A 57,671-nucleotide genomic window follows, 5' to 3' on the forward strand; every position below is an offset into this window, starting at 1 on the left:
ATGTTTTGCCCACGTCACTGATCTTCTCAGCATGGCGCAGCACCTTGAGCTTGCGCTGAATATCGCGGTCTTCCTTTGTCATTGGATCCATCCTTCTGGTTGCCTATCGGCAATATGAAAGATGTCCCACGAGTCCGTACAGTCCTACATTCAATGCGCTTGCGCCTTTTTCATCAATTATTTATCGTAATTGCGGGTACGGTGTTGCTCACCGCAATGGCTATGGCTTTTATTTTGTCGTTCAGCCTTCGCAATGGATTTTCAGAATATCTTGAAGCTCAAGATATTCAGCAATTGGAGGAGTTCGCCAAGGCAGCGGCAAACAATGTTTTTGCGAATGAACCGTCTAAATTCAAAGCCGATGGAAGCGTCGATATCAATGCGCTGATTACCGACATGATTCGTCGCGGCGACGTTCCTAATGCACTGAAGTCTGCAAATGGTTCAAACGGGGCGGGGAGCATCGGTTCTTCCACCGAAACACTTTCGCCAGTTAGCCTAAGGCCTCAACGAGGCAAAACGCCACCCGGTGGTTTTGCCAAACGCTTAATGATATTTAATGCGGCAGGAATTCAGATCACTGGTCCGCCTCCGCCACAAGGCGCGATTAGTGCGAAAGTTCTTGTGCAGAAAATAGTCGTTGACGGCAAAATTGTAGCGTTTGCAAAATTGCTTCCCCGTCGGCGAGTACCCGGAAATGTCGACGCGAATTTTCTGAAAAGCCAGTATCAGAATTCAGCATTGGTGATTTTACTGTTGCTCTTTTTGGCGGTCGTACCCGCCTTTTTGATCGCTAGACTTGGGGTAAATCGATTGGCAGAGTTACGGCATACGGCCAACGAAATTGCCCAAGGAAATTTGACTGCGCGGGTTGCTGTACGGGGCGATGATGAGCTATCAGCTATGGGTCTGCATATCAATAGTATGGCTGAAAGCCTTTCAAACTTAGATGATAGCCGACGTCGCTGGCTTGCTGAAATAAGCCATGAATTACGTACACCTTTAACCGTTCTTGTAGGCGAATTAGACGCGTTGAAGGACGGCGTAAGGCCAGTCAATGTCGTCGCCATCAATTCCCTGTCCGACGAAGCTCAGCGATTGAGGCGTATCGTGGATGATCTCCATCAACTTGCGGTTGCAGACATGAAAGGCACGTTATGCGAGTTTGAAACCTGCGACGCCGTCGAAATCATACGTCGACTTTCCAATCGGTTTGAATCGAAGTTTCGGAGCGCTGGGCTTGATCTCGATGTGAATTGCGAAGGGCATTCAGAAATGCATGTGGTCTGGGATAGTGAAAGGATCGGGCAATTGCTCGCCAACATATTGACCAATAGTTTGCGATATACCACGGCCCCCGGGAGAACATTGATAAGCTTAACGTCGACTCCTTCTAAGGTATCCATTCAAATCGATGATAGCGCACCGACAGTCTCCAGCGAAAATATAGGACGGCTGTTTCAACCTCTTTTTCGCGCCGAGCAATCGCGTGATCGGGCATCTGGAGGCAGTGGCCTTGGGCTCTCCGTCAGTGAAGCGATCGTAAATTCACATAGAGGAAGTATCTCGGTCGCAAAATCCGTGCTCGGTGGATTGTGCGTAACAGTCATTTTGCCTCAAGATGCGCGTAATAGATGACAAGTTTGCGAACTGTATTCATCATTGAGGATGATCCTAAAATCGCTTTATTATTAAGCGACTATCTATCCGACTCCGATTTCAAAACGCGGATATTCGGCGATGGCCGTGATGTAGTAGCCGAAGTAAAGCTTAATTCGCCAGATGCAATAATTCTCGACCTCATGCTACCGGCGAGTGATGGCATAACGATTTGCAAAGCGATCCGAAAATTTAGCGCAGTACCAATTTTGATGCTTACTGCTCGGGTTGAGGAAAGCCATATGTTGACCGGTTTTGACTGCGGCGCCGATGATTACGTCATCAAGCCATTTAGCCCAAAGCAGGTCGTCGCTCGCATAGCCGCGTTAGTCCGCCGATCAGAAGGCCGTGTAGCAAACGATATTTCCGCTCAGCGCTATTGGGTAGACGAAAGGCAGCAAGCCACGTTTTGGCGCGGAGACGTCTTGCCGCTGTCAGCATCGGAGTATCAAATTTTGGCTGCGATGATGAAACAACCTGGTCGTGTTTTTTCGCGCGACCAGTTACTTGATAGGCTAGGTGAACGTGCCGAAGACAGCGGTGATCGCGCGGTAGACAGTCATATAAAAAATATCCGGCGAAAGATCAGTGCTATTGATCCAGAAACAAGATGTGTCACATCAGTTTATGGTGCGGGGTATCGGTTCGATCCCGGCTCGGACAAATAAAGGTAGCTCTATAGTTCGGCCGCCACTCTGACCAAGAGCAATATAGCGCCCAAAATTAAAGCGCACCATGATGCAAACCGAGGTAGCTGTTGTGCAAAGCGTGCCCGACCTAACCTCGTTACAAGCGTGGATACAAATAGCAACGCACCGAGAAACAGCAATTGTCCGAGCTCAATTCCCACATTGAAGCCAAGAAGCGTTGCTATTTGGTTTCCTGAACCAGTTGCAAAAACATTGACCGCACCGGCGAAGCCCAAGCCATGCAAGAGTCCGCAAGCAAAAACGATGACAATGCGCTTCCATTCGATTTTTGTGCTGATCGCGCTGGATGACAACAGATTAAGCATTGCCATGAGAACGATACTGGCGGCAATACCGATCTCTACGACACTTGAGGAAATACTGACAACATTGAGCGCTGAAATCACCAAAGTAAAACTGTGTGCGATGGTAAAACTGGTGACGATACAGAGCCAATATCTCCATCCCGCCGCAACAACGACTATCGTAAGCAGAAAGAGCAGATGATCTGCCCCACCTAATATGTGGCCAATGCCGATATGAACGAAGTCAGCGAAAATTGCCCAAGCGCCTCGAAAAAATGTGTGCGCGGGATTGTCAGTTTCAAGAATAGATGTTTCGCTGGCTTTGACCCCGTCAACCTTGTGTGTCGCTGTCATAACCAACCGCGCTTCACCTACTTTGGTGCCAAATAAGTCTGTTTCAACTCTTGGATTTTTGGGCGGCTTCGCAAAATTGGTCCTGTGCAACACAACGAGATAATCTGTGTCGGCAGTCTCTGCACCGGTTTGTGGCGGCATCACCCATGTCAGTACCTTCTCGCCTCTTTTACCATTACTGCTAACGTGGAAGCGAGCATCAAATTGACGGCGAATACTGAGATTACCAGCTTGGACTTCGGCTATCGACAGCAAACCGTTACCGTCGGCGTCAACGTTTTTCAGGGTTGAGGCAGGCACCGAAACGACGAAAAAAATGGCCTCATCGACGACATTCATTGTTGCATTTTGTTTGGGCAACAGATGTGCATACGCTGCGCCCGACAGACTAAGTATGCAAATCAGAACACATATTCGGCTCAGCATTATGGGCGCTTTGCTCCGCCTCTTGAAGGCTGACGTATCGCGCCGATGCTCGTGGTGCCTTTTACGCAACGTTGCACGAATGGATAGCCGTCTGTCGCGTAATAATGGTAGATACCGCCTGGGAATTCTGGCGTTACATCAAAACTACCATTGCATTCGTCGAGATCACCCGACCCGTTGATATATTCATAGTCCTGTGTGAATGCCCCCAAGGGAATTAGATTTACAGGGGGGCGTCCATCAGCAGGCCGTGTCTTTAACTGATAACTAGCTTTCATCAATCGAAGCGGGCTGCTGCCTGACCTTGGGTCAGACCGGCCATATCGCGCATAAATTGGGAAGCCGTCGCTGGCCCAGCCAATAAGCATCATTTCCTTGCCTGACTTAGCACCGGCGGACAGCATCCCTTCTGGAACACCATGATAGTGATATTCGCCAGTTGGCTGGACATGAGCATGGTTCATATCATCACCAAAATTGAAGCTTTGCTGACCCAACGCCTCGATTTCCCACGGACCAGTCCCACGGCCTAAATCACACTGGGTCGGATTGCTGACACCCGTTGGACAGCGGCCCGCCGTTCCAGGTTCGAATTTTATGCCGTTAAGGGCGTAGCCCGCAATCCGGACCGGCGTGCCAGTACCTACGAGCGCTACTGGGTGTAACGCCGCGCTAAACGTAATCTTTTGGGCAGAAATTCGGTTAGGGTTGTTGCGGTTGGGGAAGGCTCCCGTATAGTGGTTAGGAATCCCATTTGACGTCAAAACGCGATTACTCGCGGTGCAGGCCCACTTCGCTATACTTTCCAAACCAAGCGCTTTGTTTAATTCCGTTTTGTTGATGCCACACAGAATTGCTGATGTATCGGCCTGCGACGATAGAATTGCGCCGCCCTGCTCGGAGGGAGTTAGTCCGCCAACCGGGTTGTTGGGTCCTGCGTTTTGAGGGCGGCAAGCAAGTGGGCGATCCTGCGGAGCGAAACAAGTGCCGGATATACTGCGGCCCTGAGGCCCCGTCGCGGTGCAAACATCTCCATAGGATTTATTGACGCAGGCCTTTAACATTTCAGGCGGCGGGCCCCCTTGTCGTCCGCCTTGCCGACCGCCGTTTCGGTCGCCTCCGTCTTGCGCAGTTAGAGCGACTGCACCCAACGCCCCCACACCAATTGCAATCAATGTAATTGGAATGGCCCACCGTTGTTGGAGGCCTGATTTTGTCACCCTTAGGCCCCTTTCACGCAGCGGCTGAAATACGGATAGCTATCGGTGGCCATATAGTAGTAGATTCCGTTGGGGAATTCCGGCGTCACACCTGTCCGACCATTGCATTCGTCAAGGTCACCGGTGCCCGCCGTATAAGTCCAGTCTGAGGTAAATGCGCCAAGTGGCACGAGTGACGTTGATGGACGACCGGAATCCGCCACAGTGTCTTTGACAAAGCTACCCGTGCAAACCTTGAGTGCGCTGTTGGCATTATTAGGGTCGCTGTAACAATAGCGGGCATATATAGGAAATCCGTCGCCCGCCCACCCGACAAGGAGCATTTTGCGGCTGGTGTCGGTTACTCCTGAGTTGGTGAGCAATGCTTCCGGCATACCATGATAATGATATTCGCCTGATGGCTGCACATGTGCGTTGTTCGAGTCTTCACCAAAATTGAATGTATCTTGGCCGAGCGCTTCGACTGCCCAGGTTCCTCCTGCACCATTTGCGAGATTGCACTGCGAAGCTGCTGTGATTGTTCCTGCACAAGTGCCTGCCGTTGCAGGATCAAATTTCACTCCCTGCAAAGAGTAGGCGCTCACCCCTCCGGGACCAATTTTTCGGGTTACGGCGCTTAATACCGGAGTTAGCGTGGCTGCGAAGTTTACATTTTGGCTTGAAATAAGATTTGGGTTTCCAGCATTGGGGAAAGTGCCAACCGCATGGTTGGGCAAGCCATTCGCGACCAATGAACGTGCCGTCCCGCTGCAGACCCAACTCCATGTCGATGTCAAAATTCCCGACGTGCTATATACGCCTTGGTAGCTGCCGCTTAACGGGCAAAGCACTGCAGCTGTGTTATAACCTGTCGGGGATGGCGGAGGCGTAATTGGAGTCGGTGGGGGAGCGGGTGACGGTGTTGGCGCAACTGTAATCGGCGGAATTGTGCCGCCGCCCACTTCATCCCCGCCGCATCCCGAAAGACTGTATAGAATCGCGCTCAAAGCAAGGACATTGAGTCTAGTTGAGCGGCTCTTGTTAGCTAGCATGGAGACATTTTCCCAAATCGATGGCGTTTTTGGGTATGTTATACGCAAATGTGGATGTATTATGGACGTCATCGATCCAAAGGGCGCGCGGGGGCCTATCCCTGCGTCATTTACTTAGTTGTTAGGCGGCGTTTTGCATTTAAGCGACCGGGCGTTTGAACAAATCGAGCCCGTCCAAACGACTGCTCGTGTCTTGGCGTCCTCTGTCCCCCGTCAGCATTGAATAGACAGCCTGGCTTCGTAAAATAGGAGAGTGTTTTGGGTTTATCGTAGTGACTGTAAGGTGTTCCCCGTCAGTGTCCGTCGTCAGGGCTGGCACTCGTATTATTATCCCCCGTTCCCAAATGCGTTGCCGCCCAAGGTTTCAAGGGCTATGCGAAGTTCCGAAGTTGACGGCTTAGTTCAGATGCGTTCAACCCTGCGTTTTGCAGCCATGTCGGGCTGCACACAGCGTGGGTTTTAAGCTAGTTAAAGATATAGGTTTTGAGAAATTAAATGTCATATATACCTGATATCAGTATAGTACTCCTAGTGTATTTTTTTACAGGATCCTTAATTTCATACACCATATGTATTCTTATTTTTGGTAATAAAGGTCGAGAAAGAGATATATGGATTTTATCAAATATCGTTGGCATTTTAGGAATGTTATTTTTATCGAATATTGAAAACGTATATTACGTTGGTATAGGTATTTCTTTAACAATTTTAAGTGGATCACTAAAGTCACTTGCTTTTTCTGGTAAGAATTTTTGGTTCAAACGTTATTTCTTACCACATTTATTTTTACTTCTGAGCTTAATATGTGCATCAATCGTCGCATTTTACCCAGATATACACTACAGACGAAATTATTTTTTACTGGGTATGTTTTTTGCATTGGCTGCAAGCCTGATGTATCTTTTGAGAAATAGACAATGGTATGGCTTGAAACAGAAGGGGTATGCCGTTGCAGGAATGGCCTTAGGCATGATTGCCGTGCTATTTGTCATCGGCCAAGCATTTCCATTCGTTCCAAATCAGAGGCTGGTTGAATCTTCTGCCCGAGGCGTAGCCAATTTTTCTGCGCTCTGCTTAGCATCATTGGCTATTCAATTACTTTTTCTGGCGCTCATTTTCGGGCAGAGCCAGAGAGAAAGAGAGAGGCAACTTCGCCGTAACGCTATGCTTTCGTATGAGATCAGACTGAAACAAGCTACGCTCATTGAGACGAATAAGTTGGCCGACGAACGGCAAAACCTCATTAAGATGCTAACCCATGAAGTGCGACAACCACTCAATACTGCACAGGCCGCGTTGCAAAGCATCTCGGCTGATGTGGCAAAATTGGGGAAAAAAGCCGTTGGCGTAAAGTCCAAATTGACCAACATGGTTACAGTCTTAAACTCTATCACGCTTTCGATATCAAACTCGCTGCTTGGTGCCACGCTGATTTCAAATCGGAGAAAGCCGGAGCTTGTGTCCATCGACATATGCGATGTTTCACAACTCGCGTATCTGGATATCAATCCGATAGACCAGCCCCGTATAAATTTGCAATTCGTCCAGCCTCATATTTTTGCCGAAGCTGACCCGATTGTGTTGCGTCTGGCTTTACGCAATTTGCTTGAAAATGCAGTCAAATATTCGCCAGCTGAAACGCCAATTATTTTTAAAATCGGGACGGACGAAGACAGGCTCTCCGTTCAATTTGCTATAACAAACCGCTTAATCGATAAGGCTATGTTAGACGGTGACATTTTTGCACGAAATAAGCGCGGTGTAGATAGCCGCTACAACGGGGATGGTCTTGGCCTCTTCATTGTCAGCGAGGTTGCTAAAATGCATCAAGGCACATTGGGCCATAATATCGCCGATAATGAGGTAACATTCCATCTTGAAATCCCGGCCTGACAAGGCCTTGCGCATGGCCGGAGCCGCGGCAGACGATTTATGTGCACGTCACGATTCATAAGATCAGTAATGATTGATACCAAGGCACAGAGACGCTCGGTTATGGATCATCTGTCTAAGCATGTGCTATCGCAGAAAATGTTGTTTCTTCTTCCAAGAACGCCTTCACTGCGGTCGGATCAAGCCTGCTGGGAATTCCGGTGGGAATTCCGGTGACAGGTGCGTCATCCCCGAAATAGCTTTGCGCCGCGCTGTCTTTATCCTGCTGCGCCAGCGGTGTGACCAGCGCCAAACCTGTGTTATGGTGGCTGACAATTCCGTGCAATTCCGGTGACAATTGCGATCACCCCTAAATAGGTTTCGCTTGCAATGTAGGATTTGCTTTGAGATTCTGTGCGTTGATCGCTCACCTGTTGCGCAGTAGGCTCTTTGAATGTGTTGAACCCAACCCCGGCTTTCCTCCCCGGTGAGCCAACCTCGCAGAGCTTCCGTAAGTTTACAGAAATACCGCGTTTTGCGGATAAGTTTGTAAACTTAGGTGCCGCGATGGCATTTTGGCCACAGGTGCGTCATCCGCGAAATGGCGTTGCATGATGTCCGCCTGCGTCCGTCGATGCGTCGTGTACGATCATGCATTGGCTAAAGACGTCCTGCAAAAGTTCGAACGCAGGGAGGCCGTGGCGGCAGAAATGGCCAACACCAAGGCAGGCGGAAACCGCCAACTTCCAGCACATCAACGGGGTCTACAACACCCGCCGCCATCGCTCATATCTGAGTTGTATCGGCCCGCTGGCGTTCGAAGCAAAGGTGGCATAATGAGATAAGTGATTGGCGCAAAACCGTTACAAGTCCAGAATGATGGTTAAGCTCCGGCGATTTAATCACACCGTTCTCGTCACCTTCGCTAAAACTGCGCTATTTGCCCTAACAAGAATGTCTTGTTTGCGGGATGCCATGACTTCTGACTATGAGGATCATAGGAAGCGAAACAGACTATGACCAAAACCCTGACCCATCTTGAGCGCCTGGAGGCTGAAGCCATCCATATTATGCGGGAGGTTGTCGCCGAGGCGGACAAGCCGGTGATGCTGTATAGCGTGGGTAAAGATAGCGCCGTGATGCTGCATTTGGCGCGCAAGGCGTTTTACCCATCGCCGCCGCCATTTCCGTTGTTGCATATCGATACGACATGGAAATTCAAGGCGATGTACGCGTTGCGCGAAAAGGCGGCGCGCGATGCCGGTATGGAATTATTGGTCCACCAGAACCCAGAGGCGATTGCCCGCGGCATCAACCCTTTTGATCATGGGTCGCTGCACACCGATATGTGGAAAACCGAAGGGTTGAAGCAAGCGCTCGATAAATATGGTTTCGATGTCGCCTTCGGCGGGGCGCGGCGTGACGAGGAAAAGAGCCGGGCCAAGGAACGCATATTCTCTTTCCGCACCGCGACGCATATTTGGGATCCAAAGAACCAACGGCCCGAATTATGGAACCTCTATAATGCACGTAAAGCGAAAGCAGAGAGCATAAGGGTTTTCCCGATCTCCAATTGGACTGAACTCGATATCTGGCAATATATCCACCTTGAGAATATCGAGATAGTGCCACTCTATTTCAGCGCCCCACGCCCCACTGTCACACGCGACGGCATGTTGCTGATGATAGATGATGACCGCTTTCCGTTAAAAGACGCCGAGGTTCCGGTTGAACGCTCCATTCGTTTCCGGACGCTTGGATGCTATCCGCTGACGGGCGCGGTCGAAAGCCACGCGGCAACCTTGCCCGAGATTATTCAGGAAATGCTGCTGACCACCACCTCCGAACGCCAAGGGCGCGCTATTGACCATGATCAGGCCGCCAGCATGGAGAAGAAGAAGCAGGAGGGATATTTCTGATGTCGCCCGTCACAACCGACCAAGTCATCTACAAAACCGATGACCTTATTGCTTCAGACATTGACGCCTATCTGAATGTCCACCAGCATAAGTCTTTGTTGCGGTTCATCACCTGCGGTTCCGTAGATGACGGTAAATCGACGCTCATCGGTCGGTTATTATATGATTCCAAAATGATCTTTGAAGATCAACTTGCGGCATTAGAATCCGACTCGAAACGGATGGGCACGCAAGGGCAAGAGATCGACTTTGCGTTGCTTGTGGACGGGCTTGCAGCCGAGCGTGAGCAAGGCATCACAATCGACGTCGCCTACCGGTTTTTTGCGACCGAGAAGCGAAAATTCATCGTCGCCGATTGCCCGGGCCATGAACAATATACAAGGAATATGGTCACGGGCGCATCAACCGCGGATCTTGCGGTAATCTTGGTCGACGCGCGTAAAGGCGTTCTCGTGCAGACGCGGCGCCACAGCTATCTTGCCAAATTACTGGGCATCAGAAACATCGTCCTTGCCGTGAACAAGATGGACCTGATCGACTATGATCAGGCGAAATATGATGCAATCGTCGCCGAATATACTGCATTTGCCAGCAGCATCGGCATAAGCGATTTTACCGCCATGCCGATATCCGGCTTCAAAGGCGATAATATCACCGAGCGTTCCGTCCATATGCCATATTATGTGGGGCAGCCGCTGATCGCGCATTTGGAGACCGTCGCGCTTGATAATGACGCGGATCAGGCCAAGCCATTGCGTATGCCGGTACAATGGGTCAATCGGCCCAATCTCGATTTCCGGGGATTTTCTGGCCAGATCGCAACGGGCATATTGCGTCCGGGCGATTATATTCGCGTGCTGCCGTCAGGTAAGACGTCAACGATCAGCAAGATTGTCACATTTGACGGCGAGCTCAGCGAAGCAGTTGCAGGCCAATCGGTTACGCTTTGCTTCGCAGACGAAATCGACTGTTCACGCGGAGATGTGATTGCCGCTGCAGACAATCCGCCCGAGGTTTCCGACCAGTTTGAAAGCACCATTGTCTGGATGGCGGACGAGGCTTTGACTCCGGGGCGGGCCTATTGGCTGAAGCTTGGGACGCAAACGGTGTCGGCCACGGTGCAATCCCCCAAATATACGATCAACGTAAACAATATGGAGCATCTGGCGGCGAAGACGTTGGAGCTGAATGCCATTGGGGTCGCGGAAATATTAACCGACAAACCTATTGTGTTTGAACCATATGCCAACAATCGTGTCTTGGGCGGATTTATCCTGATCGACAAGATCAGCAATGCGACCGTCGCTGCCGGCATGTTGCACTTTTCTTTGCGGCGCGCACAAAATGTCCATTGGCAAGCCACCGACATTGGCCGCGAGGCGCATGCTGCGCTCAAAAACCAAAAGCCAAAGATTTTGTGGTTCACCGGCCTTTCCGGTTCGGGCAAATCGACGATTGCCAATGAAGTGGAAAAAACACTCAATCTGTTGAACCGGCATACATTTTTGCTTGATGGCGACAATGTCCGCCACGGCCTCAATAAGGATTTGGGCTTTACGGAAACCGACCGGATTGAGAACATTCGCCGGGTGGGCGAAGTCGCAAAGCTGATGGCAGATGCAGGTCTCATCGTCTTGACTGCATTTATTTCCCCATTCCGCGCGGAACGCGATATGGTGCGGGCGATGATGCCGGAGGGTGAGTTTGTCGAGATATTCGTCGATACGCCATTGGAGGTCGCCGAGGCGCGCGATGTGAAGGGGCTTTATAAAAAGGCGCGTGCTGGACAATTAAAGAATTTTACAGGAATCGACAGTCCCTATGAACCACCTGAAAACCCCGACATCCGCGTGAATACGGTCGAAATGACCCCTGCCGAAGCCGCAGAACATATTGTTCGCCAGCTGATGCCGTTAAAATGAGCATTGTCGCCGACGATAGCGCATTGGCGGCATATTTGGCCGAAACCGCTGGAAAACTGCTGTTGCAAGTGCGCGAAAGCGGGCTGCTGTCATTGCATGCGCTTGGCAAGGCTGGCGATCAAACCGCCAACCAGTTTTTGGTCCATGCCCTTGCCGAACAACGTCCGGATGACGGATTATTGTCAGAAGAAAGCCAGGATACCGACGCGCGCCTGTCAAAATCCCGCGTGTGGATCATTGATCCGGTTGATGGCACCCGCGAATATGGTGAAGGCCGCACCGATTGGGCCGTCCACGTCGCGCTCTCTATAGATGGCGCGCCGGTGATTGGCGCGGTCGCACTTCCCGGCTTGGGTGTGGTTCTCAGGAGCGATCAGCCGACCGAAATCCCCCCCGCCCCTGAAAAACTGCGCATGGTAGTCAGCCGAACCAGGCCCGCAGCAGAAGCGTTGACCGTGGCAAACGCTTTAGGCGCTGAATGCATCCCGATGGGTTCCGCAGGCGCAAAGGCAATGGCGGTGGTGCGCGGTGAGGCCGACATTTACCTGCACAATGGCGGGCAGTATGAATGGGACAATTGCGCGCCCGCGGCTGTCGCTGCCGCCTTTGGTCTGCACGTCAGCCGTATCGATGGCAGCCCTTTGGTCTATAATCAGGCGGATACATATATCCCGGACCTGCTCATTTGTCGCAAAGAGCATGCCCAAAGCGTGTTGGACGCGCTCAGGGCGGCCACGCAGGCGACCTGAGCGCATCTATCAGGATGCTTTTAGAACAATCCCGGTATCTCACGCTGCGCTGTGCTGGCGTCTCTCGGCGCAGGCAAGGCACGAAGTTCATTCCGTGAAGCTGTGCTTTGCGCGCTTTGGGCGAGCGCGATTGGCGTGCAACTGCGTCCCGCCACGAAATCAAGCGCCGCACGCAGCGATGCCTCTTGCGGGTCGCCTAAAGGCCGGGTGATATCGTCAGCCGCTGCACAAGTGGTGCGCAAAGTGCCCGCAAGACCCGAGTAATAATCAGCCTGCCCAGCCGCATTTTCCATCGCAAAGGCAACAACGCGAATGCGATCATCACAAGCTGACAAATCAACGGCAATCTGCCCGACGGGCTTACCGTAACTGTTGCTGCCAATCAAAGCGGCGTTAGTCCCGAGATACGGCGCGAGGCCCGCCGCCACCAATTCACTGGCAGACGCCGTAGCCCTAGTGGAGATGAAAGCGATTTTCACGGGTGACACCGACTGTGACTGCGGCGAAAAGCGGCGCGTTTGGTTTTGCGATGACTTGGAAGCGCGGAAACGCGTGACTGCAAAAATGTCGTTGTTAGTTCGGTTGGCCCCAAGCAAGTCGCCCATTAGTTCCGCCGTCGAGACAAGCCCGCCGCCATTATAGCGGAAATCGATAACAAAGTTTGTGATGCCTTGGGCGCGGAAATCCGAAAACGCAGTTCGCAGTTGGTCATTCGCAGTCGAGATGAACGTGCGCATGTTGATATATCCAACACGCTGTCCGCCGCCATTGTCGATGATCTTCACCCCATAACGCGCTGACAGCGGCCTAACGTCATATTCCGCTTTGGCCGCGGTGACATTGCGGGTGCCGGTTGAGTCCGTTATCCGAAATACGCGGCTGGTCCCAACGGTATTCGGACCCAAAGCGCTGGATAGACCAGCAGATCCTTGTGCCGCCAATATGTCCGCTACCGACCGAATATTCGAAGAATCGGTACCGATCCCCACAATTTCCGCGCCGCGGTCAATGCCAGCGGCAAGCGCTGGCGCGCCCTCATAAGCTTCTGTAACGAACAAGCGTGTGCCTTGAAACGAAAAAGTCACGCCGAATCCGGCCGTTGCACCTGACGAGAAGAAGGCGTTTTCTTCTTTGATAGAAGTAATGTACGTGAAAAACCGGTCTCGCCCCTGACCACGTGCAGTCGCGGTTAAGGCGTCAATATAGTCGTCCACGGTGGTGTAAGCTGCGGGGCTGAGTGCGGTTGGCAGCGTTTCTGGAAACAGATACCATTCATTCAGGACGGACCCCGCAAAATTCTGCCGATTAAGCAAGCTACAGGTCGAATTGGGTGGAGGTGGAGGCGGGGGTGGAGGCGTCACACTCACAGGTGGAACGGTGATTGTTCCGCCGCTTGAATCACTTCCACCGCCGCCGCCACATGCCGAAACGCCTGCAGCAAGTATAAGAATGATGCTGTTTAACGAACGCTTTTTCATACCCTGCTCCTATTATTTTTGTATAATCCCAATGACATATAGGTGCACCCGTTGCGAACTATGCACAAGTGGAATTTCTATCTTAAACTGCGGATTCAAGTCTATTTCTTGTAAATTCTTTTGCCACTTTACCTTGCCGAACGGCGTGCGGCATCTCATCTAGGTGGTGTCCCATTCCCAGAGCAGCCATTTCATGCCCCCTGATCAATTCGCGTCCAAGGGACTGCGCGTCCCAAGCGGACGGCTCTCCCGTATTGCCCGCTTCGGCAACATGGCAACGGGTATCGCCGGAAGCATGTTGCTGGATGGCGCGCGGCAACTGGCCAGTGGCCGCAGGCCAACCGTGGGCGACCTGCTGATGACGCCAGCAAATGCAATGCGGGTCACGCTTCAGCTTGGACAAATGCGGGGCGCAGCGATGAAGCTTGGACAGCTTTTTTCGATGGATACCGGCGATTTCCTGCCGCCTGAACTGACGGACATTTTTGCAAGACTTCGTGCCGATGCCCAACATATGCCGCCAGCACAGCTGAACATGGTCATGACGCGCCATTGGGGAAAGGATTGGCGCGCGCAGTTCATACGTTTTGATGAGCAGCCCATAGCGGCGGCCTCCATCGGGCAAGTGCACCGTGCACTTACGCTGGATCATCAGGACCTAGCCGTCAAAATCCAATATCCCGGGGTGCGCCGCAGCATCGATAGCGATGTCGATAATGTCGCCGCGCTGTTGCGTTTATCGAATGTGCTTCCAAAAACGCTAGATATCACGGCATTGTTGACGGAGGCGAAACGCCAGTTACATGAAGAGGCGGATTATGCGCGTGAGGGCGCGTGCCTTATGCAATTTGGCGAGCTGTTGGCGGATACTCCCGAATATGCCCTGCCTTCTTATCATGCATCGCTGAGCAGTAAAAATGTGTTGGCGATGTCCTTCATCGACAGCGTTCCGATCGAATCGATGATCAGCGCACCGCAAGCGGACCGTGACCGGATTATGACGCTGCTGATTGAACTGGTAGTGCGGGAATTGTTTGAATTCCGATTTATGCAGACAGACCCCAATTTTGCGAATTACCGATATGCCCCCGAAACGCGGCAAGTCGTTTTGCTCGATTTTGGTGCGACCAGAGCCCTGCCGGACGGCATGGTCGCGCAATATCGAACGTTGCTGCACATGGGTATGGTGGGCAATAAAGACGGCGTGCTGGCGGCTATCGTTGACATCGGTTTTATGAATGCACAAACCGCGCAGCAGAATAAGCGCGAGATTGATAAGCTAATCGCAACCGCGATTGATATGATCCAGCAGGCCGGGCCGTTTGATTTTAGCCGGACCGACTTTGTCAGCGACATGCGCGATGAAGGCATGACAATCGCGGCTGATCGGCGCAACTGGCACATTCCGCCCTCCGATACGTTGTTTGTGCAGCGTAAACTGGGTGGCGTTTTCTTATTGGCCAGCCGGTTAAAGGCGTGTGTGGATGTAAACCGTATCCTTAAGCGCTACTTGTAGGGTCAGGACTTAACATATTTATCATCGACAAAAACGATTAGTCATTACAAAAAGCGTTGCTAGACCAAATCAAAAAAATCGTGTTTAGGCACGTGAGTTCAAATCAAACTCTCCTCAATCCAAAGGGTAATTCACATGGGAATCATTGGTTCAAGCCTTAAGCCATTCACCGCGCAATCGTATAAAGCGGGCAAGTTTGTTGAAGTGTCGGACACCGACGTTAAGGGCAAATGGGCCGTATTCTTCTTCTATCCAGCCGACTGGACCTTCGTCTGCCCAACCGAACTGGAAGATCTCGCCGACCAATATGCAGACCTGCAAGGCATGGGCGTTGAGGTCTATTCAGTATCGACCGACACGCATTTCAGCCACAAGGCATGGCATGATGGTTCGCCAGCGATCAGCAAGATCAACTTCCATATGCTTGGCGACCAGAACCACGTTCTCAGCAACAATTTCGGTGTGTTGCGCGAAGGCCAAGGTCTTGCAGACCGCGCAACCTTCGTCGTCGATCCAGACGGCGTTATTCAGGTTATGGAAATTACCTGCGAAGGCGTTGGCCGTAACGCGGTTGAACTCGTCCGCAAGATCAAGGCCGCCATTTACGTGCGTGAGCATCCAGGTCAGGTTTGCCCTGCAAAGTGGGAAGAAGGCAGCGAAACGCTTGCGCCTTCGATCGACCTCGTCGGCAAGATCTAAATTTATATCGGGTGCCGCGTAAACGGCGCGGCACCCAACATACCGTTTTTCGAAGAATTTCGACCGCGTTTGTGCGCGGCACGCTTGTGCTTGCTTAAAAAAGGCCTCCCCGATGCTTGACGCTGCTACAATTGCCCAGCTAAAAACTTATTTGGCAAATCTGCGCACGCCCGTTGAACTGGTCGCGACGTTGGACGACAGCCCAAAGTCTGCGGAAATGCGCGCGCTGGTGCAAAGCGTGGTCGAACAATCGCCTTTGCTGTCGGCGCGGTATGATGGTCATGCCGACCGCACGCCTTCCTTTGCTATTCGCCGTGCCGATGGCACAGCGGAAACGCACTTTGCTGGCCTGCCGCTTGGACATGAGTTTACGTCATTGGTGCTCGCCTTGTTGCATATGGGCGGTCACCCCCCAAAAGAAGAGGCAGAACTGCTCGATTCGGTGAAGGCGCTTGAGGGCGTGTTCAAATTCGAAACATTTTTCTCTTTGTCTTGCCAGAATTGCCCTGATGTTATTCAGGCGATCAACATCATGGCGGCGCTCAACCCCGACGTGAGTCACGTGGCGATTGACGGCGCGATGTTCCGTGAGGAAGTCGAAACGCGCAAGGTCATGGCGGTCCCCGCAATCTATCTGAACGGCGAACCATTTGGCCAAGGGCGCATGGACCTGTCACAGATCATGGCAAAGCTGGACACGGGCACCGTCGCCCGCGCTGCGGAAAAGATCGCGGCCAAGGAACCATTTGAAGTTTTGGTTGTCGGCGGTGGACCTGCTGGCGCAGCGGCAGCGATTTACGCCGCGCGCAAGGGTATTCGTACAGGCGTTGTGGCCGAACGCTTCGGTGGCCAAGTGCTGGATACTATGGGTATCGAAAACTTCATTTCGGTCCAACACACAGAAGGGCCAAAGCTTGCCGCCCAGTTGGAACAGCATGTCCGCGAATATGACGTCGACATTATGAACTTGCAGACGGCCGCTGAACTCATCCCCGCTGGCGCCGATGGTCTGCACGAAGTCAAACTCGCAAGCGGTGCGTCATTAAAGGCGCGGACACTGATCCTTTCCACCGGTGCGCGCTGGCGGCAGATGGGCGTCCCGGGCGAAGAGGAATATCGCAACAGAGGCGTCGCTTATTGTCCGCATTGCGATGGCCCACTGTATAAGGGAAAGCGCACAGCGGTCATTGGCGGCGGGAACTCTGGCGTTGAGGCTGCAATCGACCTTGCCGGCATCGTCGCGCATGTCACATTGATCGAATTTGACTCACAATTGCGCGCCGATGCTGTGTTGCAGAAGAAACTCCGCAGTCTACCAAACGTAGATATCATTACCTCCGCGCTCAGCACTGAAGTCATTGGCAATGGCGAGAAGGTTCAGGCTTTGGTCTACACCGACAGAAACACGGACAAGTCCCATCGCATCGATCTCGACGGCATTTTTGTACAGATTGGGTTGGTCCCCAATACCGAATGGCTTAAAGGCCCGCTGACATTGTCGCCCCGCGGGGAAATTGAAGTCGACGCGCATAACGCGACCAATATTCCGGGCGTGTTTGCCGCAGGTGATGTCACAACCGTGCCATATAAGCAGATCATTGTAGCGATGGGCGAAGGAACGAAGGCCGGATTGTCCGCCTTTGACCATATCATTCGGCAGTGATGGCAAGATAAGATAGCGCCGCCGAGTGTGCCCAGCTTGGTGTCAAAAAAAGGTTTTTCTGCAGAAAAGCTTCATTTGTCGAAAATGACTGGTCGATGGGAATAAGTTCCGCCAACAGCAAGTTTGAGGTAAGCCCCTTCCTGAATTTCCCAACCGGTGAAAAAATGCGTAAGCCAATCATTCTGTCATTGATGTTCTATGTCGCCGCATGTGGCGGCGGCGGTGCAGAGAAGCGCGAGCGCCCTACCCCGGTGGTCACCATTGGCGCGGCATCCTCCCATGAATTTTCCGATGTCTACGTCGCTGTGGGAACAGCTAACGCAAATGAGCAAGTTTCGGTCCGAGCGCCGGTTACCGAGCGGATAACGCAGCTTGGCTTTTCCGATGGCGACTATGTGCAAAAGGGACAAATGCTTGCGGTTCTTGCGCAGGGTCAGGAAACGGCATCGCTTGCCAGTGCGCAGGCTCAGGCACGCGAGGCCGAGCAGCAACTAACGCGCATCAGGGAACTTCACCGCCGCGGCTTTGCCACCAACGCAAGTTTGGACGCGCAAACCGCTTCTGCAACTGCGGCACAGGCGCTAGCAAATGCGGCGCGCGCCTCGATTGGTGACCGCGTCGTGCGTGCGCCTTTTTCCGGCTACGTATCGTTGCGCCGAATCTCGGTTGGCGCAGTAGTAAGCGCTGGAGACGAAATCGCCGCAGTGAGCGATCTGAGTTCAATCAAGCTCGACTTTACCGTCCCAGAGACAATGCTGGACAAGGTCCGGGTGGGACAGGTTATAACGGCAAAGGCCGCCGCCTTTCCAGATTATCTCGCGTCGGGCGGCATTAGCGCCATTGACCCGGTTGTTAATCCACAAACCCGCACCGCAGCATTGCGTGCCATTTTACCAAACCGCAATGCCCTATTGAAACCCGGCATGCTCTTATCCGTAACCATAATGTCGAAAAACCGCACTGCCCCTGCCGTGCCCGAACTGTCCTTGGTCCGCGAAGGCGATGCCAGCTTTGTCTACACGGTTGCCTCCGACCTTAAGGTAAAGCGCACGCCCGTCAAAACCGGCACGCGCGACGGTAACCTCGTTGAAATTATTGAGGGCCTGAAAGTGGGTGACAAAATCGTCACCGAAGGCGTGGTAAAACTTTCTGATGGTACCAATGTGCGGACTGGCCCCGCCAAGGCCAGCGGCGCGCCAGCCAAAGCGCGCTGATGTTCGTCTGATATGAAGCTTTCCGATACCTCCGTCCGCAGACCCGTATTCGCAGCCGTCATTGCGATTTTAATGGTGCTCGTCGGCGTTGTCGGGTTTTTAAGTCTGCCCGTCCGGGAATATCCGGACACGGAACCGCCAATCGTGTCTGTCGGGACAACCTACACTGGCGCAGCCGCCACTGTCGTTGAATCCCGCGTCACGCAAGTCCTCGAAAATTCACTTGCCGGTATTGAAGGGATTCAGACGATCACGTCGCGCTCACGCGATGGGCAGTCGGACATTACCATCGAATTTGCGCCAGGCCGTTCAGTAGACAGCGCCGCCAATGATGTCCGTGATCGTGTCGGCGGGGCTGCGGACGATTTGCCCGAAGAAGTGCTGCCACCCGAAGTGCGCAAGGTCGATGCGGACGCGTCGCCAATCCTGTTTCTCGTCGTGTCGAAACCCGGTTGGTCGCGGCTTGAACTCAGCGACTATGTTGACCGCAATTTGGTTGATCGCTTTTCGTCCATAGACGGGGTAGCTCGTGTGTTTATCGGCGGTGAAGCAAGACCTTCTATGCGTATCTGGCTCCAGCCGGATCGCTTGGCGGCTTTGGGCCTGACACCGATAGACATTGAAAATGCCTTGCGCAGCCAAAATGTTGAACTTCCCGCTGGGCGGCTTGAATCGACCGATCAAAATATCACGCTGCGGGTGAGCCGCCCCTTTGGTAATGAAGCCGAATTTCGCCAGTTGATTGTCACGCGGGGCGCGGATGGGTCGCTTATCCGACTGGGTGATGTGGCGCGGGTCGAAACGGGTGCGGAAAATCCTTATGCAGCGTTTCGCCTCAATGGTGAGTCCGCCTTGGGCATGGGTATCGTCCGCCAATCTGGCGCGAACACGCTGGCCGTGGCGGAAAGCGCTAAAGCACTTGCCGCGCAAATAAAGCCTTCGCTGCCACAGGGCATGACGATCACTGTAGGCTCGGATGATTCCTTGTTCATCAGCAAGGCGATCAGCAGCGTGTGGGTCACCTTAGCAGAAGCAGCCGCGCTGGTTGTCTTAGTGATCTTCCTGTTTTTGGGCAGTTGGCGCGCGACTATTATCCCTGCTGTAACGGTGCCCATTTGCTTGCTCGCAACTTTTGCAGTCCTCTGGTTCCTCGGATTCTCAATCAACTTGCTGACGCTATTGGCAATGGTGCTGGCCATTGGCCTTGTTGTCGATGACGCCATTGTTGTGCTTGAAAACGTCTATCACCGCATTGAAAAAGGTGAGCCGCCCTTGGTCGCGGCGGTAACCGGAACGCGGCAAGTGGCGTTTGCCGTCGTTTCCACCACCGTTGTTGTCTGCGCGGTGTTTGTGCCCGTCATGTTCTTGGCTGGCCAGACGGGCTTGCTGTTCCGCGAATTGGCAGGTGCGATGATTGCTGCCGTCGCCTTTTCGGGTTTTATCGCCTTGAGCCTTACGCCGATGTTGTGTTCAAAGCTTTTGAAGAAACAAGATCGTGGACGGGTTGCACAATGGGTAGATGACAAGTTCCAGAGGCTTGAGAAGCGTTATGCCAATCTGCTTTCGCGGGTTATCGCAAGGCCTTTAGTCGCCTCGCTAGGCGTGCTTGGATTTCTTCTGTTCGCCGGATTTCTGTTTACAACATTACAGTCCGAACTGGCGCCAGCCGAGGATGTCGGCAATCTGAACGTAAGTGTTTCCGCGTCTGAGGGCACTGGTTACGAAACTATGGACAAATATATGCTTCAGGCGTCTGAGCCGATTGTGAAGCTGATCGAAAAAGGAACTGTGCGGTCCGTCGTCCAGCGAACGCCTAGCGGATTTGGACCAAGTGATGATTTCAACAGCGGGACGTTCCTCGTCTTTTTGAAACCATGGGAAGAACGCACGGAAAAAACCGAAGATGTGGTCGCGCAGATCAACAAAATCCTAGCCGAGTTACCTGCGGTTCGCGGCAATGCTTCGGTACGCTCCTCCATCGGACGCGGGCGTGGTCAGCCGGTAAACTTCGTTATTGCAGGCTCAACCTATGAATCGCTGAGTATTGCACGCGACCGCATATTGGTCGCAGCAAGCGAAAATCCCGGTCTCGTGAATATGGATTCCGATTATAAGGAAACCAAACCCCAAATGGAAATTCAGGTCGATACTGCACGCGCAGGCGACCTTGGCATATCAGTGGCGGAGGTTAGCCAGGCGCTACAAACGCTTTTGGGTTCGCGCCGGGTGTCGACCTATGTGGATCGCGGCGAAGAATATCGCGTCATCGTGCAAGCGGATGCAGCGGATCGCGCCACTGCCCAAAATCTTGCTGCAATCCAGCTTCGGACGCGTGACGGATCATTGGTGTCGCTCGCCAATCTCATAAAATACACCGAGACCGCAGGCGCGCGGGATTTGGGTCGCTTCAACAAGTTGCGCGCCATCACGCTCCAGGGCGGGCTGGCGCCGGGTTATTCCATGGGTGAGGCTTTGGCCTTTTTGGAAGAGCAAGCCGCTGCATCCCCAGAGGTTCTGGCGGTTGGATATCGCGGTGAAAGTCAGGCCTTCAAAGAAACAGGCGGTTCAATCATGCTTGTATTCTTACTGACCATCCTTCTCGTGTATCTCGTGCTCGCAGCGCAGTTTGAAAGCTTCGTTCACCCAGTCACCATCATCATGACGGTACCATTGGCGGTCGGGGGTGGCATCATTGGTCTTGCCCTCACTGGAATGACGTTGAACCTGTATAGCCAGATTGGCATTGTGATGCTGGTCGGCTTGGCAGCGAAGAACGGCATCTTAATCGTCGAATTTGCCAACCAGTTGCGCGATGAGGGCTTAGAAATTCTCGAGGCCATTCAGCAAGCTTCTGCCCGGCGTTTGCGGCCAATACTGATGACATCCATCGCCACCGTATTCGGCGCTATTCCATTAGCGATTGCTGGCGGTGCAGGCGGAGCGGCGCGGTCGGCCATTGGTGTAGTGATCGTCTTTGGCGTGACGCTTGCTACGCTCATCACGCTCGTGCTTATTCCCCTGATTTATGCGCGGCTGGCCAAATATACCGGCTCCCCCGAGGCGACATCACGCCGTTTGGACCAGGAAATGAAAACGCAAGAAGCGCCATTGTCTTAGTCTGCGGTGCGGAAAAAGATTTTTTATAAATTTACGTTACTTTTTAATATGTTATTTATATCTACGATCCTAGTGCAGGCCAAAAATGCAGGGACCGCAGATGTACAAGAATTTGGTAATTTTCGGAACGCGGCCCGAGGCCGTTAAGCTTTTCCCCGTGATAAGCGCGCTGTCGCAATATGCAGATATGCATACCCAAATTCTGGTCAGCGGGCAACATCGGCACATGCTGGACCAAGTGCTATCGATCAGCGGCATCGTGCCGGATTATGACCTTGATGTCATGCGCCCGGAACAATCACTCGACACGCTCACGGCGCGCCTGCTGCAAACAATTGGGGTGGTTCTGGACAGCGCGAAGCCAGATCGCGTCATCGTTCAGGGCGATACCTTAACAGCTATGGTCGGCGCGCTAGCCGCTTATCATCGCAAAATTCCAGTGAGCCACATTGAGGCGGGATTGCGCAGCCATGATATTTACCAGCCATGGCCGGAAGAGGTGAATCGGAAGATCATCGGCAATATTGCCGATCAGCATTTTGCCCCGACCGAGATGTCCGCAGCCGCTCTCCGCGCAGAATCCATTCCCGCCGATCGAGTCTTTGTCACTGGCAACACCGTGATTGATGCGCTGCATTGGGTTTTGAGGAAAATCGCCCACGATCCGTCGCTCATTAGCAGCCTTGCCCCGCTGGAGGCGCGTTTTCGCGGTCGTAAAATCATCGGAATTACCGCCCACCGCCGAGAGAATCTTGGTACGGGCATGGTGAACATCGCGGCTGCAATAAAAGCCATTGCCCTGCGTGACGATGTGGCCTGTATTTTTCCTGTCCATTTGAACCCGAAAGTCCGTGCAGTCATGAATGCCACTTTGGGGAACTTACCCAATGTCGCCATGATTGAACCGCTGGATTATCCCAACTTTGCACGGCTTTTGTCCATCAGCCATATCATGCTGACCGACAGCGGCGGCGTTCAGGAGGAGGCGCCCGCGCTTGGCAAACCCGTATTGGTCCTGCGCGAGACCACCGAACGCCCCGAAAGCGTCGCCACAGGCATAGCGAAGCTCATCGGGACAGATACACAGCGGATCATTCGCGAAATTTCGGCTCTTCTGGACGATGACGCCGCTTATGCCGCGATGGCCCGTGGGCGATATTCCTTTGGCGATGGGCATGCGAGCCAGCGAATAGCAGATATCATCTCGAACGCGCGTTGACAAAAACCCTAAGGTGTCAAGCCAACGCTGAGATTTTGTTAATTTTTCCAGCATGGCCCCGGAACCGAGTGTCCCAAGGCTTGTCCCTTTGCGGATAACATCATATGGCGCACACATTCGGATGCCGCCTTTAAGAGAGACAATTGATGAAAATTGCTATGATCGGTTCGGGCTATGTCGGCCTTGTTTCTGGTGCGTGCTTTGCCGATTTCGGCCATGAAGTTGTCTGCGTGGACAAGGACGAGTCCAAAATCGCCCGCCTGCACGCCAACATTATGCCGATTTACGAACCTGGCCTTGACGCGCTTGTCAAATCCAATGTCGATGCAGGCCGGTTAAGCTTTTCAACGGATGTTACCGAAGCGGTCAAAGGGTGCGATGCGGTTTTCATCGCCGTGGGCACGCCTTCACGTCGTGGTGATGGCCATGCGGACTTGAGCTATGTCTATGCTGCTGCCGAAGAATTGGCACGCGCGATCGATCCGCGCACCGTTGTTGTCACAAAATCGACCGTTCCAGTAGGCACTGGTGACGAGGTTGAGCGGATCATCCGCGAAACCAGCCCCAAGCTCGACTTCGCTGTTGTGTCCAACCCCGAATTCTTACGCGAAGGCGCCGCGATTGGCGACTTTAAGCGCCCAGACCGTATTGTCGTCGGCAGCGATGTCGAATGGGCTCGCGATGTCATGCGCGCTGTGTACCGTCCGCTCTTCCTCAACGAATCGCCCTTATTATTCACCAGCCGCCGTTCGTCGGAGTTGATCAAATATGCCGCCAACGCATTTTTGGCGACAAAGATTACCTTCATCAATGAAATGGCCGATCTCTGTGAAAAACTGGGTGCGAATGTGCAAGACGTGTCGCGCGGTATCGGCCTCGATAACCGCATCGGGTCGAAGTTTCTGCATGCCGGCCCCGGCTATGGCGGCAGCTGCTTTCCAAAGGACACTTTGGCGCTTCTCAAGACCGCGCAAGACCATGAAACACCCGTTCGGGTGGTTGAGGCTGTGGTGCAGGCAAATGACCTTAGAAAGCGCGCTATGGGACGCAAAATCATCACGGCGCTGGGTGGCGATGTGCGCGGCCTGAAGATTGGCCTGCTTGGCCTGACGTTTAAGCCAAACACAGACGATATGCGCGATGCGCCGTCGATTGCGATTGTACAGACCCTGCTTGACGCAGGCGCAATCGTCCACGCGCATGACCCCGAAGGTATGGAGGAAGCCGCGAAGATCCTGCCTGATGTGGTGATGACTGATAGCGCCTACAACGCGGCGCAAGGTGCGCACGCCGTTGCCTTGATCACCGAATGGGACGCCTATCGCGCACTTGACCTCAAAAAACTACACGCAGCCATGGCGGGCGATGTACTTGTAGATTTGCGTAACATCTACCGCCCTGAAGATGCAGCCGCAGCAGGGTTTCAGTATGTCAGCGTCGGGCGCTGATATAACACTCGCGGTGCTTCAGTTTACCTGCCGCTCAAAACCAGCCCAATATGGCGCGCGTAGGTCCTTGCGTAGGATTTTGCCTGACGCATTGCGCGGCAAAGCGGCAATGATGTCAACGGAACGTGGCACCTTAAAGCCTGCAATGCGTTCGCGCGCCCAACCAATGACGCTTTCGGCATCAATCTGTGCGCCGGGTTTGGGAACGCATACCGCCTTCACCGCTTCGCCCCATTTGGCGTCCGGCACGCCAATCACTGCGACCTCCAATATGTCAGGATGTCCGTAAATCGCGCTTTCGACTTCAGCGGGATAGACATTTTCGCCGCCCGTGATGATCATGTCTTTTACGCGGTCGTGGATATACATATATCCGTCCTCATCCAGATATCCAGCATCACCGGTCTTAATCCAGCCACCATCGGCAACAGTGCCTTTTGTGGCGTCGGGTAAGTTCCAATAGCCGATCATATTGTTGGACGACCGCGTCCAAATCTCACCCACTTCACCCACCGGAACATCGTTCCCTGAACCATCCACCACACGCAATTCGACGCCAGGCAGAGGCTTACCGGCCGAACGCATGCGTTGGTTGCCATTGGGATCATGATCCTCGGGCGGCAACATGCAGATGGTGCCTGTGGTTTCCGTCATACCATAGACCTGAATAAATTCGGCGCTGAATACGTCCATGCACTGACGCAGAAGTTCAAGCGGAATGGGCGCTGCGCCGTAGAGGATGTATTTAAGACGGCTATAATCTACGTTGCGGCAGCGCGGGTGGTTGACCATCATCTGCAAAGCGGCAGGAACGATGAAAAGCCGCGTTGCCCCGCCCTTTTCAATAGCATCAAAGACGGAATCTGGCGCGAACTCCGCCTGTACGAGCGCGGGCAGACCTGACGCCATGGCCATGATGCCAAGCCCCGTTCCGCCAATATGCGCGCAGGGCATGGCGATCAGAACGACCTCATCATCTTCCCATTTGCTATAGGCATGCGCCTCTTCAGCCGCATTTTTGCGTAGCGCGAACAAGTTCCGGTTGGAAAGCACCGCTCCTTTGGGATTACCCGTTGTCCCGGAGGTGTAGAGTTGCAGCACCGCGTCATCAGGGCCAGCAGGTTCAAACGCGGTGCGGGCCGTCGCGTCAATCATATCGCGCGCTTCTTCCTCAGCGATCACCCGATCAACACCAGCCAAGTCGTTGGCCAGTGCGTGCACACCCGCCTCAAACCCCTGCCCCGCAAAGAGTATGCGTGCGCCGGTGTCTTTGGCGATATAGGCCCATTCGGCAGGCGCAAGACGCCATCCCACGGGCACCGTCACGACACCAAGCCGCGCGGCGCCGTAAAAAAGCGCAAAGTATAAATCGCTATTTTTGCCAATCCAGGCAATCCGGTCGCCCTTTTTCAGCCCTAACCCAAGCAGCATCGCGACGATTTTCGCGGTGCGCTCCTCCAACTGGCCATAAGTGAAATGGTGGTCCTCTTGCGAAAGCGCCGCCCAGTCCGGCCGTTCCACCGCCCAGTGCGCTAAAAAACCATCAAAGCTCAGTATGTCGTAGCTGGCAACGGCCATATCATTCTCTCCTAGCACTGGCCATTTTTTCGCAGAGGCCTGATGCAATGTGTCGTGACATTATGGCGGCCTGTCAATATTGTGATTTACCCACCGCTAAGCGCGGAAAATCAGCGACAGATTGTTCGCGGGCATGGCTATGACTGGATCAAGGCGTAACCCAAATTTGTGGGCTTCTTCTGCAATATCCTCGACATAGCGCAGGCCCCATTCGGCATTTTGTTGCCGCAACGACGCATCAAAGGCGGCATTGCTCTCCGCCAGCGGGACGTCATATTGGTTGTAGGGTCCGTAAATGAAAAGCACGGCAGACGGCGGCAAAAGGCGCGCGACGTTGCGTAGTAGACCAACGGTGGCTGCCCAAGGACTGATATGCGTCATGTTGATGCAGACGACCGCGTCCGCCTGCGCTATCGGCCAATCTGCCGACGCATCCAGCAGCATTGCGGGCCGCATATTCGGTACGTTGGAATCCGCACGCCATGCGTTGATCGACGCAAGCGCGATGGGGTCCGGGTCGCTTGGCTGCCAAGTCAGTGCGGGAAACAGCTTTGCAAAATGCACGGCATGCTCGCCTGTCCCGCTCGCCACTTCCAACACAAGGCCTTCTGCCGGAAGCACACGCACCAAGGTTTCCGCAATCACATCTCGGTTGCGCTCCGTCGCTGGCGCGTGCCGTTTTACCTCCGCGCCAGCTTCAAAAACAAACGGCTGCGGTCCACTCATTCTGCCGCAACCGCCTGTTCGGGCTCGCGCCAAACCAACACGGGCTTGCGCGCAGCTTGGGTTTCATCCAGACGGCGACGTGGCGCATGATGCGGCGCGGACTTGAGCGACGGATCACCTGCCTTGGCCCGCCCCGCAACATTGCGCAGTGCACCGATAAATTGGTCCAGCGTCGCCTTGCTCTCGGTCTCGGTCGGTTCCACCAACATCGCGCCATGGACGACAAGCGGGAAATACACCGTCATCGGGTGATAGCCTTCGTCGATCAGGCCCTTTGCAATGTCGAGCGTGGAGAAGCCTTCTGCCATGCCGTTATCGCTGAACAGTGCCTCATGCATGCAAGGGCCGCTGTGCGCAAATGGCGCTTCAAGCACATCTTGTAAGCTGCGCAAGATATAATTGGCGTTCAACACGGCATCTTCCGCCACTTGGCGCAGCCCATCTGCGCCATGCGACATGATGTAGGACAAAGCGCGGGTAAACATGCCCATTTGACCGTGAAAGGCGACCATGCGGCCAAAGCTGTCCGGATGGCATGCATTCGCCGTTTCTTCTTCGACCAACCGATACTGATCGTTATCCTGCGTGACGAAGGGCAAGGGCGCATAAGGGGCCAATGCTTCGGACAAGACCACTGGTCCGGAACCCGGCCCGCCGCCGCCATGTGGCGTGGAGAATGTCTTGTGCAGGTTGATGTGCATGGCATCGACGCCCAAATCGCCGGGGCGGACGCGCCCCACAATGGCGTTGAAGTTCGCGCCGTCGCAATAGACATAGCCACCGGCCGCATGCACCGCGTCCGAAATTTCGCGCATATCCCGCTCGAAAAGACCGCAGGTGTTGGGGTTGGTGATCATGACACCTGCAATATCAGGACCAAGCCGCGCCTTCAACGCAGCCAGATCAACGCGCCCTTCCGATGTCGCGGGGATATTCTCCACCGCATAACCCGCAAAGGCCGCCGTCGCTGGGTTGGTGCCATGCGCGCTTTCGGGGCAGAGGATCACCGAACGCGCATCACCGCGCGCGGTCAACGCCGCACGAATGGCAAGGATGCCGCACAATTCGCCATGCGCCCCTGCCTTGGGCGACATCGCCACGGCCTTCATGCCCGTCAATGTAATCAGCCAATGCGCCAGTTCGTGAATGACGGCTAGGGCACCTTGGACGGTCTCGACTGGCTGCAACGGATGGACATCGGCAAAGCCAGCCATGCGCGCGACCTTTTCATTCAGGCGCGGATTGTGCTTCATTGTGCAGCTTCCCAGCGGGAAGAAACCCAGATCAATCGCGTAATTCTGACGACTGAGGCGCGTATAATGGCGGACCGTCTCAGGCTCCGACAGGCCAGGCAGGCCAATGTCGCGGTGCCTTTCCAGATTGCCGAGACGCGCGGCGACCTGCGGTGCATCAGCCAGATCAACGCCCGTTGTTCCGGCGGTGCCAATCTCGAAGATCAACGCCTCTTCCAGCATCAACGCCTTATTCCCTGTGTAGGTTGCAGGGGCGGTGTCGCCGGCATTGCCCATTTCGGGCTTCCATCCGCTCTGGTTGATGCTGTTCATGCCAAAATCTCCTGCAATGCGGCGGCGAATGTTTCGACATCCTCTTGGGTAGCTGTCTCCGTGACGGCCACCAGCAGGCCGTTACGCAATGCAGCAGCGCCAGGGTAAAGTCGCCCGAGCGATACACCACCAAGGATCTTGCGGTCGGCCAATGCGCGCACAACGGGTCGCGCGTCTGTAGGTAGCTTCAACGTGAATTCGTTGAAGAAGCTGTCATTGACCAATTCAACGCCAGCGATTTGGCTCAGCCGATCGGCCGCCTGCACCGCGAGCGCGTGGTTCAACTGCGCTAATCCGCGTAGACCCTTTTCGCCCAACAACGTCAGATGCACACTGAAAGCCAAGGCACAAAGGCCGGAATTTGTGCAGATATTGGACGTCGCCTTTTCACGGCGAATATGCTGTTCACGCGTCGACAGCGTCAGAACAAAGCCACGCTTGCCTTCAGCGTCGACAGTCTCCCCGCATAAGCGACCGGGCATTTGGCGAACGAATTTTTCTTTGCACGCAAACAGGCCAACATAAGGCCCACCAAATTGTAGGCCGACGCCAAGCGACTGCCCCTCACCCACCACAATGTCCGCGCCCATGTCTCCGGGCGCCTTAATCGCACCCAAGGCAACGGGTTCGGTCACAACTGCGATCAGCAATGCGCCATGTTCATGCGCCTTGGCGGCGATGGCGGACAGGTCTTCGATCCGGCCCAATATGTCGGGATATTGCACCACGACGCAGCTTGTCTCGCCGTCAATGGCGGCCAGCAAACGGGCGCTGTCGGTCTGTGCGGACAGTTCCGGCAAACTTGTGTCCAGCGTATCGCCTGTATATTGCGCCATGGTCTTGGCCACGCTGACATAATGCGGGTGCAGCCCTGAAGACAGCAATGCCTTTGTCCGCTTGGTAATGCGGCCAGCCATGCCGATCGCTTCCCAACAGGCGGTTGAGCCGTCATACATCGACGCATTGGCGACATCGCACCCAAACAGGCGCGCAACCTGCGTCTGGAATTCAAACAGCATTTGCAACGTGCCCTGCGCGATTTCCGGCTGATAGGGGGTGTAAGCCGTCAGGAACTCGCCGCGCTGGATGATATGGTCAACGCTCGCGGGCACATGATGCTTATACGCCCCTGCGCCCAAGAAGAATGGATGATGCGACGCGGTCATATTTTGGCGCGCAAGTTCGGAAAAATGCCGTTCCACCGCCATTTCGCTGGCATGATTGGGCAGGCCACGGATAGGCCCATCCAGGCGCGCTTGCGCAGGAACATCACAGAACAGATCATCAATCGATTTTGCCCCAATGACGCCGAGCATCGCTTGCCGGTCGGATGGGGTTAGCGGTAAATAACGCATGTCAATCTCCATAGCCCGCGTCGCGAGCGGATTGTCTTAAAGTCCGTCAACAAATGCCTGATATGCGGCGGCATCCATGAGGCTGTCGAGTTCGCTGCTATCGCTTAAGGTCAGTTTGAAAAACCAACCTTCCCCTTCGGGATCACTGTTGACGAGCGCCGGATCGCCTTCCAGCGCGTCATTGCCTTCAAGGACTGTACCGCTCACGGGCGCATAGACGTCGGACGCCGCCTTCACCGATTCCACAACCGCTGCATCGCCGCCTTTGTTAAGCGTTGCACCTGCCGCAGGAACTTCCGCAAAGACGATGTCGCCCAATTGGCTTTGCGCATAATGCGTGATGCCGACGGTTGCACTGTCGCCGTCAACGTCGATCCACTCATGATCTTCGGTGAAATAACGGGTCATGTGTTTGCTCCTTTGCGATGATAATGATGTGGGATGAAAGGTAGGCTTGCGACCGTGACAGACACGCGTTTGCCGCGCACTTCGGCCTCAAGTGCGGTGCCGACGGCGTTATGGGCTGCATCGACATAGCCCATAGCAATGGGCGCGCCGACGCTTGGGCCAAAGCCGCCAGAGGTAATGACGCCCACTTGCGCTTCGCCTGCGAAAATCGGTGCGCCTTCACGGACCGGCATTTTGCCGTCGACCGACAGGCCGACCAGCTTGCGTACGGGGCCGTTGGCAAGCGCGTTCAGGATACGATCAGACCCAGCAAAGCCACCCTCGGCGCGGCGGCGTTTGGAGATGGCAAAGGCAGCATTGGCCTCAACCGGCTCCAATTCGGGGTTCATGTCATGACCGTAGAGCGGCAAGCCAGCCTCAAGCCGCAGAGAATCGCGTGCGCCAAGACCAATGGGCTTGACCTCTGGCTGCGCGCACAACTGGTCTGCCAGTTTTTGTGCATGCGTGGCCGGAACGGAGATTTCAAAGCCATCCTCGCCCGTGTAACCAGAACGGCTGATCCAAAGCGGCTCAGGGTCGGTTTTGGGCCCCCAGAAGAAGGAACCCGCCTCCATAAAATATAGCGCGTCCACGCCCGGCACGACGCGCTTCAACGCATCGACCGCCTTGGGCCCTTGCAGCGCCAATAATGCGCGGTCTTCCATATTGTTGATGGTGATTTCGTCGGGCAGATATTCGCGCAGATAGCCCATATCGTCCCACTTCACCGCGCCATTGACGACGACATACAGACCCATGGGAACCGCCGTAATCATCATATCGTCCAGCACGCCGCCATCTTCGGCTAGCAAGAGGGAATAGCGCATTTTGCCTTCTTTCAGTGCGGAGATATCGCCGGGGACCAGCGCCTCAAGCGCTTCAGCGGCACCGTCGCCGGTCAGCATCAACTGCCCCATATGGCTAACGTCGAACAAACCAGCATTTTCGCGGGTCCAAATATGTTCAGCCATAATGCCTTCATATTGGATCGGCATATGATAGCCCGCAAATTCGACCATGCGCGCGCCCTTGTCGCGGTGCCAAGCGTCGAGCGGCAGTTCCAATATTTCGATGGGTTCGAGTTCGAATTCGTCTTCTTCGCTCATATCAGTCCGTTCAAGAGTTGCAGCAACCGACGCCGGATAGCGCCAAGTCTGCTGCCCCCTCTGTCACGGATACCTGAGAGCTTTATCTGCGATATGCGCCCTTCATGACACATATGGCAGGTTACACCTTCGGTGGCGTATTTTGGCAAACGGCCAAGACACGCGCTTTCCAGAGTGTCGCAAAAGCCGAAGCGGTCCTTTTGCCTGAGAGATTCCGGGGCGGTTGCTCCTTCGGCGGTCCCTATAAGGGACGCTCTCCCGCTTCGTCAGCGACTCTGTTCTATTGGCGTTAGCATTTTGCAGAGTCAACCCGCGAGCGCGCGGATGGAATCATTTTCGTGGATAAAAACACCTTCGTCGGGCCTATCTGCCAACGCCGCGATGGCCTGTGCCAATATATGGGATGGCGTGGAGGCATATTTCCGCATCGATCCGATCATCAGCCTATCGGCCAAAGGCGACAATAAAATCCCTAATGCCTCACCCGGACGGTGCGCGTCGCGCTTGCCACCCGTCAGCAGGCTTGGGCGCATGATATCAAGGCGTTGAAAGCCAATGTCACAAAGCCCCTGCTCCATCTCGGCCTTGGTTCGAAGGTAGAAATTGCTGCTGGCGGGTATCGTGCCTACCGACGAGACAGTTATAAAATGCTGTGTTCCAGCTTTATGGCTCGCCTCAGCAAAGGCAAGCACAAGGTCATGATCGACGGCCCGGAAAGCCGCACGCGACCCTGCGGTACGTATCGTGGTTCCCAAGCAGGAAATGGCAACGGCAGGCTTGATGCTTGCGACAATCGCTGGCCAGTCATCGCTCGGCGCGACATGTTCATGCACATTGGGTGTTGATTGCGCGGACGGTCGACGCGACACCAAATGGACCTCATATCCGGTGCGCGCCATCTGATCCGCGACTTGCTTGCCAACCAAGCCCGACCCACCAGATATGATGATTTTCGACTTCACGCCGCGTTCCCGCAGTGTTCGCGGTGCCGGTCGGTGGCGTAACGATCGGTCATCCCCGCCAGAAAGTCACCGATATGGCGGCTGCGCGCGGGTTCTTGCTGGGGTAGATTCTCCTGCCATTCGGGCGACAATAGTCCGACATCGCTGCGATAGATCACAAACAATTCGCGCACGATGTTCGATGCCTCCACCGCCGCTGCAGTCTGCGTGGGGTGATGGTATAGCTTTTGATACATGAATTTTTTAAGCTGCCGCTCACGCGCTGCCATGTCTGGCGAAAATCCGCCGATCATCGCGCCGGCTTGGCGCACATCCTCTGCATCTTTGATACCCAATTCGTGGATTCGCGCGCGCGTCGATTCAATCACATCATTGACCATCACACCAATCTGCTCACGAGTCAGTTCGCCGATCAAGCGGCGTGGCCGCACGTCCGGATAGCGCGCCAATATCGCTTCCCAACGTTCCGCCACAAATGGCAACTCAAGCAATTGCTCCATGTCGAGCAGCCCTGCCCGGATGCCATCGTCAATATCATGATTGTCATACGCGATATCGTCGCTGATCGCCGCGACCTGCGCCTCCAACGAAGGCCAATCGGTCAGATTTAAGTCAAACCCTGCGTTCACATCGGCCAAGGCCCAACCGGGATTGGCCACTGGACCATTATGTTTGGCGAGCCCCTCCAGCAGTTCCCAGCTTAAGTTCAAGCCCGGCCATGACGGATAAGGCGATTCCAGCAGCGTCAATGTACGCAGCGTCTGCGCATTATGGTCGAACCCGCCAAAGGGCTTCATCGCCTCTTCAAGCGCATCCTCGCCCGCATGGCCGAAGGGCGGATGGCCAATATCATGGGCCAGACACAAGGCCTCGGTCAAATCCTCATTCAAGCCCAGCGCGCGGGCAATTGTCCGGCCAATTTGCGCTACCTCCAGACTGTGGGTCAGGCGGACACGAAAATGGTCCCCATCGGGGGAGATAAAAACCTGCGTCTTGTGACGCAGGCGGCGAAACGCGATCGAATGAATGATACGGTCACGGTCCCGCTGAAAAATATCGCGTGGTCCGCGCACATCGCTTGACGGTTCGGCATGCAGCCGACCTCTGCTACGGTCAGGAAAGGAAGCATAAGGGGCAAGGTGCGACATGCCGCGCTTATGCCGCCAAGTGCCGCGAACCGGAAGCCACTATTTTGTTTTCAACGGATTAACGACCTCGCCAATCTGGCTTTTCCACATAAACGCGTCACCACCGGCGTTTTTATAGTCGCCTTCCCATTTCTTCGCCGCTTTCAGGTCAGGAAACGGACCAACCAACAGCCGGTCCGTCCTGCCCCATTCGGACGTGTATGGGCTTCGGGATTTGAGCAAAGCCGAATATGTCTTGATGAGTTTGCGATAATCAAAGCCAAGGGCATTGGCGTTTCCTGTCGCAATCTGCACCCAGTAGCGCGCAGGATGGTCCTTTTCGGCTTTGGCTTTGGCCGCAATCTTGGGGTCAACCTTGGCAACCTTGACTGGCTCTGCCGTCGCCTTGGGTGCCTGTGGTTTCAATTTTTTCAAATCGACTGGAACTTGCGAAGGCTGTTGTTCGCTCTCCGGAATATCAATGGCCTCCACAATTGCGCTCAGATTAAAGCTGGAGGAACCAACTGGCAGCGCAGGCACGGTTTCAGGCGTTTGCGAGGCTATCGCGGCGGCCTGCGATAGAGGGAGTGCCTCCTGTATTGACCCGCTGCTTTGGGTTATTACTGGCGTAATAGCATCGGGCAAAGTAGGCGCAGGCGTCAGCGTGCTTGCCGGCCTTGGCAATGCTGCACTGACCAATGAGCGCGCAGTTTCAGGCACCGGCAGCGCATTGTTGCTCACACCCGCAATCCGGGAGGTTTGCGTGTCCTCGGTCTTGGAACGCGCGGTGGCCGTGCTTGGGCGGGATGTGTCTGCCCTGGCCAGCTTTTGTGCTTCGGGAATATTGGCAACTACCGTCTGAATTTCCGTCCGATCCTGCGCCTTTCGGTCACGTTTAATATCCGGCTTCGGCGTATTTTTGCTGTCGCGCGCAGGCGTAGATTTTGGTCCAAGCGCAGCGCCAGATGGAATAAGGCGATTATCGCCGGAAACGACGGGCACCTGCGGCAGCGCCGATGCAATGCGCCGGACTTGTTCACTGTCACGCCCGACCGATTGACGCGTCGGGAAATGCCCCAAATGGATTGCCGCTGCCTTCTGCGCAGGCGTCAGCGAAGGCATCAGCCGGAAAAAACCTTCCATACGCAGCGCCGAACTTGCATCCATAAACCCTTGTGCAACTTTCGACGATTCACGCAAGTCTCCTCGGGCCGCCAGCATGAACGCCCGGGCACGCCATGCAGTGGCACTGTTGCGTTGCAGCAGCGGTAGCAGCATCGCATCAGCGGGCTCTTTTTGTCCCGCTAAAGACAAGGATACCGCTTGGCGAATAATGAGGTCGTCCGAGATGGACGCTGTTCGCGCCAATTTATAGTCCTGCTGCGCACGGCCAAAATTACCCAACAGGTCGAAAGCTAATGCACGGTCCAGCGCAATTGAACGCTCACTCGCGCCAAGGCGGACGGCTTGATCAAACAAACGCAGTGCTTCAAACGGATTTTCAGTGCGCACGGTCGCCGTCGCCAAACCTGACACGATGCGGCTGTTCCCGGGGCGAAGCGCATTGGCACGCGTGAAGAAGTTCAAAGCGGCGTTAGCGTCGCCCAAGGCAAGCGACGCATTGCCAGCATCGGCCATGGCATCAGCATCAGAAGGATTAAAAGATATCCGGCGCATGGCTGCACGCAACTCGACTGCACCAGCGGGCTCCGAACTTATGGGTACAGCAGGCGTTGCCTGATCCAGCGCCTCAAGCGCGCTTTCATCAACGGCTTGCGCGAACACGCCGGATGAAAAAGCGAGCGCACAGAATATCCCTGCACCACGTAACATTGTCACATTCATTCGCCCTTATTGGAATGTCGATGGCCGGACGCAAAGCATGTTTACGCAATGCTCCGACAAACGGTTGCCTAAAGCGGACGAAATGACACTGCGCTGCGCACGCAGCTTAGAGTCAGGACCACTTAATTTAAGTGGTCCTGACCTTAGGAGTTGTTCTGCCTATCGAGAAAACGCGGAACACCGTTGCTGCTCGCGCCATCTTGGCCCTTGACATCGTCATCATCGGACCGGGAAAGACCGCGTGACAGGTTCGACATACGTTCAAACAACGTGGCACCTGTCGGAATGCGGGGTGCCGCACGCTCAGGCGCCTGCGTTACATCGACAGGTGCAGGCGATGGTGCATTTGCATCTTCCGGAGTGTTCAGTTCAAGCGCATCTGCGCCTGCCCAAGATGCAGAGGAAAAGGTGCTCGACCCGGGCGACTGTTCCTTGCCGTCCGTAATGGCTTCTTCATCCACGTCGGGCGCTTCGAAATCGCTGCCGAGGACCAAGCTGTCGTCGTCGTCTGGTTCCGCAATCGCGTCTGGTTCTTCAACTGGCGCGGAATTGGTGGATTCAAATAAAGGCGGTATTGGCGCAGGGGCCGCCGCAACTGGCTCAGGTGCCGGACGGCTGACCGGAAATGGCGTTCGCGATTGCGTTGCTGGTGATGCGGCAATGCCTTCATTGTCGATACCGGTTGCAACAACCGAAACGCGGATTTTGCCGTTCAGATTTTCATTGAACGCCGATCCCCAGATGATGTTGGCATCGGGGTCAACAAGCTCCCGGATATAGTTCGCAGCTTCGTCAACTTCCATCAGGCGCATGTCATCGCCGCCCGTAATCGACACGATAACGCCCTTTGCACCTTGCATCGAAACGCCGTCGAGCAGCGGGTTGGCGATCGCCCTCTCCGCAGCTTCAAGCGCGCGGCCATCGCCTTCGGCTTCGCCAGTGCCCATCATCGCCTTGCCCATTTCATGCATGACAGACCGCACATCGGCAAAATCGAGGTTGATGAGGCCAGGCATAACCATCAGGTCAGTGATACCGCGAACGCCCTGTTGCAGAACTTCGTCAGCAAGCAAGAATGCCTCTTTAAACGTCGTGTTCGGGTTGGCGACCAAAAACAGGTTCTGGTTCGGAATAACGATCAGGGTGTCAACATGCTGTTGCAGTTCAGCAATGCCGGATTCTGCCGAGCGCATCCGGCGCGATCCTTCAAAAAGGAACGGCTTAGTGACCACGCCAACGGTCAGTATGTTCATTTCACGCGCGGCCTGCGCAATGACTGGAGCAGCACCGGTTCCAGTTCCACCACCCATGCCAGCCGCGATGAAGCACATGTGGCAACCAGCCAAAGCCGCCTTCACTTGCGCAATTGTCTCTTCTGCAGCGGCGCGTCCGACCTCAGGGCGCGAACCAGCGCCAAGACCTTGCGTAATCTCGGGTCCAAGCTGAATGCGGTAATCCGCAGGCGAGGCGTTCAATGCCTGCGCATCGGTATTGGCGACAAGGAAATCGACGCCTTCAACCTTTGCTTTTATCATATTGGCAACGGCATTTCCGCCGGCACCGCCAATGCCAATCACGGCAATTTTCGGCTTCAATTCGTCAACCATTGGTGGCCCGATATTGATGCTCATAATATTATCCCCTTAGCCTCTCTGGCTCGTTCGAAAATTTACATGCTTTTTACACAAAAGTGAAACACGCACACCAGAAAATTACCCTTTTGCACAGTTTTCTATCAGAAGTTCTCACGAATCGCCCGTTTCAGCCGTTCAATCAAACTTGGCATCGATCCGCCCAAATGTTCGGTGCGCAAATCATAGCCCGATTGCAGTTCAATCCGCTCCGATGCCGCATAATGAATCAACCCGACGAGCGTTGAGAATGCGGGCCCGGAATGCGCTTCGGGAATGCTGATGAGTCCGGTGGGACGCCCAATGCGGACAGTGCGGCCTAATGCGCTCTGCATATGTTCGGCTGCACCCTTTAATTCTGCACCGCCGCCGGTCAGGACAATCTGATGCCCGGACGGCCCTGTAAAGCCAAGCGTTTTCAACGCCTTCGCAACTTCAGTCACAATAGCGTCAACGCGCTGGCACACGACCGCATTCAACTGCGCCTTGGTGATACGTGGCGCTTGATTGCCGGGTTCAACGCCATTTTCGTCAGGACCGATATCAAGCACTTCTTGATGATCGCGTGGGCTGGTCAATGCCGAACCATGAAAACATTTCAGCCGCTCCGCCTGCGCACGGCGAATGCCAAAGACCGACGCTATATCATCGGTGATGTCCGATCCGCCTTTCTGAATGGTTTCAAGTCCGACCAGCATCCCGCCAATGAACACCGACACGTTAGTTACTGCTGCGCCAAATTCGACAAGTGCAACACCAAGGTCCCGCTCTTCGGCCGTCAAACAGGCAAGACCGGTTGCAACCGGCCCAACCACGAGCGAATTAACATCCAAATGCGCCGAGCGCACGGTCATATCCATGTTACGCACCGGTGATTGGTCGGCAAGGATGACATGTACGTCAACGCCAAGCCTATCTGCGTGCAACCCAAGCGGATTTGCCACGCCGCCAACACCATCAAGCGCATATAGCGTAGGTTGGATATGCAAGGCAATTTTGCCGCCCGTCTGGATATTGGCGCGTCCGGCCTGAAGCAGTTGGTCGACATCGTCTTGCGTGATGCGGTCGCCGCCCAATTCGATTTCAACGGGTGCCAACATGCTATCGAGCCCACCCGACGACATACCGACCCAAGCCCTGTCAATGTTGAGGCCCGCAATGCGTTCGGCTTGCTCCACCGCGTGGCGGACAGACAGCTCGGCCTGTTCGACATCCGCAATGCAGCCACGGGTGACCCCGCGACTTTCGCGCTGACCAGTGCCCAGCACCAGCAGATCGCCATTTTCGGTTTGCCGGGCGATTAACGCGGACACTTTCGAGGAACCGATATCAATCGCCGAAATCAGCCGTTCGACCCGCGCCGTTTTCATGCCGTTAGTCCATTATTTTTTGATGTGATTTCGTTGTTTTCTGTGTTTTCTTTGCTTTCTTTATTTTCCACTTTAACAGCTTCGGCCTTTGGTGCTTTGCGGAAATAGGCGCGATTGGGGTCGCGTAGGTCAAAATGGATAAGGTCGCGGCCAAGCAACCGGTGGACACCGTCCAACCGTGCAAAGTTCAGCAGTGCTTTAGCCGCTTCCGCCTCACCCTCTGGCAAAGCCAGCGTTTCGCCCGATTGGAACTGCAAGTCCCAGCGTCGGTTACCTATCCAGCTTGCGCCTGAAACCTGCGATTTCAACGCCGAAGCATTGTCGAGCAAGACGTTTAGCGCGACGATATGCGCATTGGCTTCATTGCCGTTCAACATCGGCAAATCGCCGCCTTCACCCGCGCGGACATGTGCCAGAACGATGCCATTCGCGTCGATCAGCGAATATTTTCCGTTCCGTTGCCATATCGCGGCAGGCTTGCGCTCAATGATCTCTATTGCCAATGTATCGGGCAACTGCCGCGCAACGCGGGCATCCTTAATCCACCCATATTGCAGCAAGTCCGCGCGTATTTTGTCGATATCCACCAGAGGCATAGCGCGGTCTTTTTCGGCGAACACCAATTGATAGACTTTCAACTGGTCCACGCGCTCCATGCCCGTGACCGGAACGCGCTTTACTTGGAAACCAGCCTTGGCGGCCAGCGCGGCATATTGTTGATAGGCAGCGGCGGTAAGGCCAGCATATTGGGCAGCGACCAAGGCCAACAGCGTGAGCGCGGCCAATATGATCCATGTAACAACGCGCTGCAGTTCCCGTTCGGAAAAAGGCAGCATCCGCATCAACATGTCGACTCGCGACGCTTGCAGCACCTTTTGCCGTGGGCTTGGGCTTTTTGCGTGACGTTTTGCGGGCGCTTTGCGTGCGACACCAGCCATTATGCCACTGCCCCTTTAACAATCAGTGCCTCTTTGACGATGATGTCCACAAGCTGTTCGTAGCTTATGCCGACATGACGCGCTTGTTCGGGTACAAGGCTCAATGGTGTCATGCCAGGCTGGGTATTGATTTCGAGAACGAAAATGCCGTCCATGCCCGCTTCATCATCCCAACGGAAATCGGTACGTGAGGCGCCCTTGCAACCAAGCAATTGATGCGCGCGCAGGGCCGTGTCCAACATATATTGGGCAATATCCTGAGGGATTTCCGCAGGACAAATATGTTCCGTCAACCCGTCTGTATATTTGGCATCAAAATCGTAAAAGCCGCTCTTGGGCTTCAACTCGGTCACGCACAACGCTGCGTCGCCCAGCACGGCCACGGTCAACTCGCGGCCTTTGATGAAGGGTTCCGCCAGCAACCGGTCAAATTCCAGCCAAGGCCCCTTGGTATCGCGCGCAATCGGGTTGCCGTAATTGCTGCCTTCTGTAACGATTGCGACGCCCACCGAGCTGCCTTCATTGATAGGCTTCAGGACATAAGGACGCGGCAGCGGGTCGGCCGCATAGAGGCTTTCGCTGTCCAATATCGTGCCTTTCGGCATCGGGATACCAGCGGGTACGAGGCACTGTTTCGTCAATTCCTTGTCGATGGCAATAACCGACGTAACCATGCCGCTATGCGTATACGCTATGCCCATTAGGTCCAGCATGCCCTGCACCGAACCATCTTCGCCGGGAACACCATGCAAGGCGTTGAACACAATGTCAGGGCGAAGGCCCGCAAGAACTTGTGCTACATTACGGTCCATGTCGACGCGGCTAACCTGATAGCCAAGCTTTTCAAGCGCATCGGCCACACCATTGCCGCTCATCAAGGACACAGGTCGTTCGTTCGACCATCCGCCCATCAACACCGCAACGTGAATTTGCTTGCTCATTTCGTTTCACCCACGCGCTGGATTTCCCATGTTAAATCGACGCCAGAATGCGCCAATACGCGGGCGCGGACCTCTTCGCCAAGCGCTTCAATATCCACGCTGGAAGCGTCACCGGTGTTGATCAAAAAATTGGTGTGCTTTTCGGACACCTGCGCGCCGCCAATTTGCAGACCCCGACATCCCGCCGCATCGACCAATTGCCACGCCTTATGTCCGTCCGGATTTTTAAAGGTCGACCCGCCGGTTTTCGAGCGCAAAGGCTGCGACGCTTCACGCGATGCGCTAATCCGGTCCATCTCGGCTTGGATCGCTTCGGGTTCGCCCGGATGCCCTTGAAAGCGTGCGGCCACAATGATTGCGCCATAGGGCAGTTCGGAATGGCGGTAGCTGTAATGCAGGTCATCCACGGACAAGGTCGCCAGCGTCCCGTCGCGCATCACCACATCGCAATCACGCAATATGTCTTTTACCTCACCGCCATAAGCGCCGCCATTCATGCGGACAAAGCCGCCAACTGTGCCGGGGATACAGCGCAAAAATTCTAAGCCAGAGATGCCCTTGTCCCGCGCGGTCGAGGATACCAATATGCCCGACGCACCCGCGCCGCACGCCAGCGTCACCGCATCTGTGCACATGACCTTGGCAAAGGCCTTGCCCAACCGGATGACAACGCCCCTGACACCGCCATCGCGGACGATCAGGTTCGAACCCAGACCAAGCGCCATGACAGGCGTGCCAGCGTCAAGTTCGCGCAAAAAGGATTGCAGGTCGGCAACGTCCTTGGGTTCAAACAATATGTCCGCGCTGCCGCCCGATTTGAACCACACCAATGGCGCCAAAGGAGCATCTTGGGTCAGTCGCCCTTCTACGTGCGGCAGAAGCTGCATGTTCATGCACGCGCTGCCTTTATGGCGTCGGCGAGGCCAGCGGCCCATTTGGTGATGTCGCCAGCGCCCAAACACACGACAATGTCATGGCCCTGCACCACTTGTGCCAACTTGCGCGCCAAGTCACCTGCGTCCGTCACGGTCGCGGCGGAACGATGCCCGCGCGCCTTAATACCATGGACCAATGAGTCTGCATCAATGCCGTCAATTGGCCCCTCACCTGCTGCATAGACTGGCGAGATGAATACCATATCGGCGTCATTAAACGCTTGTTGGAAATCATCCATATGGTCGCGCAATCGCGTAAAGCGGTGCGGCTGTGCTACGGCAATCACGCGGCCCTGCGCGCCTTCGCGTGCAGCGGATAGCACCGCGCGGATTTCGACGGGATGGTGGCCATAATCGTCGATGATCGTGACCGCACCATCAACAAGCGCTATTTCGCCCACCTTGGTAAAGCGGCGTTTAACGCCACCAAATTTGTCGAAGCCATGCGCGACGGCTTCATCGCTCATGCCCATTTCAAGACCCACAGCGACGGCAGCCAGCGCATTTTGCACATTGTGGCGGCCGGGCATAGGCAGGTGGATGCCCTCTATCGTCCGTTGCGATCCGTCGCGGGCGCGCACTACGACGTCGAAACGGTTGCCGCCGGGATGCGGGGTAACATTCTCGCCGCGAATGTCGGCCTGCGCCGAAAAACCATAAGTGATGATCCGGCGGTCGCGGATCTTGGGCAAAATCGCCTGCACTTCTGGATGGTCGAGGCACATGATCGCCGCGCCGTAAAAGGGTACGTTTTCGACAAATTCGACAAAGGCGTTTTTGATTGCGTCGAAATCACCATAATGGTCAAGATGTTCGGGGTCGATATTGGTGACAACCGCCAACGTGCCATCCAGCCGTAGGAAGCTTCCGTCGCTTTCATCCGCCTCAACCACCATCCAGTCGCTTGCACCAAGGCGTGCGTTTGAGCCGTAGCTGTTAATGATGCCGCCGTTGATGACCGTTGGGTCAATGCCGCCATGGTCAAGCATCGCAGCAATCAGAGATGTCGTTGTCGTCTTGCCATGTGTGCCAGCTACGGCGACTGTATTCTTCAACCGCATCAATTCGGCCAGCATTTCGGCGCGGCGCACCAAGGGTATGCGCCGTTCCAAAGCGGCGTCGCGTTCTGGGTTGCCCGCCTTTACGGCTGTCGAGGTCACGACCACTGCTGCTTCGCCCAGATTGTCGGCGCTATGGCCAATCATCACGTTGATGCCGCGTTGGCGCAGGCCGTCGATGACATAGCTGTCGGCGATATCGCTGCCCTGCACTTGATAGCCCAAATTGTGCATCACCTCCGCAATGCCCGACATGCCGATGCCGCCAATGCCGACGAAATGCACAATCCCGATATCAGTTGGAACACCTCTCATGCTGCATTCTCTTTGGCCAGTGCGGGGGATGAACTGAAACCGCCATTTGATTGGAGTTTTGATTTTATGCCATGCATGATCGGCGCACGGCCGAAGGATTCGACCAGATCGGCAAGATCGGCAACCGCATTGGGCCGGCCGCACCTTTTAGCGGCCTTGGCTGCATTTTCCATCGCCCCAGGCTCCAATGCGATCATTTGGATCTGCTTTGCGAGTTCAACTGCCGTAAAGGCCGGCTGCGCAATGGCGCGCGCACCGCCTGCTTCAACCATTTCTTTGACGTTGTAGCTTTGATGATCGTCGGTTGCGCTGGGTAGCGGGACCAATATTGCTGGCCGTCCAGCGCATGTTAGCTCGGCAATCGTCGATGCCCCTGCCCGCGATATCACCATATGCGCCCAGCCAAGCCGTTGCGGCAGATCCGGCAAATAGGTCGCCAGCTCAGCTGGAATATCGTGGGTGGCATAAGCGGCCCGCACGGCGTCAATATCCTCCGCGCGGCATTGCTGCGTCACTTGCAAACGCCGCCGTAAACTCATTGGCAAGTTCGATAACCCGTCAGGCACGACATTAGAAAGCACCGTGGCACCTTGGCTTCCGCCCGTCACCAACACGCGGAAAATGCCGTCAGGCAATAGCATTGGAAAAGGCTGGTCACGTAACACAAGCACCTCTTCGCGGACTGGGTTGCCGACCAGATGCACCTTGCGGGCATGACGCGGCGACAGGCGGAGTACGTCGGGATAAGAGGTGGCGATGGCGTTCACTTGCCGCGCGGTGAAACGATTGACACGACCAAGCACGGCATTTTGTTCATGAATGATCGTCGGTATTTTCTCGGCAAAGGCACCCAATAATGCCGGAAACGCCGGATAACCGCCAAAGCCGACCACGGCGCTGGGTGCAAAATCTTCGTAAAGGCGCCGCGCCATCGCGCGGCCTTCGGCAATCGCCTTTATCCCGGGAAGCCAGCTCGCCGGATTTTTGGTGATACGGCCAGCGGGCAGCTTGTGCGTCGCCATCTTATCAGGGCAGCCCGGAATTTTCGCCCCGCGTTCATCCGTAATCAGCGCCACATGATGGCCCCGGCTGATCAGTTCCTGTCCAAGCGCAAAGGCAGGAATCAAATGTCCGCCAGTACCGCCAGCGGCCAACACATAATGCCGAGAAATGGTCATGGCCTGTTTCCCTTCACCATATATAGCGACCGGTCAAGATATGGGTTTCGCTTCGTCAATGCGAGTATCAGGCCGCAGGTAATCGAGAGCGCAATGATAGACGAGCCGCCATAGCTGATGAAGGGCAAAGTCATCCCCTTTGACGGAAAAACACCCAAATTCACGGCAACATTAATCATCGCCTGTCCGCAAAATTGCGCACCGAGGCCAGTGACCGCCATCACCACAAACTGGTCTTTCTCATCCAACAGGCGGGTGATGATGCGGACCAAAATCGCGAAATACAAAATGGCAATGACCATGCAGGTCAAAAGGCCAAATTCTTCACCAATGACCGAGAAAATATAGTCAGTATGCCCCTCGGGCAGCGAATATTTCTTTATGCCGAGCCCCGGACCAAGGCCAATGAAGCCCCCGTTAGTTAAGGTCGCCAGCGCCATCTTGTCATGCGTCAGCCCCTCGGTGCCAAAAATCCACGCATCTATCCGCTGCGTTGCGACGGGGTAGAAATTATAGGCCAGCAAGATGAATACAATGCCGCTGATGACGAGGAACCACAAACGGCGTGCAGGCACGCCAGCGACCATCATCAGCGCAAACCACGTGCCCATGAACAAGATAGTTTGCCCAAGATCCGGTTGAAGCAACAGGAAAAAACACACAAGGCCAGTGGCGATGCTGGTAAGAAAAAGAACGGGCAAGCTTGGGTCTTTCAACCGCCAGCTTATAATCCACGCCATCATGACCGCGAAAAAGGGCTTCAGAAACTCAGACGGCTGGAGACCCGCAAAACCCGGACCAATCCATCTTTGTGACCCGTTCACCTCGCGTCCTAATAAGGGCACCAAAGCAAGCAGAACAAAAAAGACGCAGAAGCCATAGACCGCAAAACGTCGCGCTTGTTCGCGCGGATACATCGACACAAGCAGCATGACCGGGACACCAATGAGCACCCACATCAATTGCCGATAAAAGAAATAGAGCGAAGAAAGCTCAGTCGTTGAAGATGACAGGCGCTGCGCACCCGCCGGAGACGCCGCAGCAACGGCGAGCAACCCAATGGCGATCAACACCATCATTAACGACAATAACACGCGATCGAGTTCCCAAAACCAGACACCCAGAGGCGAACGGTCACCACGGCCCAAGCGGTTGGCAAAGCCGATCTTGCCGGTTTTGGCGGCGAGGACCCAAGGCGCTTCTTTGCGGTCGCTCATAATGCTTCCACAATCGCGCGGAACGCATCGCCGCGCGCTTCGAAATCTTTAAACTGGTCAAAGGACGCACAAGCAGGCGAGAGCATGATGACGTCGCCCGGCTGTGCTTGCGCTGCTGCCGAATGCACCGCTGCGCCCATCATCTCGCTGCGTTCCACAGGCATGTGCGGAGACAATAATGCATGGAACAAGGGACCGGCTTCGCCAATAGTGTAAGCCTGTACAACATGGCTAAAATTGGGAATGCATTCGTCAAGATTATCGGTTTTTGGCAAGCCGCCGACGATCCAATGCACGCGCGGATAAGCGGCCAAGGCCGGCGCAGTAGACGCCGCATTCGTTGCCTTGCTGTCGTTGATGAACAATACGCCATTCCGTTCGGCAACAACTTCCATCCGATGGGCAAGCCCGTTAAAGCTACGCATCGCTGGCCGCCATTGGGCCTCCGTCACGCCAAGCGATTCGACGATGGCAATGGCCACCGCGATATTCTGCAAATTATGTGGCCCTTGAAGCGCAGGCCATTCGGCTTGGCCCGTTACCGATTGCGGATCGGCCAGATGCACATATTCCGCCCCACGCCGCGCAAGCACTTCGTTGTACACGCGCTCGGTATCCGCATCGCCTTTGCCAAACACAGAAAATTCTTTGCCCGTCTGCATTTCAAACAATCGCGCTTTCGACGCCATATAGCCGTCATAGCCATCATAGCGGTCGAGATGGTCTGGCGAGAGGTTGATGAGCGCAGCGGCGTCGCACGCAAGGCTGTGCGTGATGTCAATTTGGTAACTGGAAAGCTCAAGCACATAAACGCCGCCTGTGGGCAGCGGCACTTGCGATAATATTGGCAAGCCAATATTGCCCCCCATGCGGACGGGAATTGACGCGCTTTCCAGCAAATGATGCACCAATGCCGTCGTCGTGGATTTTCCATTGGTTCCGGTAATGCCCACAACATGATGCGGCGGCAGGTTCGGCCGCGCCATTGCGAACAATTCGATATCCCCAATCAACGGGATGCCTGCCGCCTTTGCCTTATCAGCGATAGGGTGGCGGTTGATGGGAACGCCCGGCGAGACTACAATGGCGTCATAGCCCGTCAAGTCGCTTAGCAACGGATCGGCAATCGTCGCGATATCCGCAACTTTGGCGCGGGCGCCTTCGTCATTGTCCCATGCCAAAACTTCTGCGCCGCCCGCGACAAGCGCATGTGCAGCCGAAAGGCCAGAGCGCGCAAGTCCCAACATTGCGAACTTCCGGTTTTTAAAGGCAGGCGTAGTGATCATCTGAGTTTGAGGGTCGATAGCCCCGCAAGCGCCAATACGAAAGCCACAATCCAGAAGCGAATGACAACAGTCGGTTCGGACCAGCCAAGCTGTTCAAAATGGTGGTGAATTGGTGCCATCCTAAAAATGCGCTTGCCGGTCCGCTTGAACCAAAACACCTGAATGATAACCGATAGCGCCTCGACCACAAAAAGCCCGCCGATAATGGCCAGCACAAATTCATGGTGCGCCACAACGGCAATTGCGCCCAGCGTGCCACCCAAGGCAAGGCTGCCGGTGTCACCCATGAACACCGAGGCGGGCGGGGCGTTAAACCACAAAAAGGCTAAGCCAGCGCCCACAATCGCGCCGCACAGCATGGCAAGATCCCCTGCCCCCAAAAAGAACGGAATACCGAGATATTCTGCGTATTTGGCATTGCCGACCATGTAGACGATCAACATAAATGCAATGGAGGCAATGATGACGGGCATGGTCGCAAGCCCATCCAAACCGTCTGTTAAGTTCACGGCATTGCCAAAGGACACAATCACAAACGCGCCAAAAGGCACATACCACCAGCCCAAGTCGATGACAGGACCGTTGACGAAGGGCAGATATAAATTGCCGCCCGATTGCCAGACGATCAACGATACCGCGACGCCGGCAATGGCAAATTCCCACAATAAGCGGACTTTTCCGGACACGCCCTTGTGGCTGCGTTTCTTGACCTTGTCATAATCGTCGAGAAAACCGACCAAGCCAAAGCCCGCAGTCACCAATAAACAGGCCCAGACATATATGTTTTTCAGGTCCATCCACAAAAGCATCGAAATGCCGACCGACACCAAGATCATCAAGCCGCCCATCGTTGGCGTACCGACCTTGGCCAGATGCGATTGTGGCCCGTCACTGCGAATGGGTTGCCCTTTACCCTGACGAACGCGCAGCATGCTGATAAAGCGTGGTCCAATCAGCAGGCCGATGATCAGTGCTGTAGCAATCGCCGCCCCCGACCGGAAGCTGAGATAGCGGATGAGGTTGAAAATACCCGGAAACCCAAGATATTCGGCCAAAATATATAGCATCAGTTTTTCCCACTTGTCAGCGCGTTCACGATATTGGAAAGTCCCATACTATTGGAACCTTTGACCAAAACCGTGTCTGATGCGCAAAGATATTGTTGCAGAAAGACAAGAGCCTCCTGCGCGGTCGCGCAATGCGCGAATTCCTTCGGTCCCTCAACCCCTGCTTTCAACTCCTCGGCGAGAATTTCCATCTCTTTGCCGACGAGGATCGCAAAATCTACCTGTGCGGCGGCCAAGGGCACGGCAAGTGCGCGATGATAATGATCGCCCTTGTCGCCCAATTCCTTCATCGAACCTAAAACCGCTATGCGCCGCCCGCCGCGCGACAGTCCCAACTGCGCAATCGTTGCGGCCATGGACGCTGGGTTGGCGTTGTAGCTTTCATCGATCACATGCACATTGCCGCCAGATATGGCCACATCATACCGCGCGCCGCGTCCGGATAGGCCGCCCATTTCGGCCATGGCCAGACCCGCAGATGCCAGATCACCGCCAGCGGCGAGCACAGCAGCCAACACGGCCATGCTGTTGGCAATCCAATGCTGACCGGGTTGGGACAAGGTGAACGACAGCGTCGCGTCACACACTTTCGCGGTGACCAGCGTTCCATTGTGGGGCGTATTGAGATGGTCGATAACATGGACATCGGCGTCGGGGCTGAAACCAAAGGACAAGATCGAGCTGGTATATCTTTCTGCCGCAGCACGCAGGCGCGGATAATGCACATTGTCTGCGGGCAGGATAGCTGTGCCGCCGTCGACTAAGCCTTCGAATATCTCCGCCTTGGCATCGGCAATGCCGCTTTCGTCCTTGAAAAATTCAATATGCGCCGGGGCAATGGTGGTAATAATGGCGAAATCAGGGCGGACAATATGGCTCAGCGCGCGCATTTCGCCTGCATGGTTCATGCCCATTTCGAATATGCCAAAGTCGCAATCTGCCGGCATCCGCGCCAGACTTAAGGGCACGCCGACATGATTGTTGTAGCTTTTCACCGAACGGTGCGCGCGACCGCGTGAACACCGGTCCAATGCGGCAAACAACGCCTCCTTCGTCCCTGTCTTGCCCGCAGAACCGGTCACGCCAATGATCTTTGCTTTGGTGCGCGCGCGCGCCGCGTGGCCCAATGCCTCCAACGCCTGCATTGTATCGGCGACAAGAATATGCGGGTGCGGCACGGGCTGCGACACAATTGCGCCCGCTGCGCCATTGGCATAGGCTTTGTCGACGAACAAATGCCCGTCGGTCTCCGCGCCCTTCAACGCCAGAAACAAGTCGCCTGTGCCGATTTCACGCGAGTCAAAAGCAACGCCAGTGGCATCAAAACGCCCCGATGCTGTGCCGCCCGTCGCTGCCAGCAGTTCTTCAAAGGTCCATAATAAGGTCATGCCGCACATTCCCGTGCAACTTCGACATCGTCAAAGGGCAAAACACGACCCATGATGATTTGCCCCTGTTCATGCCCTTTGCCCGCAATCATGACGATGTCGTCCGGCTCGGCATGTTCAATAGCAAAGGCAATCGCGTAACGCCGGTCGCCAATTTCATGCGCGCCCTTCGCACCCGCCATGACGTCGGCGCGAATGAGCGATGGGTCTTCGCTTCTCGGGTTGTCGTCGGTGACGATCACAATGTCGGAATCCGCCACGGCCACCGCGCCCATTTCCGGACGCTTGCCGGTGTCGCGGTCGCCGCCGGCACCGAACACGGTGATGAGCTTACCCTTAGTATGGGGACGCAAGGCCGCAATGGCCGCGCGCAAGCCGTCGGGTGTATGCGCATAATCAACATAAACGGGCGCGCCGCTTTTGGTAATCACCGCGCGTTCCAAACGTCCGCGCACTGGCTGCAATCGGGCCAGATGCGACAGCAGGCTTTCGACCTCTCCACCGCTTGCCATAACTACGCCAGCCGCAACCAAAGCATTCGCAGCTTGATACGCCCCGATCAACGGCAGCTTCAATTTGTGCACATCGCCTTGAATACGCAGTTCAAGCGTCTGCCCAAGCTGAGTCGGTTGGCGCGACAATAATTGGATTCCCTTGCCCTTTTCCCCGACCGTAATCAGGCGGAGTTCGCGTTTGCGTGCACGGGCAATCGCTTGGTCGGACCAGACATCGTCGGCCCAAATGACGGCGCAACCATTTTCGCCGACGACCTCGTCAAACAGCCGCATCTTGGCTTCAAAATACGCTTCCATGGTCCCGTGATAATCAAGATGGTCGCGGCTTAAATTGGTAAATGCCGCAACCGACACTGGCACGCCTTCACTGCGATATTGGGTCAGCCCGTGGCTCGACGCCTCGAATATGGCATGGCTAATGCCTTCGCGCGCCAGACCCGACATATTGGCAAGAAAAGTGACGATGTCAGGCGTCGTCAGACCAGTCTTGGCCTGATCCGACGCCGTGGTAATTCCCAAAGTGCCAATCGAAGCCGCATTATGCCCCGCCATCCGCCAAAGTTGACGCGTGAGTTCTGCGGTTGATGTCTTGCCATTGGTTCCGGTCACTGCTGCAACATAGTCGGGAAAAGGCCGGAAGAATTCTGCCGCAAGATGCGCGAAAGCTTGGCGTGGGTTGGCGTCCGCAATATGCATTGCGCCGCGCACCACAGCTTCAGGACGCGCGACCACGGCGACAGCACCAGCGGCAATCGCATCGTCGATAAAATCTTCGCCATTAAAGGCGGCGCCTGCAAATGCACCAAAAACGGTACCGGGCGCAATCTTCCGATGGTCGATGGCAAAGCCGGTCACTATTCTGTCGGTAAATGCCGAATCGGCACCGCTTACCAATTGCCCGAGCTTCACTATTGCTCTCCCTTCGCCTTCCACAATAAAGGCATCAGTTCAGATACATCAACATCGCGTTTCATATCCGGAATAATTCCCACCAACGGACCAATGCGCGTCACGGTTTTCTGCACAACCGGTGCAGCGGTATAGCCTGCGGTCCGCTGAAAGCTGGATGCCTCGGTACCTTTGGGTTCGTCTAGCATGGTAAGCACAACGTAACGTGGATTGTCCATCGGGAATGCTGCGGCAAAGGTCGCGACCACAAGATTACGGCTATATCCGCCAATGCCGGGTTTTTCTGCTGAGCCGGTTTTACCGCCCACACGATAGCCCAAGGCATCCGCGTTCTTGCCTGTGCCATCTTTTACAATCATGCGCATCATTTGACGCATCCGCGCGCTGGTTGCCGCCGTAAACACCCGCTTGCCGGGGATTTTCGCACCGGGCTTGGTTTTAAACATTGTCGCCGGGCGATATATGCCGCCATTGACCATGGCGGCATACCCGCTCGCCAAATGCAACGGCGTAACGGCAATGCCATGGCCAAAGCCAACGGTCATATTTGTCAGACGATCCCATTTTTTGGGATACAGTGGCATCGCTTTTTCCGCGAGTTCAATATCGGGGCGTGCATTGAAATGCATCGCACGCAACATCGCGTCCATGCGGGCGGCCCCCAAATTATCGGCAATTTGCGCGGTCACAATGTTCGAACTGTGGATCAACGATTCTGGCGCGTTGAGCCAACGTTCCGAAGGGTGCGAGTCCCGAATTTTGAACTTGCCAACCTGCAGCGGCCTTGTAGCATCATAGCGCACCGAAAGGTCACGCACGGTGCCAGCGTCCATCGCCGCCGCAACCGTTAACGGCTTAAAGGTAGAGCCAAGTTCATAGACGCGGTTGGTCACATTGTTGGTCTGCCGCGTAATAGGGTAGCGACCATCAACGATTGGCTGCCCGTCATCCGGCATGTTGGCGAATGAAGGCCGGTTCGGGTTGAACGACGGCAATGTAGCCATGGCAATGACTTCGCCCGTTTGCACATCAAGAATGACACCTGCCGCGCCTTTAGCGGACGTTGCCGCCATGCCGGATGCAAGCTCGCTTTCTAGCGCAGCTTGCACGCGGACATCCAATGCAAGGTTCAATGGCGCGGCGCGCTTTGACGGGTCGCGCAAATAGTCATTCATGACCCGCTCCATGCCCATCGCGCCTTTGCCGTCGCGGTTTACAAAACCCAGGACATGCGCCGCCATATCATGCTGCGGATATAAACGTGTAGCCTCACGCGGAAACTCGATGGCGATTTCGCCAAGGCTGTGCACCTGCCGGACTTGTTCTGGCAACGCGCGTTTCCGCAGATAGCCGGGCTTACCAGCGGTCAATTTGGCATAAAATTCCAAAGCAGGTGTATCGGGGAAAATGCCTGCCAACTGGGTCGCCAATTGTTTGCGATCGCCCAAGATATCCTCAGGCTTTACCCAGATCGCATAGCCATAGATACTGCGCGCCAAGGGAATGCCATTGCGGTCCACAATGTCGCCGCGTTCCGGCACATATTCAGTGCTCGTCGCACCATATGCCCTTGTGCTCTCAAATAATGCCAAGGTGGCGAGGCGACCAATCAACAGCACGACAAACATGCCAAAGGCCAGCAACAAGATAAGCATCCGCCAAAACCCGTGCGCGGCAAATGGTGGCGGGTTGACGCCGCTTTTCCGTGTGGTTGTGCGGGCCAGTTGGGGGTTCATTACCGGCGGCGTTCGTTCGCGGATTTAGCCGAAATGTCCCGCAACAGATCATCGGACAATAGCGTCTCATCCATACGCGCAAGTCGTTCAGTCCGTGTCTGCTCCACCTTTGGCGCTACAGGCTTTGGCGCGGCGCGCTTTGCCGGCTCGGCAAAAATCGGGGTCGCAACGGCCGTTGCAATCGCCGTCGATTTTTTCACCACAGCCTCAATCGTCGGCGCAGGGTTGGCGATGTTCGCGCTAGGCGCAAGGTCGATATCTGCAGAAGCCATCATGACCGGCTTTGTTTCTTGCAGATCTCCGGTCAGTTCTGCGAGCGCAGCTTCACCATTGACAAATTGTTGCGCCAATGGCGGCTGATAGCCGTACAAAAGCTCATTCCATTCCTCAAGCTGCTGAAGGCTGGCACGCGTCCGGATTTCCGCTTGAAGAAAGCTGATTTCCCGCTTCGTTTCCAGAATTTCGCGATCGACCGCAACCAAGTCGCTATGCGTGGCCGCAACATTGAGCGACAATGGGTACAACAGAATGGCAACCATGAAAACCAAAGCCAACCAGCCCAGATTCTGAAGCCTTTTCATAGCGAGACTCATGCTGCAAGTCCTCCTGTTGCCCATGCGGGGGCCTGTGTGCGGGTTGCGGAACGTAAGGTTGCCGATCTTGACCGTGGATTACGAGCCAGTTCAGCGTCCGTTGGCCGGACTGCCTTTTCAGCTTTATCAAAAGTGGGTGACGGGCCGTCGCTACCAACCAATGGCATATGGCGCGAACCTGCGGCTTCTGCGCCGCTACGGCGGCGTAGAAATTGCTTCACGATGCGGTCTTCAAGACTGTGGAAGGTGACAACAGCCAAGCGGCCACCTGGCTTCAACATACGTTCGGCAGCCTCAAGGCCGTCCGTCAGCTCGTCCAATTCGCGGTTCACATGGATACGAATGGCTTGAAAGGCGCGGGTGGCAGGATCCTTGGGCGCGCCGGGCTTGTGGCCAACGGCCTTGCGGACAATCGCGGCCAATTGCGCCGTGGTTTCTATGGGCCGCGCGGCGACAATCGAACGCGCAATGCGGCGTGAGCGATGCTCTTCGCCATAACGGTAAATAATGTCGGCAATGTCAGCCTCTTCGGCTTCGTTGACGAAGTCCGCCGCCGTCATGCCGTCCTGACCCATGCGCATATCGAGCGGGCCGTCCTTTTGGAAGGAAAAGCCGCGTTCAGCGCGATCAAGCTGCATCGACGAAACGCCGATATCCAATACGACGCCATCGACCGACGAAATGCCGTCAGCAATTAAGACATCGTCCATGTTAGAAAAACAGGCCGCGTAAAGACGCAAAGCGCCTTCGCTGCGGCCTGCAAGGTTAGCACCTTCTTTAAGGGCGTCGGGATCGCGGTCGAACGCGTAAACGCGCGCGCCGTCAGCCAGTATCGCTTGGCTGTATCCACCTGCACCAAAGGTACCATCCACGATCTCAGCACCAGGGGTGATGGCGAGAGAGTGAATGACTTCATCCAGTAAGACTGGAATATGGGGGGCTGGAGCGCTCATTTGTCGCGCTTTGCCTGGGACAGCCAATAATTCAGCTCGTCCTTAACAGGGTTGAAGGCTGCAGGCGCTTCTTTCAGGAAGACGTCGGGGTTCCACAGCATGAAATGCGTTGTCGCACCAAAAAAGAAGGCGCGCTCATCAATGCGGCCAAAATGCTTGAGCATCGGCGACAGCACGAAGCGGCCACTAGCTTCAAAAGCGGTTTCGAAGATGGAGGATGCCGAAACGCCAGCAACTTCACGGTCAAATTCGGTACCGCGATTGACGGCGCTTTGCCATTGCGTTTCGATGTCGGTACGCAACTTAAGGCGTTCGGACCCACCAAAGCCAATGAGGCACGGCAAGGTGGAATGGCGCGATATACACACGCTGTTGCTGCCGCTGGATTGCTGGACGCTGTCGCGCAGTTCTGCAGGAATGGTCGTGCGGCCTTTGGCGTCGACATTCGACACCCCTGAACCTGCATAGACGACCAACGCTGACACTAACCGCACCCCCTAAAAAAAAGGGCGCAGATCTCTATTCATGGCGAAGCATATCGCCATGCGGACGCCTTAACGCCCGATAGAATCAGGAATCCACCCCTTGATGACTGTGCATAGCAAGGGATTTCATGGATGAAAAGAGGGATTTTATGGAAAACTATGTCATTTTTGGCAAAAACGTCGGAATTCCGTTACTTCTTATACATCGCTCCAAATATAGATTGCATAATGGACGCAATTTGATGGAGCCAAAAACGCCAAAATCTGGGGTTTTGCGAATGATTGCGGCACCATTTCCCCGATCGTCCGTCATTTTCCCACAAAATCCCCGCTCAAACCCTTATCGTCCTGCAAAGCGGTCAAAAGCGCTTGCAACAGGGCCATATTGGCAAATTCATCCTTGCCGGTGAGGATCCGCATCCCTTGCCCTTCCCAAAAGGCGGCATCGAGAAAATCGGCATCGGCCACAAGAACAGCGCGCCCTTTGCCAATTCGGCAATCCGCCAACAGGCCTTTCGCCAAAATTGCGCAGCGGCCCTTGGCTGTGCTCTGTTTAGGCAGCCATTCCCCGGCTGTTACCGTCCGGATAGGGAATACACCAATTTTGCGCATGGACGCAGGAACCTCATCCTCCAACGGCAAGACCAACTCCAATCCCCAATGAGCGAACAGGGGGGAGAGCATCGATGTAAACAACGGACGCCGTTTGTCGCCCAAGGGGTAAAGACTTCCCCATTGCAAGGCGGGGTCAGCGAGTATCAACACAAGGCCGCCTTGCCGCACCCAATTGTCGAGCCGGACCAGTTCTCGTGGTGCAAAGGCCCGCGGCTGCGCAAGCAAAAGCATGTGCTTAGGCTTTGGCCCCCAAGCCTCCAGATCGTCTATGGGCGTGATGTCATAATGCGCACTCAGCCGCTTAAAGGCAGGATGCGGCGCGACGTCCTTGGCCAAATCCGCCTCAATCCCTCCCTCGCTCCATATCAGCGGCAGCGAAGTCATCAGTGCCAATGGCGGCTTGGGTCTATTATCCGTTGGACGCGAAGTGGCAAAGCCAGCGAGCAATAGCAAAACAGTGCATGCCGCTGCCAAAAAGATAAGCAGCCACTTTTTAACGCCGAACTGGGCCACCCTATCAATCACCAAGCAAATATTACCGCGCGGGCGCAGATGAAAGCGGCGTTTTTGCCGCATCCTTGGCGGCTCTTTCGGCATCCGTCTCCTTGGCCACGGGCGTAACGCCCAACTCCGCCAATGGTTCATCTGGTATCGCGCCCTTGTCCGCTGTCAGGGGCGCAGCGTCAGGCACGCCGCCTGTTTGTGGCCCGTCGCTTACCCTGTCCAAGACCATATTGGCCAATGTCACGAACAACAGAACCACCACGAGCCCGACTAGCCCTACCTGAATACGCTGTATTGCGGATTGCTTTTGTTCGACCATATGCGCTCTCCTTACCCCCGTTTTGGCTGTTAGCTGTCTTGCTGCCAAGGCATCACGGGCAGGTTTTTGCTGCGCATCCACGCCGGGTTATAAATGGTAGACAAATAGCGGAAGCCGGTATCGCATAATATCGTCACGATACGCTTACCCGGCCCCAAATGCTTTGCCAGCGCGATGGCACCCGCCACGTTTATCCCCGAGGATAACCCAAGGCAAAGCCCCTCCTCCGCCAAAAGCCGGCGGACCCAGACTAGCCCCTCTTCATCGGAAATGCGGAATTGCGTGTCAATCGGCGCGCCGTCGAGATTGGCGGTAATGCGTCCCTGCCCGATTCCTTCAGCGACCGAGCTACCTTCGGCGCTTAACTCGCCGCATGCATAAAAATTATAAAGTGCCGCACCATGCGGATCGGCCAAGGCGATTGTGACGCCCTCATCCTTTGCCTTTAGCCCAAGCCCGACCCCCGCAATTGTCCCGCCCGTGCCCGCAGCGCAAATGAAGCCATCAATCTTACCGTCCATCTGCGTCCAGATTTCTTCGGCTGTCGTTTCGATATGCGCGCGGCGGTTGGCGATATTGTCGAACTGGTTTGCCCAAACAGCATTTTCGGTTTCTTCGGCCAGCCGGCGTGATGTGTGGACGAAATGCCCCGGATTTGCATAAGGCGCAGCGGGCACAAGCACGAGCTCGGCACCCAATGCGCGTAAAGTATCCTTTTTCTCCTGGCTCTGCGTTTCTGGCATGACGATGATCGTCTTATACCCCAGCGCATTGCACACCAAAGCAAGGCCAATGCCGGTATTACCTGCCGTGCCCTCAACAATCGTACCGCCGGGCTTCAACAAGCCCTGCCGTTCGGCATCCCGGACGATGTAAAGCGCGGCGCGATCCTTTACCGACGCACCGGGGTTCACATATTCGCATTTGCCAAAAATATCGCATCCGGCTGCCTCGCTTGGTCCGTTCAGGCGGACGAGCGGGGTGTTGCCAATCAAATCAAGTGTTGAGCCAAGCATGTTCATATCGCCAATAGCTAGGCGCGTTCATGGCCAATCGCAAGACGGTCTGGCTTTGGCCGCGACAATATGGCGGCAAAAGCGGATATTATAGCAAAACGCATTCGAGGTATTGTTATAATATATCATCGCGTCTAATGCGTCGCTCTGTCTTTGGCTCTTATGGATGACGTTCTCTTATGAAAACCGCCCCGCTTCTTGCCATATCCGCAAGCATAACGGCATTGTCACTAGCTTTGGCGGCGCCAGCATATGCGCAGCCAAGCAATGCAGCCGCGACGGAAGCCAAAGCTCAGTCCGACGATTTTCACGGGACAGAGGATATCGTGGTCACCGCGCCGTTTGTTGAACGGCTCGACATTCTTTCCGGCACGTCTGCGATTTCAGGCGAAGTGCTCGCCGAAAAAACGCGCGCGCAATTGGGCGATATACTCACCAGCCTGCCCGGCGTTTCGGCGACGAGCTTCTCCCCCGGCGCATCGCGTCCCGTACTGCGTGGCTATCAAGGGAACCGCGTCGCTGTTTTAACGGACGGTATCGGCAATATCGACGCGTCCAATACATCGGCGGACCATGCGGTGACCATCGACACCTTGACGGTCGAACGGATTGAAGTGCTGCGCGGCCCCGCCGTCCTGTTGTTCGGCGGTCAGGCCGTGGGCGGCGCAGTCAACGCGCTCGACAAACGGATTCCACGATCCATCCCGGACGAAGACTTCCACATCGACGCCTTGGCCGGATATGGCAGCGCTGCACGCGACTGGTCTGGCGGCGCGTCGATTGATATGCCGATCACCGACCGAGTCATCGTCCATCTCGACGGCAGCTACCGCAACAGCGATGATCTGCGCACCGGCGGCTATATTCTCTCCCCCAATTTGCGCGCGGAGATGCTGGACTTCGCTGGCGAGGAAGCAAGTGAAGGCCATCTGGAAGAAGCCACCGAGGCCCGCGATTTGGCGGATCAGCGCGGCCGCATTCCCAACAGCGCAGTGAAAAGCTGGACCGCTGGCGTTGGCATCGCCTTTATCGACGACAATGGCAATCTTGGCGTGTCTTACAGCATTTACGACACAAATTACGGTATCCCTGCCCGTCCCGGCGCATCCCATGCGCATGCGCATGCGGACGAAGAACATGCAGAAGACGAAGAACATGTAGAAGGCGAAGCGCCCGTCACCATTGGCTTGCGGCAATATCGCGTCGACTTTCGCGGTGAAGTCAATTTGGGCGATGGCTTGTTTGAAAAACTACGCTTGCGCGCGGGCTACGCCGATTATACCCATACTGAATTTGAAGGTGACGAAGTCGGCACCGTCTTTAACAGCCAAGGTATCGAGGCGCGCGCGGAATTTGTGCAGAATGACCGCAACGGCTGGCGCGGGGCAAGTGGCGTCCAATATCAGACCCGCGATTTCGAAGCCATTGGTGCCGAGGCCTTCGTTCCGCCCAACATTACGCAGCAATTTGGCATGTTCACCTTGCAGGAAT

General features: G+C 55.1%; 47 protein-coding genes, 1 pseudogene and 1 riboswitch (1 of these 49 running past the window's edge). Of the genes and pseudogenes, 15 read left to right on the forward strand and 33 right to left on the reverse strand.

Features of this window, described 5'->3' with window-relative positions:
• Positions 1 to 114 precede the first annotated feature (114 nt).
• Positions 115 to 1,638 (forward strand): ATP-binding protein, encoded by a 1,524-nt coding sequence (locus Q0O07_RS02570; RefSeq protein WP_295489993.1) that lies wholly within the window; start codon positions 115 to 117, stop codon positions 1,636 to 1,638.
• A complete protein-coding gene (locus Q0O07_RS02575) occupies positions 1,635 to 2,327 on the forward strand; it encodes a response regulator (protein WP_295489995.1) in 693 nt (230 codons plus the stop codon). Before Q0O07_RS02570 ends, Q0O07_RS02575 begins: the two co-directional genes overlap by 4 nt.
• Positions 2,328 to 2,335: 8 nt before the next feature.
• Here the strand turns inward: Q0O07_RS02575 and Q0O07_RS02580 are convergent, their stop codons facing one another.
• From Q0O07_RS02580 to Q0O07_RS02590, 3 genes are all read right to left on the reverse strand, one after another.
• Complete coding sequence (locus Q0O07_RS02580; protein WP_295489998.1) at positions 2,336 to 3,367, reverse strand: HupE/UreJ family protein; 1,032 nt, start codon at positions 3,365 to 3,367, stop codon at positions 2,336 to 2,338.
• Positions 3,368 to 3,432: 65 nt separating this feature from the next.
• Positions 3,433 to 4,497 (reverse strand): YHYH protein, encoded by a 1,065-nt coding sequence (locus Q0O07_RS02585; protein ID WP_295490000.1) that lies wholly within the window; start codon positions 4,495 to 4,497, stop codon positions 3,433 to 3,435.
• 158 nt (positions 4,498 to 4,655) lie between these two features.
• On the reverse strand, positions 4,656 to 5,384 hold the full coding sequence (locus Q0O07_RS02590) for a YHYH protein (RefSeq protein ID WP_295490001.1): 729 nt from the start codon (positions 5,382 to 5,384) through the stop codon (positions 4,656 to 4,658).
• Between the two features lie 831 nt (positions 5,385 to 6,215).
• Between Q0O07_RS02590 and Q0O07_RS02595 the strand changes: the two genes are divergently transcribed.
• Positions 6,216 to 7,577, forward strand: coding sequence for a sensor histidine kinase KdpD (locus tag Q0O07_RS02595; RefSeq protein WP_295490004.1), 1,362 nt, complete (start codon positions 6,216 to 6,218; stop codon positions 7,575 to 7,577).
• A 115-nt stretch (positions 7,578 to 7,692) separates the two neighbouring features.
• On the opposite strand, the gene Q0O07_RS02600 is transcribed toward Q0O07_RS02595, so the two are convergent.
• Entirely contained in the window at positions 7,693 to 7,914 is a 222-nt protein-coding gene (locus tag Q0O07_RS02600; RefSeq protein WP_295490007.1) for a hypothetical protein, read from the reverse strand.
• 341 nt (positions 7,915 to 8,255) lie between these two features.
• Between Q0O07_RS02600 and Q0O07_RS02605 the strand changes: the two are divergent.
• The 4 genes and pseudogenes from Q0O07_RS02605 to Q0O07_RS02620 all read left to right on the forward strand — a co-directional run.
• A pseudogene (locus Q0O07_RS02605) lies at positions 8,256 to 8,393 on the forward strand (IS3 family transposase); the annotation flags it as partial.
• Between the two features lie 179 nt (positions 8,394 to 8,572).
• On the forward strand, positions 8,573 to 9,475 hold the full coding sequence (cysD, locus tag Q0O07_RS02610; RefSeq protein WP_295490010.1) for a sulfate adenylyltransferase subunit CysD: 903 nt from the start codon (positions 8,573 to 8,575) through the stop codon (positions 9,473 to 9,475).
• Positions 9,475 to 11,397 (forward strand): sulfate adenylyltransferase subunit CysN, encoded by a 1,923-nt coding sequence (gene cysN / locus Q0O07_RS02615; protein WP_295490013.1) that lies wholly within the window; start codon positions 9,475 to 9,477, stop codon positions 11,395 to 11,397. The genes cysD and cysN overlap by 1 nt, the downstream gene beginning before the upstream one ends.
• On the forward strand, positions 11,394 to 12,146 hold the full coding sequence (locus Q0O07_RS02620; RefSeq protein ID WP_295490015.1) for a 3'(2'),5'-bisphosphate nucleotidase CysQ: 753 nt from the start codon (positions 11,394 to 11,396) through the stop codon (positions 12,144 to 12,146). The genes cysN and Q0O07_RS02620 overlap by 4 nt, the downstream gene beginning before the upstream one ends.
• Before the next feature lie 20 nt (positions 12,147 to 12,166).
• Here the strand turns inward: Q0O07_RS02620 and Q0O07_RS02625 are convergent, their stop codons facing one another.
• Positions 12,167 to 13,624, reverse strand: coding sequence for a S41 family peptidase (locus Q0O07_RS02625; protein WP_295490017.1), 1,458 nt, complete (start codon positions 13,622 to 13,624; stop codon positions 12,167 to 12,169).
• A 193-nt stretch (positions 13,625 to 13,817) separates the two neighbouring features.
• On the opposite strand from Q0O07_RS02625, the gene Q0O07_RS02630 reads away from it, so the two are divergent.
• The 7 genes from Q0O07_RS02630 (at position 13,818) to Q0O07_RS02660 (ending at position 24,500) form a co-directional block, all read left to right on the forward strand.
• Positions 13,818 to 15,140, forward strand: coding sequence for an AarF/ABC1/UbiB kinase family protein (locus Q0O07_RS02630; RefSeq protein WP_295490018.1), 1,323 nt, complete (start codon positions 13,818 to 13,820; stop codon positions 15,138 to 15,140).
• Between the two features lie 135 nt (positions 15,141 to 15,275).
• Positions 15,276 to 15,839 (forward strand): alkyl hydroperoxide reductase subunit C, encoded by a 564-nt coding sequence (gene ahpC / locus Q0O07_RS02635; RefSeq protein ID WP_295490021.1) that lies wholly within the window; start codon positions 15,276 to 15,278, stop codon positions 15,837 to 15,839.
• A gap of 112 nt (positions 15,840 to 15,951) precedes the next feature.
• Positions 15,952 to 17,502 carry an alkyl hydroperoxide reductase subunit F gene (ahpF, locus tag Q0O07_RS02640; RefSeq protein WP_295490023.1) on the forward strand — a complete coding sequence of 517 codons (1,551 nt, stop codon included), beginning with the start codon at positions 15,952 to 15,954 and terminating at the stop codon, positions 17,500 to 17,502.
• 95 nt (positions 17,503 to 17,597) lie between these two features.
• Entirely contained in the window at positions 17,598 to 18,716 is a 1,119-nt protein-coding gene (locus tag Q0O07_RS02645; protein WP_295490026.1) for an efflux RND transporter periplasmic adaptor subunit, read from the forward strand.
• Between the two features lie 12 nt (positions 18,717 to 18,728).
• Complete coding sequence (locus Q0O07_RS02650) at positions 18,729 to 21,833, forward strand: efflux RND transporter permease subunit (protein WP_295490029.1); 3,105 nt, start codon at positions 18,729 to 18,731, stop codon at positions 21,831 to 21,833.
• Between the two features lie 100 nt (positions 21,834 to 21,933).
• Positions 21,934 to 23,052 (forward strand): non-hydrolyzing UDP-N-acetylglucosamine 2-epimerase, encoded by a 1,119-nt coding sequence (wecB, locus tag Q0O07_RS02655; protein WP_295490031.1) that lies wholly within the window; start codon positions 21,934 to 21,936, stop codon positions 23,050 to 23,052.
• Positions 23,053 to 23,198: 146 nt separating this feature from the next.
• On the forward strand, positions 23,199 to 24,500 hold the full coding sequence (locus tag Q0O07_RS02660) for a UDP-glucose/GDP-mannose dehydrogenase family protein (RefSeq protein WP_295490034.1): 1,302 nt from the start codon (positions 23,199 to 23,201) through the stop codon (positions 24,498 to 24,500).
• A gap of 18 nt (positions 24,501 to 24,518) precedes the next feature.
• On the opposite strand, the gene Q0O07_RS02665 is transcribed toward Q0O07_RS02660, so the two are convergent.
• From Q0O07_RS02665 to Q0O07_RS02800, 28 genes are all read right to left on the reverse strand, one after another.
• Positions 24,519 to 26,078: a fatty acid--CoA ligase gene (locus tag Q0O07_RS02665; RefSeq protein ID WP_295490037.1), complete on the reverse strand. Its 1,560-nt coding sequence runs from the start codon at positions 26,076 to 26,078 to the stop codon at positions 24,519 to 24,521.
• Positions 26,079 to 26,174: 96 nt separating this feature from the next.
• Positions 26,175 to 26,804 (reverse strand): DUF938 domain-containing protein, encoded by a 630-nt coding sequence (locus tag Q0O07_RS02670; RefSeq protein WP_295490040.1) that lies wholly within the window; start codon positions 26,802 to 26,804, stop codon positions 26,175 to 26,177.
• Positions 26,801 to 28,369: an aminomethyl-transferring glycine dehydrogenase subunit GcvPB gene (gene gcvPB / locus Q0O07_RS02675; protein WP_295490043.1), complete on the reverse strand. Its 1,569-nt coding sequence runs from the start codon at positions 28,367 to 28,369 to the stop codon at positions 26,801 to 26,803. The genes Q0O07_RS02670 and gcvPB overlap by 4 nt, the downstream gene beginning before the upstream one ends.
• Positions 28,366 to 29,724 carry an aminomethyl-transferring glycine dehydrogenase subunit GcvPA gene (gene gcvPA / locus Q0O07_RS02680; RefSeq protein WP_295490045.1) on the reverse strand — a complete coding sequence of 453 codons (1,359 nt, stop codon included), beginning with the start codon at positions 29,722 to 29,724 and terminating at the stop codon, positions 28,366 to 28,368. The genes gcvPB and gcvPA overlap by 4 nt, the downstream gene beginning before the upstream one ends.
• Before the next feature lie 36 nt (positions 29,725 to 29,760).
• Positions 29,761 to 30,132: a glycine cleavage system protein GcvH gene (gene gcvH, locus Q0O07_RS02685; RefSeq protein ID WP_295490047.1), complete on the reverse strand. Its 372-nt coding sequence runs from the start codon at positions 30,130 to 30,132 to the stop codon at positions 29,761 to 29,763.
• Positions 30,129 to 31,277, reverse strand: a complete 1,149-nt coding sequence (gene gcvT, locus Q0O07_RS02690) for a glycine cleavage system aminomethyltransferase GcvT (RefSeq protein WP_295490049.1) — start codon at positions 31,275 to 31,277, stop codon at positions 30,129 to 30,131. Before gcvT ends, gcvH begins: the two co-directional genes overlap by 4 nt.
• A gap of 182 nt (positions 31,278 to 31,459) precedes the next feature.
• A riboswitch (glycine riboswitch) is annotated at positions 31,460 to 31,548 on the reverse strand.
• Positions 31,549 to 31,582: 34 nt separating this feature from the next.
• On the reverse strand, positions 31,583 to 32,239 hold the full coding sequence (locus tag Q0O07_RS02695; RefSeq protein WP_295490052.1) for an NAD-dependent epimerase/dehydratase family protein: 657 nt from the start codon (positions 32,237 to 32,239) through the stop codon (positions 31,583 to 31,585).
• The gene (locus Q0O07_RS02700; protein WP_295490054.1) at positions 32,236 to 33,387 is read right to left on the reverse strand and encodes a deoxyguanosinetriphosphate triphosphohydrolase; all 1,152 of its coding nucleotides are present in this window, start codon (positions 33,385 to 33,387) and stop codon (positions 32,236 to 32,238) included. Before Q0O07_RS02700 ends, Q0O07_RS02695 begins: the two co-directional genes overlap by 4 nt.
• A gap of 39 nt (positions 33,388 to 33,426) precedes the next feature.
• A complete protein-coding gene (locus tag Q0O07_RS02705; protein ID WP_295490056.1) occupies positions 33,427 to 35,205 on the reverse strand; it encodes a hypothetical protein in 1,779 nt (592 codons plus the stop codon).
• Positions 35,206 to 35,354: 149 nt separating this feature from the next.
• A complete protein-coding gene (ftsZ, locus tag Q0O07_RS02710; RefSeq protein WP_295490059.1) occupies positions 35,355 to 36,842 on the reverse strand; it encodes a cell division protein FtsZ in 1,488 nt (495 codons plus the stop codon).
• A gap of 104 nt (positions 36,843 to 36,946) precedes the next feature.
• Entirely contained in the window at positions 36,947 to 38,212 is a 1,266-nt protein-coding gene (gene ftsA, locus Q0O07_RS02715; protein WP_295490061.1) for a cell division protein FtsA, read from the reverse strand.
• Positions 38,209 to 39,150, reverse strand: a complete 942-nt coding sequence (locus Q0O07_RS02720; RefSeq protein ID WP_295490063.1) for a cell division protein FtsQ/DivIB — start codon at positions 39,148 to 39,150, stop codon at positions 38,209 to 38,211. Before Q0O07_RS02720 ends, ftsA begins: the two co-directional genes overlap by 4 nt.
• Positions 39,150 to 40,091 (reverse strand): D-alanine--D-alanine ligase, encoded by a 942-nt coding sequence (locus Q0O07_RS02725; protein WP_295490065.1) that lies wholly within the window; start codon positions 40,089 to 40,091, stop codon positions 39,150 to 39,152. The genes Q0O07_RS02720 and Q0O07_RS02725 overlap by 1 nt, the downstream gene beginning before the upstream one ends.
• Entirely contained in the window at positions 40,088 to 40,978 is an 891-nt protein-coding gene (gene murB / locus Q0O07_RS02730) for a UDP-N-acetylmuramate dehydrogenase (RefSeq protein ID WP_295490331.1), read from the reverse strand. The genes Q0O07_RS02725 and murB overlap by 4 nt, the downstream gene beginning before the upstream one ends.
• A gap of 2 nt (positions 40,979 to 40,980) precedes the next feature.
• The gene (murC, locus tag Q0O07_RS02735; RefSeq protein ID WP_295490067.1) at positions 40,981 to 42,399 is read right to left on the reverse strand and encodes a UDP-N-acetylmuramate--L-alanine ligase; all 1,419 of its coding nucleotides are present in this window, start codon (positions 42,397 to 42,399) and stop codon (positions 40,981 to 40,983) included.
• Positions 42,396 to 43,577: an undecaprenyldiphospho-muramoylpentapeptide beta-N-acetylglucosaminyltransferase gene (murG, locus tag Q0O07_RS02740; protein ID WP_295490069.1), complete on the reverse strand. Its 1,182-nt coding sequence runs from the start codon at positions 43,575 to 43,577 to the stop codon at positions 42,396 to 42,398. Before murG ends, murC begins: the two co-directional genes overlap by 4 nt.
• Positions 43,574 to 44,794 carry an FtsW/RodA/SpoVE family cell cycle protein gene (locus tag Q0O07_RS02745; protein ID WP_295490072.1) on the reverse strand — a complete coding sequence of 407 codons (1,221 nt, stop codon included), beginning with the start codon at positions 44,792 to 44,794 and terminating at the stop codon, positions 43,574 to 43,576. The genes murG and Q0O07_RS02745 overlap by 4 nt, the downstream gene beginning before the upstream one ends.
• On the reverse strand, positions 44,791 to 46,080 hold the full coding sequence (murD, locus tag Q0O07_RS02750) for a UDP-N-acetylmuramoyl-L-alanine--D-glutamate ligase (RefSeq protein WP_295490075.1): 1,290 nt from the start codon (positions 46,078 to 46,080) through the stop codon (positions 44,791 to 44,793). Before murD ends, Q0O07_RS02745 begins: the two co-directional genes overlap by 4 nt.
• Positions 46,077 to 47,147, reverse strand: a complete 1,071-nt coding sequence (mraY, locus tag Q0O07_RS02755) for a phospho-N-acetylmuramoyl-pentapeptide-transferase (protein ID WP_295490078.1) — start codon at positions 47,145 to 47,147, stop codon at positions 46,077 to 46,079. Before mraY ends, murD begins: the two co-directional genes overlap by 4 nt.
• Positions 47,147 to 48,535, reverse strand: a complete 1,389-nt coding sequence (gene murF, locus Q0O07_RS02760; protein WP_295490081.1) for a UDP-N-acetylmuramoyl-tripeptide--D-alanyl-D-alanine ligase — start codon at positions 48,533 to 48,535, stop codon at positions 47,147 to 47,149. Before murF ends, mraY begins: the two co-directional genes overlap by 1 nt.
• On the reverse strand, positions 48,532 to 49,959 hold the full coding sequence (locus Q0O07_RS02765) for a UDP-N-acetylmuramoyl-L-alanyl-D-glutamate--2,6-diaminopimelate ligase (protein WP_295490083.1): 1,428 nt from the start codon (positions 49,957 to 49,959) through the stop codon (positions 48,532 to 48,534). The genes murF and Q0O07_RS02765 overlap by 4 nt, the downstream gene beginning before the upstream one ends.
• Positions 49,959 to 51,695 (reverse strand): penicillin-binding protein 2, encoded by a 1,737-nt coding sequence (locus Q0O07_RS02770; RefSeq protein ID WP_295490086.1) that lies wholly within the window; start codon positions 51,693 to 51,695, stop codon positions 49,959 to 49,961. The genes Q0O07_RS02765 and Q0O07_RS02770 overlap by 1 nt, the downstream gene beginning before the upstream one ends.
• Positions 51,695 to 52,288 carry a hypothetical protein gene (locus Q0O07_RS02775; RefSeq protein WP_295490089.1) on the reverse strand — a complete coding sequence of 198 codons (594 nt, stop codon included), beginning with the start codon at positions 52,286 to 52,288 and terminating at the stop codon, positions 51,695 to 51,697. The genes Q0O07_RS02770 and Q0O07_RS02775 overlap by 1 nt, the downstream gene beginning before the upstream one ends.
• Positions 52,285 to 53,241, reverse strand: a complete 957-nt coding sequence (gene rsmH / locus Q0O07_RS02780) for a 16S rRNA (cytosine(1402)-N(4))-methyltransferase RsmH (RefSeq protein WP_295490091.1) — start codon at positions 53,239 to 53,241, stop codon at positions 52,285 to 52,287. Before rsmH ends, Q0O07_RS02775 begins: the two co-directional genes overlap by 4 nt.
• Positions 53,238 to 53,726, reverse strand: a complete 489-nt coding sequence (locus Q0O07_RS02785) for a hypothetical protein (protein WP_295490094.1) — start codon at positions 53,724 to 53,726, stop codon at positions 53,238 to 53,240. Before Q0O07_RS02785 ends, rsmH begins: the two co-directional genes overlap by 4 nt.
• A gap of 309 nt (positions 53,727 to 54,035) precedes the next feature.
• Positions 54,036 to 54,725, reverse strand: coding sequence for an ABC transporter (locus Q0O07_RS02790; RefSeq protein WP_295490098.1), 690 nt, complete (start codon positions 54,723 to 54,725; stop codon positions 54,036 to 54,038).
• A 151-nt stretch (positions 54,726 to 54,876) separates the two neighbouring features.
• Positions 54,877 to 55,164 carry a hypothetical protein gene (locus Q0O07_RS02795; RefSeq protein WP_295490101.1) on the reverse strand — a complete coding sequence of 96 codons (288 nt, stop codon included), beginning with the start codon at positions 55,162 to 55,164 and terminating at the stop codon, positions 54,877 to 54,879.
• Positions 55,165 to 55,193: 29 nt separating this feature from the next.
• Positions 55,194 to 56,186: a cysteine synthase A gene (locus Q0O07_RS02800; RefSeq protein ID WP_295490103.1), complete on the reverse strand. Its 993-nt coding sequence runs from the start codon at positions 56,184 to 56,186 to the stop codon at positions 55,194 to 55,196.
• Positions 56,187 to 56,359: 173 nt separating this feature from the next.
• Here Q0O07_RS02800 and Q0O07_RS02805 point away from each other — a divergent pair, with 173 nt between their 5' ends.
• Positions 56,360 to 57,671, forward strand: partial view of a TonB-dependent receptor gene (locus Q0O07_RS02805; protein WP_295490106.1) — the 5' portion only. 848 nt of this gene lie beyond the right edge of the window; only the first 1,312 of its 2,160 coding nucleotides appear in the window; its start codon is at positions 56,360 to 56,362; its stop codon lies beyond the right edge, outside the window.

It is taken from the genome of Sphingorhabdus sp. EL138 (assembly GCF_945890115.1).
In the GTDB taxonomy this organism is placed as follows: domain Bacteria; phylum Pseudomonadota; class Alphaproteobacteria; order Sphingomonadales; family Sphingomonadaceae; genus Sphingorhabdus_B.

Bases quoted from the DNA above. Each gene is read 5' to 3' on its own strand.
- Q0O07_RS02800 (WP_295490103.1), bottom strand. From the start codon at position 56,186: ATGAACATGCTTGGCTCAACACTTGATTTGATTGGCAACACCCCGCTC.
- mraY (WP_295490078.1), bottom strand. From the start codon at position 47,147: ATGCTATATATTTTGGCCGAATATCTTGGGTTTCCGGGTATTTTCAAC.
- Q0O07_RS02620 (WP_295490015.1), top strand. From the start codon at position 11,394: ATGAGCATTGTCGCCGACGATAGCGCATTGGCGGCATATTTGGCCGAA.
- cysN (WP_295490013.1), top strand. From the start codon at position 9,475: ATGTCGCCCGTCACAACCGACCAAGTCATCTACAAAACCGATGACCTT.
- murF (WP_295490081.1), bottom strand. From the start codon at position 48,535: ATGACCTTATTATGGACCTTTGAAGAACTGCTGGCAGCGACGGGCGGC.
- murB (WP_295490331.1), bottom strand. From the start codon at position 40,978: ATGCAGCTTCTGCCGCACGTAGAAGGGCGACTGACCCAAGATGCTCCT.
- Q0O07_RS02570 (WP_295489993.1), top strand. From the start codon at position 115: ATGAAAGATGTCCCACGAGTCCGTACAGTCCTACATTCAATGCGCTTG.
- Q0O07_RS02770 (WP_295490086.1), bottom strand. From the start codon at position 51,695: ATGAACCCCCAACTGGCCCGCACAACCACACGGAAAAGCGGCGTCAAC.
- Q0O07_RS02775 (WP_295490089.1), bottom strand. From the start codon at position 52,288: ATGAGTCTCGCTATGAAAAGGCTTCAGAATCTGGGCTGGTTGGCTTTG.
- murD (WP_295490075.1), bottom strand. From the start codon at position 46,080: ATGATCACTACGCCTGCCTTTAAAAACCGGAAGTTCGCAATGTTGGGA.
- Q0O07_RS02660 (WP_295490034.1), top strand. From the start codon at position 23,199: ATGAAAATTGCTATGATCGGTTCGGGCTATGTCGGCCTTGTTTCTGGT.
- Q0O07_RS02625 (WP_295490017.1), bottom strand. From the start codon at position 13,624: ATGAAAAAGCGTTCGTTAAACAGCATCATTCTTATACTTGCTGCAGGC.
- murC (WP_295490067.1), bottom strand. From the start codon at position 42,399: ATGAGAGGTGTTCCAACTGATATCGGGATTGTGCATTTCGTCGGCATT.
- wecB (WP_295490031.1), top strand. From the start codon at position 21,934: ATGTACAAGAATTTGGTAATTTTCGGAACGCGGCCCGAGGCCGTTAAG.
- Q0O07_RS02700 (WP_295490054.1), bottom strand. From the start codon at position 33,387: ATGTCGCACCTTGCCCCTTATGCTTCCTTTCCTGACCGTAGCAGAGGT.
- cysD (WP_295490010.1), top strand. From the start codon at position 8,573: ATGACCAAAACCCTGACCCATCTTGAGCGCCTGGAGGCTGAAGCCATC.
- Q0O07_RS02650 (WP_295490029.1), top strand. From the start codon at position 18,729: ATGAAGCTTTCCGATACCTCCGTCCGCAGACCCGTATTCGCAGCCGTC.
- murG (WP_295490069.1), bottom strand. From the start codon at position 43,577: ATGACCATTTCTCGGCATTATGTGTTGGCCGCTGGCGGTACTGGCGGA.
- ahpF (WP_295490023.1), top strand. From the start codon at position 15,952: ATGCTTGACGCTGCTACAATTGCCCAGCTAAAAACTTATTTGGCAAAT.
- ftsA (WP_295490061.1), bottom strand. From the start codon at position 38,212: ATGAAAACGGCGCGGGTCGAACGGCTGATTTCGGCGATTGATATCGGT.
- Q0O07_RS02585 (WP_295490000.1), bottom strand. From the start codon at position 4,497: ATGTTAAAGGCCTGCGTCAATAAATCCTATGGAGATGTTTGCACCGCG.
- ftsZ (WP_295490059.1), bottom strand. From the start codon at position 36,842: ATGAGCATCAATATCGGGCCACCAATGGTTGACGAATTGAAGCCGAAA.
- Q0O07_RS02720 (WP_295490063.1), bottom strand. From the start codon at position 39,150: ATGGCTGGTGTCGCACGCAAAGCGCCCGCAAAACGTCACGCAAAAAGC.
- Q0O07_RS02575 (WP_295489995.1), top strand. From the start codon at position 1,635: ATGACAAGTTTGCGAACTGTATTCATCATTGAGGATGATCCTAAAATC.
- Q0O07_RS02630 (WP_295490018.1), top strand. From the start codon at position 13,818: ATGCCCCCTGATCAATTCGCGTCCAAGGGACTGCGCGTCCCAAGCGGA.
- Q0O07_RS02725 (WP_295490065.1), bottom strand. From the start codon at position 40,091: ATGAGCAAGCAAATTCACGTTGCGGTGTTGATGGGCGGATGGTCGAAC.
- Q0O07_RS02795 (WP_295490101.1), bottom strand. From the start codon at position 55,164: ATGGTCGAACAAAAGCAATCCGCAATACAGCGTATTCAGGTAGGGCTA.
- Q0O07_RS02670 (WP_295490040.1), bottom strand. From the start codon at position 26,804: ATGAGTGGACCGCAGCCGTTTGTTTTTGAAGCTGGCGCGGAGGTAAAA.
- gcvT (WP_295490049.1), bottom strand. From the start codon at position 31,277: ATGAGCGAAGAAGACGAATTCGAACTCGAACCCATCGAAATATTGGAA.
- gcvPB (WP_295490043.1), bottom strand. From the start codon at position 28,369: ATGAACAGCATCAACCAGAGCGGATGGAAGCCCGAAATGGGCAATGCC.
- Q0O07_RS02665 (WP_295490037.1), bottom strand. From the start codon at position 26,078: ATGGCCGTTGCCAGCTACGACATACTGAGCTTTGATGGTTTTTTAGCG.
- gcvPA (WP_295490045.1), bottom strand. From the start codon at position 29,724: ATGCGTTATTTACCGCTAACCCCATCCGACCGGCAAGCGATGCTCGGC.
- ahpC (WP_295490021.1), top strand. From the start codon at position 15,276: ATGGGAATCATTGGTTCAAGCCTTAAGCCATTCACCGCGCAATCGTAT.
- gcvH (WP_295490047.1), bottom strand. From the start codon at position 30,132: ATGACCCGTTATTTCACCGAAGATCATGAGTGGATCGACGTTGACGGC.
- Q0O07_RS02745 (WP_295490072.1), bottom strand. From the start codon at position 44,794: ATGAGCGACCGCAAAGAAGCGCCTTGGGTCCTCGCCGCCAAAACCGGC.
- Q0O07_RS02790 (WP_295490098.1), bottom strand. From the start codon at position 54,725: ATGACTTCGCTGCCGCTGATATGGAGCGAGGGAGGGATTGAGGCGGAT.
- Q0O07_RS02645 (WP_295490026.1), top strand. From the start codon at position 17,598: ATGGGAATAAGTTCCGCCAACAGCAAGTTTGAGGTAAGCCCCTTCCTG.
- rsmH (WP_295490091.1), bottom strand. From the start codon at position 53,241: ATGAGCGCTCCAGCCCCCCATATTCCAGTCTTACTGGATGAAGTCATT.